Origin of the sequence: Ruminococcus flavefaciens MA2007, assembly GCF_000621845.1 — a bacterium.
GTDB classification, from domain to species: Bacteria; Bacillota; Clostridia; order Oscillospirales; family Ruminococcaceae; genus Ruminococcus; species Ruminococcus flavefaciens_E.
The window spans coordinates 112,895-170,565 of sequence record NZ_JHXF01000001.1; the positions used below are offsets into that span (position 1 = coordinate 112,895).

The 57,671-nt window shown below is 45.7% G+C and carries 56 protein-coding genes and 1 other RNA gene (2 of these 57 running past the window's edge); 40 read left to right on the top strand and 17 right to left on the bottom strand.

Annotation, left to right across the window (positions count from 1 at the left end; translation table 11 throughout):
* The 4 genes from recF to dnaA all read right to left on the bottom strand — a co-directional run.
* Positions 1-6, bottom strand: the 5' end (the start) of a protein-coding gene (gene recF / locus T497_RS0100630; RefSeq protein ID WP_028513947.1) for a DNA replication/repair protein RecF. It extends 1,143 nt beyond the left edge of the window; 6 of the gene's 1,149 nt are visible here — the first part of the coding sequence; it begins with the start codon at positions 4-6; its stop codon lies beyond the left edge, outside the window.
* A complete protein-coding gene (yaaA, locus tag T497_RS0100635; RefSeq protein ID WP_028513948.1) occupies positions 3-212 on the bottom strand; it encodes a S4 domain-containing protein YaaA in 210 nt (69 codons plus the stop codon). The genes recF and yaaA overlap by 4 nt, the downstream gene beginning before the upstream one ends.
* Positions 213-241: 29 nt before the next feature.
* Complete coding sequence (dnaN, locus tag T497_RS0100640; RefSeq protein ID WP_028513949.1) at positions 242-1,348, bottom strand: DNA polymerase III subunit beta; 1,107 nt, start codon at positions 1,346-1,348, stop codon at positions 242-244.
* Positions 1,349-1,827: 479 nt separating this feature from the next.
* Complete coding sequence (gene dnaA, locus T497_RS0100645) at positions 1,828-3,198, bottom strand: chromosomal replication initiator protein DnaA (RefSeq protein ID WP_028513950.1); 1,371 nt, start codon at positions 3,196-3,198, stop codon at positions 1,828-1,830.
* 523 nt (positions 3,199-3,721) lie between these two features.
* Between dnaA and rpmH the strand changes: the two genes are divergently transcribed.
* The 5 genes from rpmH (at position 3,722) to jag (ending at position 6,819) form a co-directional block, all read left to right on the top strand.
* Complete coding sequence (gene rpmH, locus T497_RS0100655) at positions 3,722-3,856, top strand: 50S ribosomal protein L34 (RefSeq protein ID WP_009986162.1); 135 nt, start codon at positions 3,722-3,724, stop codon at positions 3,854-3,856.
* 67 nt (positions 3,857-3,923) lie between these two features.
* Positions 3,924-4,292, top strand: coding sequence for a ribonuclease P protein component (gene rnpA, locus T497_RS0100660; RefSeq protein ID WP_028513951.1), 369 nt, complete (start codon positions 3,924-3,926; stop codon positions 4,290-4,292).
* Positions 4,289-4,573 (top strand): membrane protein insertion efficiency factor YidD, encoded by a 285-nt coding sequence (gene yidD, locus T497_RS15380; protein ID WP_037324130.1) that lies wholly within the window; start codon positions 4,289-4,291, stop codon positions 4,571-4,573. The genes rnpA and yidD overlap by 4 nt, the downstream gene beginning before the upstream one ends.
* Positions 4,574-4,585: 12 nt before the next feature.
* Positions 4,586-5,707, top strand: coding sequence for a YidC/Oxa1 family membrane protein insertase (locus T497_RS0100670; protein WP_028513952.1), 1,122 nt, complete (start codon positions 4,586-4,588; stop codon positions 5,705-5,707).
* A gap of 20 nt (positions 5,708-5,727) precedes the next feature.
* Positions 5,728-6,819, top strand: a complete 1,092-nt coding sequence (gene jag, locus T497_RS0100675; RefSeq protein WP_028513953.1) for an RNA-binding cell elongation regulator Jag/EloR — start codon at positions 5,728-5,730, stop codon at positions 6,817-6,819.
* 44 nt (positions 6,820-6,863) lie between these two features.
* On the opposite strand, the gene T497_RS0100680 is transcribed toward jag, so the two are convergent.
* Positions 6,864-7,061: a hypothetical protein gene (locus T497_RS0100680; RefSeq protein ID WP_028513954.1), complete on the bottom strand. Its 198-nt coding sequence runs from the start codon at positions 7,059-7,061 to the stop codon at positions 6,864-6,866.
* 76 nt (positions 7,062-7,137) lie between these two features.
* Between T497_RS0100680 and mnmE the strand changes: the two genes are divergently transcribed.
* The 7 genes from mnmE to serS all read left to right on the top strand — a co-directional run bounded on the left by mnmE (position 7,138) and on the right by serS (position 15,210).
* The gene (gene mnmE, locus T497_RS0100685) at positions 7,138-8,499 is read left to right on the top strand and encodes a tRNA uridine-5-carboxymethylaminomethyl(34) synthesis GTPase MnmE (RefSeq protein WP_028513955.1); all 1,362 of its coding nucleotides are present in this window, start codon (positions 7,138-7,140) and stop codon (positions 8,497-8,499) included.
* 33 nt (positions 8,500-8,532) lie between these two features.
* Entirely contained in the window at positions 8,533-10,422 is a 1,890-nt protein-coding gene (gene mnmG / locus T497_RS0100690) for a tRNA uridine-5-carboxymethylaminomethyl(34) synthesis enzyme MnmG (RefSeq protein WP_028513956.1), read from the top strand.
* Positions 10,412-11,116 (top strand): 16S rRNA (guanine(527)-N(7))-methyltransferase RsmG, encoded by a 705-nt coding sequence (gene rsmG / locus T497_RS0100695; RefSeq protein WP_028513957.1) that lies wholly within the window; start codon positions 10,412-10,414, stop codon positions 11,114-11,116. Before mnmG ends, rsmG begins: the two co-directional genes overlap by 11 nt.
* A gap of 119 nt (positions 11,117-11,235) precedes the next feature.
* Positions 11,236-12,048, top strand: a complete 813-nt coding sequence (locus T497_RS0100700; RefSeq protein ID WP_028513958.1) for a ParB/RepB/Spo0J family partition protein — start codon at positions 11,236-11,238, stop codon at positions 12,046-12,048.
* 153 nt (positions 12,049-12,201) lie between these two features.
* The gene (locus T497_RS0100705) at positions 12,202-13,029 is read left to right on the top strand and encodes a ParA family protein (RefSeq protein ID WP_028513959.1); all 828 of its coding nucleotides are present in this window, start codon (positions 12,202-12,204) and stop codon (positions 13,027-13,029) included.
* Positions 13,030-13,045: 16 nt separating this feature from the next.
* Positions 13,046-13,906 carry a ParB/RepB/Spo0J family partition protein gene (locus T497_RS0100710; RefSeq protein WP_028513960.1) on the top strand — a complete coding sequence of 287 codons (861 nt, stop codon included), beginning with the start codon at positions 13,046-13,048 and terminating at the stop codon, positions 13,904-13,906.
* 11 nt (positions 13,907-13,917) lie between these two features.
* Complete coding sequence (gene serS / locus T497_RS0100715; RefSeq protein ID WP_028513961.1) at positions 13,918-15,210, top strand: serine--tRNA ligase; 1,293 nt, start codon at positions 13,918-13,920, stop codon at positions 15,208-15,210.
* 150 nt (positions 15,211-15,360) lie between these two features.
* On the opposite strand, the gene T497_RS17875 is transcribed toward serS, so the two are convergent.
* Positions 15,361-15,468 carry a DUF3789 domain-containing protein gene (locus T497_RS17875; RefSeq protein WP_080693253.1) on the bottom strand — a complete coding sequence of 36 codons (108 nt, stop codon included), beginning with the start codon at positions 15,466-15,468 and terminating at the stop codon, positions 15,361-15,363.
* A 304-nt stretch (positions 15,469-15,772) separates the two neighbouring features.
* On the opposite strand from T497_RS17875, the gene T497_RS0100725 reads away from it, so the two are divergent.
* The 14 genes from T497_RS0100725 (at position 15,773) to T497_RS0100800 (ending at position 28,455) form a co-directional block, all read left to right on the top strand.
* Positions 15,773-16,930: an FprA family A-type flavoprotein gene (locus tag T497_RS0100725; RefSeq protein WP_028513962.1), complete on the top strand. Its 1,158-nt coding sequence runs from the start codon at positions 15,773-15,775 to the stop codon at positions 16,928-16,930.
* Positions 16,931-16,951: 21 nt separating this feature from the next.
* Complete coding sequence (locus tag T497_RS0100730) at positions 16,952-17,155, top strand: ferredoxin-thioredoxin reductase catalytic domain-containing protein (protein WP_037324133.1); 204 nt, start codon at positions 16,952-16,954, stop codon at positions 17,153-17,155.
* A gap of 119 nt (positions 17,156-17,274) precedes the next feature.
* The gene (locus tag T497_RS18710; RefSeq protein WP_242839950.1) at positions 17,275-18,357 is read left to right on the top strand and encodes a GNAT family N-acetyltransferase; all 1,083 of its coding nucleotides are present in this window, start codon (positions 17,275-17,277) and stop codon (positions 18,355-18,357) included.
* Positions 18,358-18,375: 18 nt separating this feature from the next.
* Positions 18,376-18,699, top strand: a complete 324-nt coding sequence (trxA, locus tag T497_RS0100745; protein WP_028513964.1) for a thioredoxin — start codon at positions 18,376-18,378, stop codon at positions 18,697-18,699.
* 391 nt (positions 18,700-19,090) lie between these two features.
* A complete protein-coding gene (locus T497_RS0100750; protein ID WP_028513965.1) occupies positions 19,091-19,585 on the top strand; it encodes an RNA polymerase sigma factor in 495 nt (164 codons plus the stop codon).
* Positions 19,575-21,371, top strand: coding sequence for a hypothetical protein (locus T497_RS0100755; protein ID WP_028513966.1), 1,797 nt, complete (start codon positions 19,575-19,577; stop codon positions 21,369-21,371). The genes T497_RS0100750 and T497_RS0100755 overlap by 11 nt, the downstream gene beginning before the upstream one ends.
* 99 nt (positions 21,372-21,470) lie before the next feature.
* Positions 21,471-22,217, top strand: a complete 747-nt coding sequence (locus tag T497_RS0100760; RefSeq protein WP_028513967.1) for an exodeoxyribonuclease III — start codon at positions 21,471-21,473, stop codon at positions 22,215-22,217.
* A gap of 250 nt (positions 22,218-22,467) precedes the next feature.
* Positions 22,468-23,658: a glycoside hydrolase family 5 protein gene (locus T497_RS15390; protein ID WP_051530402.1), complete on the top strand. Its 1,191-nt coding sequence runs from the start codon at positions 22,468-22,470 to the stop codon at positions 23,656-23,658.
* A 519-nt stretch (positions 23,659-24,177) separates the two neighbouring features.
* The gene (locus tag T497_RS0100775) at positions 24,178-24,645 is read left to right on the top strand and encodes a DUF2975 domain-containing protein (protein WP_028513969.1); all 468 of its coding nucleotides are present in this window, start codon (positions 24,178-24,180) and stop codon (positions 24,643-24,645) included.
* 14 nt (positions 24,646-24,659) lie between these two features.
* Complete coding sequence (locus T497_RS0100780; RefSeq protein ID WP_028513970.1) at positions 24,660-24,866, top strand: helix-turn-helix domain-containing protein; 207 nt, start codon at positions 24,660-24,662, stop codon at positions 24,864-24,866.
* Positions 24,867-24,975: 109 nt separating this feature from the next.
* Positions 24,976-25,272, top strand: coding sequence for a hypothetical protein (locus T497_RS0100785; protein WP_028513971.1), 297 nt, complete (start codon positions 24,976-24,978; stop codon positions 25,270-25,272).
* Between the two features lies 1 nt (position 25,273).
* Positions 25,274-25,702, top strand: coding sequence for a hypothetical protein (locus T497_RS0100790; RefSeq protein WP_028513972.1), 429 nt, complete (start codon positions 25,274-25,276; stop codon positions 25,700-25,702).
* Between the two features lie 69 nt (positions 25,703-25,771).
* A complete protein-coding gene (locus T497_RS15395; RefSeq protein ID WP_051530404.1) occupies positions 25,772-27,286 on the top strand; it encodes a DUF4153 domain-containing protein in 1,515 nt (504 codons plus the stop codon).
* A gap of 248 nt (positions 27,287-27,534) precedes the next feature.
* Positions 27,535-28,455 (top strand): glycosyltransferase family 2 protein, encoded by a 921-nt coding sequence (locus T497_RS0100800; RefSeq protein ID WP_028513973.1) that lies wholly within the window; start codon positions 27,535-27,537, stop codon positions 28,453-28,455.
* 488 nt (positions 28,456-28,943) lie between these two features.
* Here T497_RS0100800 and T497_RS0100805 read toward each other — a convergent pair whose 3' ends face one another.
* From T497_RS0100805 to T497_RS0100830, 6 genes are all read right to left on the bottom strand, one after another.
* On the bottom strand, positions 28,944-29,483 hold the full coding sequence (locus T497_RS0100805) for a hypothetical protein (RefSeq protein WP_028513974.1): 540 nt from the start codon (positions 29,481-29,483) through the stop codon (positions 28,944-28,946).
* Positions 29,484-29,664: 181 nt separating this feature from the next.
* Positions 29,665-30,807, bottom strand: a complete 1,143-nt coding sequence (locus T497_RS18430; protein WP_051530406.1) for a proline-rich domain-containing protein — start codon at positions 30,805-30,807, stop codon at positions 29,665-29,667.
* A 66-nt stretch (positions 30,808-30,873) separates the two neighbouring features.
* Entirely contained in the window at positions 30,874-31,779 is a 906-nt protein-coding gene (locus tag T497_RS0100815; RefSeq protein WP_196243002.1) for a PP2C family serine/threonine-protein phosphatase, read from the bottom strand.
* A 33-nt stretch (positions 31,780-31,812) separates the two neighbouring features.
* A complete protein-coding gene (locus T497_RS0100820) occupies positions 31,813-32,682 on the bottom strand; it encodes a vWA domain-containing protein (RefSeq protein WP_028513976.1) in 870 nt (289 codons plus the stop codon).
* A 43-nt stretch (positions 32,683-32,725) separates the two neighbouring features.
* Positions 32,726-34,069, bottom strand: coding sequence for a protein kinase domain-containing protein (locus tag T497_RS0100825; protein WP_028513977.1), 1,344 nt, complete (start codon positions 34,067-34,069; stop codon positions 32,726-32,728).
* A gap of 21 nt (positions 34,070-34,090) precedes the next feature.
* Positions 34,091-35,134 (bottom strand): leucine-rich repeat protein, encoded by a 1,044-nt coding sequence (locus T497_RS0100830; protein WP_028513978.1) that lies wholly within the window; start codon positions 35,132-35,134, stop codon positions 34,091-34,093.
* Between the two features lie 515 nt (positions 35,135-35,649).
* On the opposite strand from T497_RS0100830, the gene T497_RS0100835 reads away from it, so the two are divergent.
* From T497_RS0100835 to T497_RS0100885, 11 genes are all read left to right on the top strand, one after another.
* Entirely contained in the window at positions 35,650-37,011 is a 1,362-nt protein-coding gene (locus T497_RS0100835) for a sugar ABC transporter substrate-binding protein (protein WP_028513979.1), read from the top strand.
* A gap of 15 nt (positions 37,012-37,026) precedes the next feature.
* Positions 37,027-38,226, top strand: coding sequence for a GGDEF domain-containing protein (locus tag T497_RS0100840; protein ID WP_028513980.1), 1,200 nt, complete (start codon positions 37,027-37,029; stop codon positions 38,224-38,226).
* 133 nt (positions 38,227-38,359) lie between these two features.
* Complete coding sequence (locus T497_RS0100845; RefSeq protein ID WP_028513981.1) at positions 38,360-38,908, top strand: hypothetical protein; 549 nt, start codon at positions 38,360-38,362, stop codon at positions 38,906-38,908.
* 176 nt (positions 38,909-39,084) lie between these two features.
* Positions 39,085-40,158, top strand: a complete 1,074-nt coding sequence (locus tag T497_RS0100850) for a hypothetical protein (protein WP_028513982.1) — start codon at positions 39,085-39,087, stop codon at positions 40,156-40,158.
* Positions 40,159-40,198: 40 nt separating this feature from the next.
* Positions 40,199-41,944 (top strand): [Fe-Fe] hydrogenase large subunit C-terminal domain-containing protein, encoded by a 1,746-nt coding sequence (locus tag T497_RS15405; protein WP_080693254.1) that lies wholly within the window; start codon positions 40,199-40,201, stop codon positions 41,942-41,944.
* A 190-nt stretch (positions 41,945-42,134) separates the two neighbouring features.
* Positions 42,135-43,643: a carboxylesterase/lipase family protein gene (locus T497_RS15410; RefSeq protein WP_037324135.1), complete on the top strand. Its 1,509-nt coding sequence runs from the start codon at positions 42,135-42,137 to the stop codon at positions 43,641-43,643.
* A gap of 11 nt (positions 43,644-43,654) precedes the next feature.
* Positions 43,655-45,070, top strand: a complete 1,416-nt coding sequence (locus tag T497_RS0100865) for a family 43 glycosylhydrolase (RefSeq protein ID WP_028513983.1) — start codon at positions 43,655-43,657, stop codon at positions 45,068-45,070.
* Positions 45,071-45,395: 325 nt separating this feature from the next.
* A complete protein-coding gene (locus tag T497_RS0100870) occupies positions 45,396-46,724 on the top strand; it encodes an ABC transporter substrate-binding protein (RefSeq protein WP_028513984.1) in 1,329 nt (442 codons plus the stop codon).
* A 102-nt stretch (positions 46,725-46,826) separates the two neighbouring features.
* Positions 46,827-47,711 (top strand): carbohydrate ABC transporter permease, encoded by an 885-nt coding sequence (locus T497_RS0100875; protein ID WP_028513985.1) that lies wholly within the window; start codon positions 46,827-46,829, stop codon positions 47,709-47,711.
* Between the two features lie 14 nt (positions 47,712-47,725).
* Complete coding sequence (locus T497_RS0100880; protein WP_051530409.1) at positions 47,726-48,598, top strand: carbohydrate ABC transporter permease; 873 nt, start codon at positions 47,726-47,728, stop codon at positions 48,596-48,598.
* Between the two features lie 95 nt (positions 48,599-48,693).
* Positions 48,694-50,166, top strand: a complete 1,473-nt coding sequence (locus T497_RS0100885) for an alpha-N-arabinofuranosidase (RefSeq protein WP_028513987.1) — start codon at positions 48,694-48,696, stop codon at positions 50,164-50,166.
* Between the two features lie 402 nt (positions 50,167-50,568).
* Here T497_RS0100885 and T497_RS0100890 read toward each other — a convergent pair whose 3' ends face one another.
* From T497_RS0100890 to T497_RS0100910, 5 genes are all read right to left on the bottom strand, one after another.
* Positions 50,569-51,093 carry a hypothetical protein gene (locus T497_RS0100890; RefSeq protein ID WP_028513988.1) on the bottom strand — a complete coding sequence of 175 codons (525 nt, stop codon included), beginning with the start codon at positions 51,091-51,093 and terminating at the stop codon, positions 50,569-50,571.
* A 107-nt stretch (positions 51,094-51,200) separates the two neighbouring features.
* Positions 51,201-53,141 (bottom strand): threonine--tRNA ligase, encoded by a 1,941-nt coding sequence (gene thrS / locus T497_RS0100895; RefSeq protein ID WP_028513989.1) that lies wholly within the window; start codon positions 53,139-53,141, stop codon positions 51,201-51,203.
* Between the two features lie 76 nt (positions 53,142-53,217).
* Positions 53,218-53,766, bottom strand: coding sequence for a transposase (locus T497_RS0100900; RefSeq protein WP_028513990.1), 549 nt, complete (start codon positions 53,764-53,766; stop codon positions 53,218-53,220).
* A 1-nt stretch (position 53,767) separates the two neighbouring features.
* Entirely contained in the window at positions 53,768-54,148 is a 381-nt protein-coding gene (locus T497_RS0100905) for a hypothetical protein (RefSeq protein WP_028513991.1), read from the bottom strand.
* Positions 54,149-54,491: 343 nt separating this feature from the next.
* A complete protein-coding gene (locus tag T497_RS0100910; RefSeq protein ID WP_028513992.1) occupies positions 54,492-55,466 on the bottom strand; it encodes a glycosyltransferase family 2 protein in 975 nt (324 codons plus the stop codon).
* A gap of 452 nt (positions 55,467-55,918) precedes the next feature.
* Between T497_RS0100910 and ffs the strand changes: the two genes are divergently transcribed.
* The 3 genes from ffs to dnaX form a co-directional block, all read left to right on the top strand.
* Positions 55,919-56,017, top strand: an RNA gene (ffs, locus tag T497_RS17885) — signal recognition particle sRNA small type.
* 37 nt (positions 56,018-56,054) lie between these two features.
* Entirely contained in the window at positions 56,055-56,948 is an 894-nt protein-coding gene (locus T497_RS0100915; protein WP_028513993.1) for a tetratricopeptide repeat protein, read from the top strand.
* A gap of 13 nt (positions 56,949-56,961) precedes the next feature.
* On the top strand, positions 56,962-57,671 hold the 5' portion of the coding sequence (gene dnaX / locus T497_RS15415; RefSeq protein WP_037324136.1) for a DNA polymerase III subunit gamma/tau. The gene runs 901 nt beyond the window's last position; 710 of the gene's 1,611 nt are visible here — the first part of the coding sequence; the start codon lies at positions 56,962-56,964; the stop codon falls past the right edge of the window.

Consider the following 57,671-nt stretch of genomic DNA (forward strand, 5'->3'; position numbering starts at 1 on the left):
TATCACTCTACGATTACCTCTTGGCAGTTCACGTAAACTGCGTCGCCTGGGCGTATCTTCTTGCCTCTCATAGTGCAGACCTCGCCGTTTACAAGTACCTCACCGTTCTGTATGAGCTGCTTTGCTTCTCCGCCGGAGTTTACCAGTGAGGCAAATTTAAGCAGAGCGTCAAGCTTGATAAATTCAGTATTGATCTTGATTCTTCCAGCCATATTTACCTGCCTTTCGGTATCAGTCGGTCTTAGTTTTTGAGCTGAATGGGCATTACAAGGAATATGAAGCTCTCTCCCTCTAACGGAAGTATCTCGATTACCTTCATTGCGCCGTTGAAGCGTATTCTGACTTTATCGCCCTCGGCAGCTCGGAGTGCTTCGAGAATGAGCTTGTTATTGAAGCCGATAGTAACAGTTTCTCCTGAAATATCGGCGGATATAGCGTCGTTTATCTTACCGATTCCTGTCTTGCAGCTTATCTTCATAACGCCGTTTCCGATCTCGCAGCGTATAGGAGACTTGTTCTTGTCGTCGATAAGAAGTGAGCAGCGCTCCAGACAGGTTGAGAAGTCTCTCTTGCTGATGATGACCTCTGTCTTGCAGCCGCTTGGTATGCTCATCTTGTAGTTATGGAAAACTCCCTCAAGGAGTCTTGATATTACGAAAACGTTGCCAATTTCAAAGATGATATGGCGGTCATTGGTGCATACAGTACAAAGCTTCTCGTCGTCATCGTCCTTTATAAGGGTGGAAACTTCGAGAAGAGCTTTCTTCGGCACTACAAAATGGTACTTCTCGGTGCAGTCAGTCATTTCTGTTCTGATAGCAAGTCTGAAGCCGTCTATAGCGACCATATTGAAGCTGCCGTCCTCTATATCGAAAAGTTCGCCTGTGAGTACGGGCTTGCTTTCGTTGAGTGAAGCAGCGTAGCTTGTCATATTTATCATTGATTTGAGTATGCTCTGCTTTACGGAGAAGCTCCTTGCGGAGTCTACCTTCGGGAGCTCGGGATATTCGCTTGCAGACATTGCAGGGAAGCTGCACTCGGTAGCGCTGCATGAAATGCTGATAACGAGATTGTCATCTATATCAAAGGTTATCTCGTCTCCCGACATACGTCTTGTGAACTCGCTGAAAAGTCTTGCACTTACAACAAATTCTCCCTCGCCCTCTGTATTTGCGTTTATAGAGGTGCGTATTCCCATTTCGAGGTTATAAGCGGTGAGCTCTACACTTCCCGATGAGATACGGACTTTTATTCCTTCAAGAGCAGGGATAGTTGACTTCTGTGATACAGCTCGTGAGACATTGCTGATAGCCTCGCTGATCTCGTTTTTATCGCAGATGAATTTCATTATGATATGCCTCCGTGAAAATTCTTAGCATGAATGAGGTAAGCTAAGATAAGATAAGAATAAATATATATTGTTGTTGTTATTGTGTCGGTGGAAAAGTTGGGATCGTTATTTTTTGAAGATATACGCCGAAAAGCTCGTCCACAATGGTGTGTGGTGAAAATTTTGAAACTGTGAAAAGAATTTCTGATGAGGGGAGATATTGTTTAATTGGTTGAGCGATGTGGAGTTGAAATGGAAAAAAAGTTGAGAAAACGGTGGAAAGACAGATTTTTTAATTTTTTCGTGAGTCTTTTTGCACATCGGTGTTGAGTGTTGAATGTTTCAGGTGTTGAAATAATATCCGAGTGAAATGATATACATGATACGAAAAACTTTTCGGCATAGGAAAATTTCTGAGGTTTGATTTTAAAAACAGTTTTTAACATAGTGTTGAAAACTCTGTTGAAATAACATTTTCAACACTTTTAAACGTTGACTCAGACCTTACTCTTGTCCTTGATGTTCTTGATGATGTCGTTTACAAGATTCTTGAGGTTTGAATCCTTTTCCATTGACTCTGTAACGCTTGTTACCGAGTAAACGATAGTAGAATGGTCTCTGCCGCCGAACTCTGTACCGATAGAAGCAAGGGGCATCTGAGTTATCTCGCGGACTACATATATAGCTACCTTACGGGCTGTTGATATCTGTGATGAACGCTTGCTGGAGCGCAGGTCATCGGGAGATACGCCGTAAACTGTGGATACCTCTGAGATTATCTTCTCAACGGTTATCGGGATAGGCTGCTCGTCAGCGAGAACGTCGCGCATTACGCTCTGAGCCATTGATATAGTGATAGGGCTGCCTGCAAAGTGGTTGAGAGCTTTAAGGCGTACAACAGCGCCCTCCAGCTGTCTGATGTTGGATTTCAGGCGGTTAGCCATGAATTCAGCGACTTCGCTTGGCATTTTGAGCTCAAGAAGCTCGGATTTTCTGTTGATGATAGCAAGTCTCGTCTCATAGTCAGGTGCGGAAATATCAGCGATAAGACCGCCCTCGAAACGTGTACGCAGACGCTCTTCAAGGGTGAGGAGCTCCTTTGGCGGCTTATCAGATGTGATAACTATCTGCTTGCCCTCCTGGTGGAGCTTGTAGAAGGTGTGGAAGAATTCCTCCTGCATACGCTCTCTGCCCGAGAAGAACTGGATATCGTCTATGAGAAGTATATCGGCATTTCTGTACTTGTCGTGGAAATCGGAGATAGAGCTCTTGTTGAGAGCGCTTACAAGGTCGCTGCCGAAGGTCTCGCTGGTAACATAAACGATGTTGAAATCGGGGTGATTCTTTCTTACCTCATTGGCAATAGCTGTGATAAGATGAGTTTTACCCATTCCCGAAGGACCGTAGATGAACAGCGGATTGTAGTCGGGAACAGCCTTTGAGCCGCAGTTCTTGGCTACAGACTTACTGCAGGCAAGGGCGAACTCGTTGGAGCGTCCCTCGATGAATGTATCGAAGGTATAGTCATAGTTTGCAAATTTGTAGGACTGCTCCAGCTCAGCGTGCTTCTGCTCCAGCTCGGCATCTGTGGGGACCTTTACCTTTTCGGGCTCTTCGGATTCAACATTGATGACGATATTGACATTGAGTCCGAGGACGTTGAGGAAAGCTTCCTTGAGTACAGCCTCGTATGTAGTCATAACGATATTTTTCTGGAACTCGGTCTGAACGCTGAAAACAGCCTCAGTGCCGTTGAAGTTAAGGGGAACAAGTGGATTTATCCATGTTTTTATTGCAATTTCAGGTATTTTTCCGTTTTCGAGACAGTAGCTCTTGACTTTCTCAAAAACCTCATCAAATGAATTCATAGAAACCTCCGTATTTTTGTTGGAGAAAAAATAACGATACTCTCCTATATTAATATATAAGACCATTATATCATAAACACTGTTGAAATGCAAGTGATTTTCACTGTAAAGCAGATAGAAAATAAAACTTCTTTCCACACACAAATTGACATATTGTTGAAAACTGTGTTGAATCATCTTAAAATCAGCCCTCAAAACCCTGTTTTGCGAGTGTGAAATTGTTGAAATAGGCTGGTTTAAAAAAATTTCTGTCCATAAAACATTTTTTCTGATGATTTGAGAAAATGGCTGAAATTGGACAAAGTATTGAAATTATTCCGTTAATCATTCAAGATATATTGGTAAAAAAACTGAAAATGTATGTGGAGATAAAAAAATTTCGGGAATTGCTTGACACGGGAGACTTTTTAATATATAATGATTTAGTGTAATGCAGGGCGAAGTGTCTCTGTACGCAATTCACGTTTGTCAGAGCGGTTTTTACGGCTCTTGTATAACAATTCGAGAGAGGAGGACACTGAATATGAAGAGAACATATCAGCCTAAGAAGCTCCACAGAAAGAAGGAGCACGGCTTCATGAAGAGAATGGCTACTAAGAACGGCAGAAAGGTTTTAGCTCGTAGAAGATCTAAGGGCAGAGCAAGATTAACTCACTGACGAGGCTGACCACAAAATCTTTATTTTGTGGTCTTTTTTGTTAGGACGGCTATATGCAGGTGCAATTATGCTTTATACGGAAATATTGAACGATAATAAGGACTTCCTCGCCCTCTATAAAAAGGGCAGGTACGCCGCTTCAAAATACTCGGTCATATATGTCAGACCAAACGGAAAGCCCTTTAACCGCCTCGGTATAACCGCAGGAAAAAAAGTGGGCAATGCCGTCTGCCGCAACAGAGCCAAGAGACTTATCCGCCTTGCCTATCGGAACGCCGAGGTAAATCTCCCCGTGGGCATGGATATCGTAATAGTGGCAAGAACTGCTATCTGCAGTATAAAATCAGACGAATACTGCAGCTATATGGACAAGTACGGAGTAAATGATATCAATAAGATGTTCAGGAGCTTCGATAACAAGAATAAGCGTGTATGAAATATATTGTTCTGGGGCTTATCAAATTCTACAGGAAGCTGATATCTCCCCTTTTTCCCCCTAAGTGCAAGTATTATCCTACTTGCAGCACTTATGCATTGAAAGCTGTTGAGCGCTTTGGTGCAATAAGGGGCTCGGCTCTTGCCGTGTGGAGGATACTCCGCTGCAACCCATGGTCAATGGGCGGTATAGACCACGTCCCCGAAAAATTCACTTTCAGAGTCAGGAAGTACGATTATGTGGATCCTGATTATTCGGAAGATGACAACAAAATGAATTAAGAGGGATTAATATTGAACGCACTTTATGATATTATCGGTGTGCCTTTCGGCTATCTGATGAGACTTATTTACTCGATTTGCAATAACTATGCCGTAGCTATCATTCTGTTTACGGTAATCACAAAAATATTGCTGCTGCCTGTCAACTACAAGACACAGAAGGGCGCGGCAAGAATGCAGCTTCTTAACCCGAAGCTGGAAAAACTCAAGAAAAGTTTCGCCAATAATCCGCAGAGATTACAGGAAGAACAGCAGAAGCTGTATCAGCAGGAGGGCGTGAACCCCATGGGCTCATGTTTACCTGCATTTATCCAGATGTTCCTCCTCTTCGGCGTTATTGACGTTATTTATAAGCCTGTGACACATATCCTTGATATTTCAAAGAATATCATTGATGAAGCTTGCGGGATTGCAGGTGTTGATACCAGAAACCTCAGATGTGAGCTCATGACTATGGAGCACCTCAGAGACAACGGCGACAAGTACTTATCTCTCGGTGAGAAATTCTTCTCAAAGGTCTCTGAGTTCAACGAGAGATTCACTCTTTTCGGTGCTAATCTCGGCAAAACACCTACTATCCACCCTGATTCATGGACTAAGGAAGCTGTAATACTTGCGGCTATCCCCTTCCTTGCAGGTCTTTCACAGCTCCTCGTATCTGTTTACAGCCAGATACATCAGAAGAGAACTAATCCAAGTATGCAGCAGGCAGGTCAGGGCTGTATGTCAGTTATGATGTACGGACTTCCTCTCCTTTCTATCTGGTTCGCATTTCAGGTGCCTGCAGGTGTAGGCTTCTACTGGATATGGTCATCAATCTTTTCATTCATCATTACCTTTGCGCTTAACTGCTACTTTACTCCCGAGCGTACTAAGGTCATAAATGAAAAGGAAAAAGAAAAAGCAAGAATATACGCAGAAAAACATCCGAATAAGAAATCATTCATGCAGAAAATGATGGAGCAGCAGGCTGCTCTCGAACAGCAGCAGAACGGCGGTTCATCATCAGGCAAGGCAAACGGCGTTTCACGCTCGGAGCAGAACAAAGCCAACCGCGACAAGCTTAAAGAAGCAAGAAAGCGCATGGCTGAAAAATACGGCGATTCTTACGAGGATAACGATGATGAGGATTGATTCCTCAGGGAGGTATAAGTATGACTGAAATTTTCACAGCAAGATCAATCGAAGAGGCAAAAGAGCTGGCAGCTAAGAAATTCGGAAAAAGTATCAGTGAGATCAAGTTTGAGATCCTCGATGAAGGAAAAAAGGGACTTTTTGGTATCGGTTCAAAGGAAGCAAAGGTAAAGGCTACAGTTGCAGACGCTGCACCTGCTGCTGCACCAAAGGCAGCTGCTGAAGCTCCCAAGGCTCCTGTAACAACTGCTCCCGCACCTAAGGCTGAAGAGCCTGCAACTAAGACTGTGGCAGAGCCAAAGCCTGTTGTAACTACTGAAACAAAGGCAGAGCCAAAGGCTGCCGAGGCAAAGAAGGAAACAGCTGCTGAAGCTGTTGAGAATCCTGCTGAGGCTGTTGACGACGAAGAGGCTTACTCACTTGATAACTTCACACTTATCGAGGACGAGTCCCTTGTAAATCCAAAGGTAAAGCTTGCTAAGGATTACATCACAAGCATTCTCAGAGCTATGGACGTTGACGTTGAGTTCAAGGTTTACCAGAACGAGACAGGCGCTGTTATCAATATCGAGAGCAACAACAACGGTACTATCATCGGCAGACGCGGCGAGACTCTCGACGCTATCCAGTACCTCTGCTCTATCATCGCTAACAAGGGCGATAAGGACTACTACAGAATTACAATTGACTGCCTTGGCTACAGAAGCAAGAGAAAGGAAACTCTTGAGCAGCTGGCAGCTAAGGTCGCTAAGTCTGTTCTCAGAACAGGCCGTTCACAGCCACTCGAGCCAATGAACCCATACGAGAGAAGAGTTATCCACTCTGCTATCTCAAATATCGAGGGAGTTTCCTCACGTTCAGTCGGCGAGGAGCCTTACAGAAAGATAATCATTTCTTCCAATAACCCAAGAAGAGGCGGCGGAAGACGCGATAATCGCCGTGACGGCGGCAGAAGAAACGACAGACGCGGCGGAGAGAGAAGAAACCGCGACAGAGAGGTAAACATGGAGCGCAGAAGCGTTGACCTCTCAACAAGCTTTGAAAAGGACTATAAGAGACCAAAGCCTGAGGACGAGATACAGGGCGGTCTCTACGGTAAGATAGAGCTTTAATTATATTATAAACAACGGCTTGAAATGTAATACAAAATAAAAGTTTATGCGTATTTATCGGGGAAAACCTTTCTGAGGAAAGGTTCTTCCCCGAACCCCTTTCCAAAGACTTTTATCTGGTTTATTCCCCGATAGGGCGCATTAAAAATTACAAGTATTCTATATTCTTGTAAGCGCCCTATCGGGGAATAAACAAAAACGAAAGTTTTAGGGGAGGAGTTTGAGGAGAGACCCTTTTTCAAAAGGGTCCTCCTCAATGGATACACATAATCATTATTGTATTGCATATAAGCCGTTGTTTTTTTAGGAAGTGATAAAATGTCAACTATAGCTGCTGTTTCAACGCCTAATGCAGTGGGCGGAATAGCTGTTATACGTATTTCGGGCGAGGACGCCATACAGGTTGCGGAGAAGATATTCTCCCCTTACGGCGACAAAAAGGTTTCAGATATGGCAGGCTATACCTGCGCTTACGGTATCGCTCATGACGGCAATGAACGCCTTGATGACTGTATCCTGACAGTGTTCCGAGCTCCGCACAGCTACACAGGCGAAGATATTGCGGAGCTCTCCTGCCACGGCGGTCTTTATGTGACCAAGCGTGTTCTCCGTGCGGCTCTGGCTAACGGAGCTGTCAATGCGGAGGCTGGCGAGTTCACCAAGAGGGCTTATCTCAACGGCAAGCTCGACCTGATGAAAGCCGAGGCTGTCATGGATATAATCTCCGCTAAGGGCGAGCGCGAAATGAAAATGGCGGAGAATCTCCGCGAGGGCGCAGCCTACAAAAAGGCGAAGAAGTGCTCGGATAAGCTTATGAAAATTCTCGGCGACCTTGCAGCGTGGGCTGACTATCCCGAGGAGGATATCCCCGAGGTCCGTCCCGAGGTTCTCACAGATGAGCTAAAAGAGATACGTGAGGAGCTTCGCTCGCTGGTGAAGAATTACGACAGCGGCAGGATTCTCCGTGAGGGCGTTGCTACGGCTATTATCGGACGTCCGAATGTGGGCAAGTCAACGCTGTTCAACTGCCTTAGCGGCTGCGAGAGAAGTATCGTAACCGAGATTGCAGGCACTACCCGTGATATTATTGAGGAGTCCGTCCGCATTGGTGACATCACGCTGAGACTTTCAGATACCGCCGGTATTCACGAAACGGACGATGTTATCGAGGGTATCGGAGTTGACATGGCTGAGAAAATGATTGCTTCTTCCGAGCTGGTCATTGCGGTTTTTGACGGAAGTTGTCCGCTCACGGAGGACGATTTATATTTAATTAATAAAATTAATATAAATAACACCATTGCTGTAATAAACAAAAATGACGTTGAACAAGTCCTTGACGTTTCACTTCTGAAAGGCAAAATTAAACATATCGTATATTTATCTGCCAAAGAAAGCACAGGTGTTGAGCAGCTTCACGACTGTATCGAGGAGATTTTTAAGCTGGGTGAAGCTGATTTTGGTACGGCAACTGCCGCAAATGAGCGTCAGAAAAAATGTATCGACAAGGCTCTTGAAGATATTGAAAGTGCTATTTTATCACTTGAAATTGGTGAAATGCTGGACGCTGTAAATATTACTCTCGATGAAGCTGAGCAGTCGCTGCTTCAGCTCACTGGAGAAAAAGTCACGGACGCAGTCGTTGATGAAGTGTTCTCGCGCTTCTGTGTTGGCAAGTGAAATGTTTCATGTGAAACATAAGGAGGGAAAAAATTGACATATAAAATGGGTGAATTTGACGTGGCAGTCGTTGGCGCAGGTCATGCAGGAGTTGAAGCTGCACTTGCTTCTGCAAGGCTGGGCTGCAAAACTGTTATGTTTACAATATCACTGGATCAAATCGCAAATATGCCCTGCAATCCGTCAATCGGCGGAACTGCAAAGGGACATCTGGTCCGTGAAATCGACGCATTAGGCGGAGAAATGGGCAAAGCTGCGGATAAATGTTTTATACAGAGCCGTATGCTGAATCGCGGAAAAGGTCCTGCTGTTCATAGTTTACGAGCTCAGGAGGACCGTGTGAAGTATCATAATTATATGAAAAATGTCTGCGAAAATCAAAAAAATCTTTATGTGAAGCAGGCAGAAATTGCTGAGATAATAACTGAAGATAATAAAATCGTTGGTGTGAGAACTTCTCTCGGTGCTGAATATGCTGTGAAAGCAGTTATAATTGCTACGGGAACTTATCTTAAAGGCAAGATACACATTGGCGAAGTTTCATATGAAAGCGGTCCTGACTCGGCATTACCAAGCAAATATTTATCAAAAAGTCTTGAAGAAAACGGAGTGGAGCTTCGCAGATTCAAGACGGGAACTCCCTGCCGCGTAAATAAGAGAAGTATTAATTTTGATATAATGGAAAGACAGGACGGCGACGAAAAAATTGTTCCGTTTTCATTTGAGACTGAAACAGAAGGTCTTGAGAATAAAGTAAGCTGTTATATAACATATACCAACGGTAAAACTCATGAAGTGATACTTTCAAACCTTGACAGATCACCATTATACTCAGGAAGAATAGAAGGAGTAGGTCCGAGATACTGTCCGTCCATTGAGGACAAGATCGTAAGATTTTCAGATAAACCAAGACATCAGCTTTTCGTTGAGCCCATGGGATTATCAACAGAAGAGTACTATTTGCAGGGAATGTCGTCGTCGCTGCCAGAGGACGTTCAGCTTGCATTTCTGCGAACAATAGACGGACTGGAGGACGTAGAGATCATGCGCCCTGCATACGCAATAGAGTATGACTGCTGCAACCCGAATCAGCTTCTGCCTACCCTTGAATTTAAGCATTTACAGGGACTTTACGGGGCAGGACAGTTCAATGGAAGCTCAGGTTATGAAGAAGCTGCCGCTCAGGGAATCGTTGCTGGCATTAATGCAGCCCTTAAAATCAAGGAAAAAGAGCCCATGATACTGGACAGAGCAAGCTCATACATTGGTACGCTGGTCGATGATCTTGTCACAAAGGGCTGTGCTGATCCGTACAGAATGATGACTTCACGAAGCGAGTACAGGCTTATTCTGCGTCAGGACAATGCAGACCAGAGATTGACTCCGATTGGCTATAAATTGGGACTTATTTCTCCCGAACGTTATGAAAAACTGCTCGAAAAGGAGCGTCAGACTGCTCTTGAAATTGAGCGTTTATCCAAACTGAATGTGTCTCCAACCGAGGAACTTAACGATTTTCTCGTAGAAAAGGGAACTTCGGCGCTTGGTACGGGCTGTAAGATGACTGATCTTATTCGCCGTCCTCAGATTAATTATAACGATCTTGCTTCCTTTGATCCTGATAGATCTGAGCTTGATTGGGAGGTTTGTGAGCAGGTCGACCTTCAGATAAAATACGAAGGATACATTCAGAAGCAGCTTGCTCAGATTGAGCAGATGCGAAAAATGGAGTCCATGAAGCTACCGCCTGACCTCGATTATAGCCTGATTTACGGGCTTCGTCTTGAAGCAGTAGAGAAGCTCAACAAGATAAAACCACTTTCAATTGGACAGGCTTCACGTATTTCGGGAGTCTCCCCTGCCGATGTATCCATGCTTGCTGTATGGCTCTTGCACGAGAAAGGAGAGAAAAATGCTACCTGATTTTGAACTATCTTGCGAAAAGTTTTCTCAGTGTGGTATTGAGCTTTCACGTGAAGCATATGAGAAATTTGACATTTATGCTCAGCTCCTTGTTGAGTACAATGAAAAGGTAAATCTTACGGCAATAACCGAGCCTATGGAGGTGCTTTGCAAGCACTTTATCGACTCGGCTTGTCTGCTGAAATATGCGGATATTAAGCCTGATTCTTCGATTATTGATGTTGGTACGGGTGCTGGTTTTCCCTCTGTTCCGCTGAAAATTCTCCGCCCAGATATTAAGCTCACGCTTTTGGATAGTCTGAATAAGCGAATCGACTTTCTTAAACAACTGTGCAACAAGCTTGATATTGAAGCTGATTTTATTCACGGTAGAGCTGAGGACTTCTCGAAAATGCCTGAATATAGGGAAAAATATGATTACTCCTGTGCACGTGCAGTCGCAAATCTCAGCACTCTGAGCGAGCTTTGTATACCTTTTGTGAAGGTTGGAGGTTCTTTTATTTCCATGAAAGGTCCCAGCGAAAATGTTTCACGTGGAACAAATGCTATTGAGCTTCTTGGCGGAATTGTCGAGAATATTGCTGATTACAGTCTTTTTGATGAGCAGCGCCGTATTATCACAGTGAAGAAAATATCGCAAACTCCGATAAAATACCCAAGAAATAGCGCTCAGATAAAGAAGAAAGAGCTTTGATTAAACTAAATAATGTCATTAAAACCGCTGTTTACTCGAAAAACTGCGGTTTTTTTGTATAGAAAATATTTCCCGATAGTGCTATGATTATCTCAGTAAATAATTCGGAGGTCATAATCATGGCAGGATTTTTAAATTTTACAAAAGAAAAGCTGGTTAACAAAGTCGTAGAAATTAACATTGATGACATTGTACCAAACCCATATCAACCGAGAAAGGATTTTACGGACGATATCATGTCACTTGCGGAGTCAATCGCACAGAACGGTATTCTTCAGCCGCTTTCGGTCCGTAAAAAAGATAATCACTATGAGCTTATTGCTGGTGAGCGCAGGCTTCGTGCGGCAAAAATGTGCCAATTCAGCGTTGTCCCATGTATTGTACATGAGGTCAGTGACCGTCATTCGGCTGTACTTGCTCTTGTGGAGAACATTCAACGTCAGGACTTGTCTTTCTTTGACGAGGCTTCGGCAATTGAAAAGTTGATTACCCACTATGGCATGACGCAGGAGGACGCTGCGGCAAAGCTTGGTCGTGCTCAGAGTACCATTGCTAATAAACTTAGATTGCTTCGGCTCACTGAAAAAGAACGGGAGTTTATAGTCAAGTACGGGCTTACCGAGCGTCATGCGCGAGCCTTGCTTCGTTTAGGCAGTTCTGAGGACAGGCTGTTCATTCTTGGCAAGATAATCATAAGCAATCTTAATGTTGAGCGCTCTGAGAAGCTTATTGACGAGTTCATTGGCAGTCAGCGTGACAAGGTGAGCTATAAGAAGCGTTCACTTGTTTTTCAGAATGTCAAGATGTTCGTCAACACAATTAATAAGGCTGTTGAGACTATGCAGGCGGCTGGAATCTCTGCGGATTCGCGAAAAATCCAGAACGAGGACTACATAGAATACCGTGTCCGTATACCGATTCAAAAGAAATAAACAATGAAATGTTTCACGTGAAACAAATTTTGAGGTGATTTTTGCTCCACAATTGTTTCATGTGAAACATTTTTTATAAAAATCTCCGTTTCATATTTACATTGCGTGAAAAAAGTGGTATAATATTAAAAGTAAATCTGAAAGGAAGATAGTATGGGCAAAATAATTGCTGTTGCTAACCAGAAGGGCGGCGTCGGAAAGACTACAACGGTCATAAATATCGCTGCGTATCTCGGTTCAAGAGACTTCAAAGTCCTCTGTGTGGACGCCGATCCACAGGGTAATACGACCACAGGCTTCGGAATAAAGAAGAAGTCCGTCAGCGCTTCGACGTATGATGTTATCACAGGAAAGGCTCGTATTCAGGAGGCGACTGTTCAGACAGAGTTTCAGAACGTTTCAATAGTTCCTGCAACAGAGGCTCTGGCAGGCTGTGAGATAGAGCTTGCTGAGTATGAGAACAGAGTCAACAGACTGAAAATGCAGATACTGACCTGCAAGGACGACTTTGACTACATCTTTATAGACTGTCCGCCTGCTCTCGGAACAATAACTATCAACGGTCTCGTTGCCTGCGACAGCGTTATGGTACCTATGCTTGCGGAGTTCTACGCTCTTGAGGGACTATCACAGCTGGTGAACACTATTAAAATAGTTAAAAATAATTATAATCCAGCTCTTGAAATCGAGGGAATACTCTTCACAATGTTCGACGGCAGACTTAATGTTGCAAACGACGTTGTAGCAGAGGTCGAGAAATACTTCCCGGATAAGGTGTTCAAGACAAAGGTGCCGAGAAATGTTCGTATTTCCGAAGCTCCCAGCCACGGCAAGCCTGTGATGTACTATGATAAAGCGTCAAAGGGCTCGGAATCCTATGAGCTTGTTTGTCATGAAATGCTTGGCGAACCATTGGAGCTCCCGAAAAAGAAAAAGATCTTCTCTTTCAAAAAACATAAGAAAGGAAAACGTTCGTCTTGACGAATGAGGATAACATATGGCAAAAGGCGGTTTAGGCGCAGGCGGCGGACTTGATTCGCTTTTCATTGACAATACCAATGAGATACAGGTCAAGAAAACACTGCGCATATCTGAAATAGAGCCCAATCGCGACCAGCCCCGTAAGGCGTTCAGCGATGAGGCTATAACTGCTCTTGCGGATTCTATCCGCGAGCACGGAATGCTCCAGCCAATACTTGTCCGTCCTATCAGCACAGGCGGCTACCAGATAGTAGCAGGCGAGAGAAGATGGCGTGCGGCAAGAATGGCAGGGCTTGACGAAGTTCCCGTAAATATCCGCGAGCTCTCCGATCTGGAGACCATGCAGATAGCTATTATCGAGAACCTTCAGCGTGAGAACCTCAATCCTGTTGAAGAAGCGGCAGGCTATGCGGAGCTCATAGATAAGTACGGCATGACTCAGGAAAAGGTCGCAAAAATGGTGGGACGTTCACGTTCTGCTGTAGCAAATGCGGTGAGACTTCTCTCACTGCCCGAGAGAGTGCTGAAAATGCTTGAAAACGGCGATATCTCATCAGGTCATGCAAGAGCGCTCCTTGGCTTTGAGGACGAGGAAATGCTTATTGCAACGGCTCTGAGAGCGGCTGACGGCGGACTTACAGTACGTCAGGTTGAAAAGGCTGCACAGAAGTCCGCAGAGCACAGCGATGAAGCAGCTGCAAGTGCTTCAAATAAAAAAATTGACAATTATTTCAAGGAAATGGAGCTCTCGCTCAATGAACGCCTCGGCAGAAAGGTCAAGGTAGACTACGGCAAGAACAAGGGCGCACTGATACTTGAATTTTATGATAAAAATGACCTCGCAGCTTTGGCAGAAAAGCTTGCAAAAGAGGACTAAGGAGAATAAATATGATAGATATTAAGCTTATAAGAACCAACCCTGAGCTGGTAAAGGAAAACATCAAGAAGAAGTTTCAGGACGACAAGCTCCCTCTCGTTGACAAGGTCATCGAGCTGGACAAGCAGTACAGAGAGACTAAGCTCGCCTGCGACAATCTGAGAAATACACGTAACGTAAAGAGCAAAGAGATCGGCGGTCTCATGAAGAACGGTCAGAAGGACGAGGCTGAAAAGGTAAAGGCTGAGGTCTCTGCAATGGGCAAGGAGCTCGAGGAGAAGGAGCAGCTGGAAGTAAAGCTCGAAGCTGATATCCGCGAGATAATGCTCGTTATCCCAAATATCATCGACGAGACAGTACCGATAGGCAAGGACGATTCCGAGAACGTTGAGGTCGAGAGATTCGGTGAGCCTGCTGTTCCTGCATTTGAGGTTCCTTACCATGTTGATATCATGGAAAAGCTCAACGGTATCGACATCGACAGCGCACGTAAGACAAGCGGCAACGGTTTCTACTATCTCTGCGGAGACATTGCACAGCTCCAGAGCTGCATACTCTCTTACGCAAGAGACTTTATGATAGACAAGGGCTTCACATACTACATTCCTCCGTTCATGATAAGAAGCAACGTCGTTACTGGCGTTATGAGCTTCGCTGAAATGGAGGGCATGATGTACAAGATCGAGGGCGAGGATCTTTACCTCATCGGTACTTCCGAGCACTCTATGATAGGTAAGTTCATCGACACTATCGTTCCCGAGGAGGAGCTTCCAAAGACTCTCACAAGCTATTCTCCATGCTTCCGTAAGGAGGTAGGCGCTCACGGTATCGAGGAGCGCGGCGTATACCGTATCCACCAGTTCGAGAAGCAGGAAATGGTCGTTGTATGTAAGCCCGAGGAGTCTATGGACTGGTTCCACAAGCTCTACAGCTATACAGTTGAGTTCTTCCGCACACTTGATATACCTGTACGTACACTTGAATGTTGCTCGGGAGACCTTGCAGACCTGAAGGTAAAGTCTATCGACGTTGAGGCATGGTCACCTCGTCAGAAGAAGTACTTCGAGGTTGGTAGCTGTTCTAATCTCGGCGACGCACAGGCAAGACGTCTTGGTATCAGAGTAAAGGCTGCTGACGGCAGCAAGTACTTTGCACACACACTGAATAACACAGTTGTAGCACCTCCGAGAATGCTCATCGCATTCCTCGAGAACAACCTCAACGAGGACGGTTCTATCCGTATACCAAAGGCACTCCAGCCTTATATGCGCAAGGATATCATCAAGGTACCTGAGAAGAAGTGAGTAGAAAATAGAAAGTAGTAGGGCGGCTTTATGCCGCCCTTATTGCATTATAAATGATATTGAACCAATGTAGGGGCGGATATTATCCGCCCGTTAAATATATATAGAATAGTAGGGGGCGATGCCTACATCGCCCCCTACAACTAATTGCTAACGGCTGTCAATATGTTCGTCGCCCCACTTTGCCGCTGTACAGAGGCACATTGTTATTACGCCCATAGTTCCACCAAACATACTGCCGAATAGAAAACTTAACATAAAATTACTCCTTTACATGAATAGTATATGACGGGAGCGGAGGCACTCCGCCCGCCAAATAGGCTTCCAATGAGAAAGTTAATCATTATTTTACGTCTTTATTTGAATAGCTTTTCTGATATTATTATGCGCAGAATAATTCGCTCTAATCAAATTTGCGCAGGAATATTATTTGTTTTGTGCGGCATAATAAAAGAAAAAACTTTAAATTTGTTGCAAATGCCACTATTCAATAATGCTTATTTATGTTATACTTAATAAGTAATACGGAATATCCGTAAATAATTGAAAAGAGGTATTACCAATGAATAAAATAACCAATGACATTTACTATATCGGAGTAAACGACCATGAGCTTGACCTCTTTGAGGGACAGTACGACGTGCCAAACGGCATGGCTTATAATTCATATATGATAGTTGACGACAAGATTGCTGTTTTTGATACAGTTGACGGCAATTTCACAGACCAGTGGCTCGGCAATATGGCTGAAGTCCTCGGTGACCGCAAGCCTGATTATCTTATCGTTCAGCACATGGAGCCCGACCACTCCGCAAACCTCAAGCACTTTATTGAAAAGTATCCGGAGGCTGCTATCGTAGGAAACTCCAAGACATTCGGTATGATAGACAATTTCTTCGAGGGACTTGCAATCGCAAACAAGCTCGAAGTCAAGGAAGGGGAGAAGCTCTCTCTCGGCAAGCACGAGCTTTCATTCGTGTTCGCACCAATGGTTCATTGGCCTGAGGTAATGTTCACATACGACAGCACAGACAAGGTGCTGTTCTCGGCTGACGCATTCGGAAAGTTCGGCGCTCTCGATGTTGAGGAGGACTGGGCTTGCGAAGCTCGCCGCTATTACTTCGGTATCGTAGGCAAGTACGGTATGCAGGTGCAGGGCGTTCTGAAAAAGGCTGCTGCACTTGATATCCAGACTATCTGCCCTCTCCACGGACCTGTTCTCAAGGAGAATCTCGGCTACTATCTTGGACTTTACAACACATGGTCAAGCTACGGTGTTGAGTCCGAGGGCATATTTATCGCTTACACATCAGTTTACGGCAATACCAAGAAGGCTGCTGAGCTTCTCAAGGAAAAGCTCGAAGCAAAGGGCTGCCCTAAGGTTGCTATCGCAGACCTTGCAAGAGAGGATATGGCTGAGTCCGTTGAGGACGCATTCCGCTACGGAAAGCTTGTTATTGCTACAACGACATATAACGCAGATATATTCCCGTTCATGAAGCACTTCATTCTCGACCTTACCGAGAGAAACTACCAGAACCGTACTATTGGTATCATCGAGAACGGAAGCTGGGCAGCTACTGCTGCTAAGGTTATAAAGTCCATGTTCGAGAAGTCAAAGAACATCACATGGACAGACACAACAGTATCAATAAAGTCAGCTGTTAAGGCTGCAAATATAGAGCAGATAGAGGCTCTTGCAGACGAGCTGATAAAATAAAAGTTCAAAGGGGGACTGATTATGAAAATTACGCTCAATCCCGACAAAGAAGTAGTTGACAGAATAAAAGAGGGACTTAAAATGAAGGACGGCTACTGTCCGTGCAGACTTGCAAAAACTCCCGAAAACAAGTGTATGTGCAAGGAGTTCCGCGACCAGATAGCAGATCCGAATTTTGAGGGCTTCTGTCATTGTATGCTGTATTATAAATCACTGGAAGATTAAGGAGAAATGACCATGAACGGGTTATTCAGATTAAGAAATTCATAACAGCATGAAACTTGATAAATAGTTTCATGCTTCTCATAATAAAACTGAAACTATTTTATTAAGGAGATATTGTTATGATATTTCAGGATAATGTTGTAAAAGAGTATCTTAAAAACGTATATTTTATCTCGGGAACGCCCTGCGGCGGCAAGACCACTGTTTCACGGGAGCTTGGCAAAAGATACGGTATCTGCGTATATGATATCGACGAAGCTTTTGCCGCTCATCAGCAGATTTGCGACAGTGAACATCAGCCTGATATGAGCAGGCGTTTCGGAAGCGCAGATGAGTTCTTCGGACGTACTGCAGATGAGTATAAAAAATGGCTGATAAACAATACAAGGGAACAGCTTGATTTTGTACTGCTCGACCTTATAAGACTTTCGCAGGATAAAAAGGTGATATGCGACTGTCACCTGACTCCGGAGGAAGCTGTGAAGATAACAGAGCCGTCAAGGGTGATATTCCTAATAAATGATACATCCGATATTGTAAACGCTTACTGTGACCGCAAAGACCATACGGATTTCAGAGACTTCATTAACAGTGCCTCTGATGTTGGAAAAGCAAAGTCGGTCTGCAATGAAGTTCTTTGTTCACTGAGCAAAGAGCGCATAAACAGTATAAAGAACAGCGGTTACTTCTATATTGACCGTAAAAGCGGAAAAACTAAAGAAGAAACTGTTGCACTTGCGGAAAAGCATTTCGGCTTTGTGGATATAGTCAGGGTTGGCAGAGACACTCCGCTTGCTCAGGAGCTCCTACAATTCGTTGAGGAATGCTCATGGCATGAGGTAAAGGAGCACATCGCTGATATGCTCAGGTCGTGGGAGTTCACAGACTGGGAGTGTATGTTTGCCGCGGTTCAGGACGGAAAAATAGTTGGTATGGCTTCCATAATGAAAACGGACTATTACCCTTTGCCTGATATATACCCGTGGATATCCTGTATCTTCGTCACGGAGAGCGCAAGGGGACACCGTATCAGCGGACAGCTCATAGACTTCGCCAACAGATACGCGAGGGAGCTTGGCTTCACAAGGAGCTATATACCCACGGAATATACAGGACTTTATGAGAAGTACGGATATGAATATATCCATGACATAATCAATTACGGCGGCGGGACAGACCGCCTTTACGCAAAGGAACTTTAATAAACAGGAGGTAAAAACATGAGAGAAGTAGTTATCACAAAGGAAAACTTCCAGAGAGAAGTGCTTTTATACAAGGACACACCCGTGCTTCTTGATTTCTGGGCAATGTGGTGCTCACCGTGCATGAAAATGGGACCTATAGTCGAGTTGGTAGCCGACAAGTATGCAGACAGGATAAAGGTCGGCAAGGTCAACGTTGACGAGCAGCCCGAGCTTGCTTCGGCATTCAGAGTTGACAGCATACCACTGCTTGTGGTATTAAAGGACGGACAGATAGTAAATCAGGCAGTAGGAATGCGCGGCGAAGAGGATATCTTAGCATTGTTCGAGAATGTAAAGTAATATGTAAGCAAAGCTCACCAATGAGAGTTGGTGAGCTTTATTTGTAGGGGCGCACAGTGTGCGCCCGTCAGTGCGTATTATGCCCACAAAATATTTGTAGGGGCTGGCGTCCTCGACAGCCCATTTAAGGGACGCCCTCTCTTGCAGGGCGTCCCTCTTCCAAAAACAGTCCACTGGACTGTTTTTGGAATTCACCCTTGCGGGGCGCCTTCGTTTCTTGGGCTCTGCCCAAACCCGCCAGAGGCGCTGCCTCTGGACTCCGCCAAAGGAACACAGTCCCTTTGGAATCCCATTCATAGGTTAATGATATTTTTGCGTAAATTGCACGGAAATCCGTTTTTAAATTGTATATATTATTGAAGCGACGCTTCCGACGGAAAGGAGGAATACCATGAATGATAATTCAGCGCTGTATGCATTCAATAAATTCGGTGACACAGTTCTGCGGACCGCCTTTGCCATGACGGGAAATTATACCGAGGCAGAGGACATAACACAGGAGGTCTTTCTGGCGCTCCATGCAAGACCGCAGGATTTTGAGTCCGATGAACACATGAAAGCATGGCTGCTTCGTTCAGCCATAAACCGCTGCAAAAACCTGAGAAAAAGCGCCCGTATGATGAAAAATTCTCCCCTTGACGAAGCTCTTGCAAGTACTCTGAGCTGCGAGTTTACGCCGAGAGACAACGAGATAAGAGAGATGATAGCAAAGCTCCCCGAAAAGTATTCATCGGTGATATTCCTCTATTATTTTGAGGAGTACACCGTAAAGGAGATAGCATCGCTTCTGGGAAAGAATGAAAATACGGTCAGCTCGCTTTTGCAGCGCGGAAGAAAGAAACTGAAAACAGAGCTTGAAAAGGAGGGCTATGTATATGAGACCTAATGATTATAACGACCTTCTTAAAAAGATAAAGTGTACAGATGATTTCCGCAGCCGTATGCAGCAGAAGCTCACATCAGCTCCCGTTGAGACAACAGAATATGCGGACAGCGTAAGCGGTACTGACGTTATCACGGCAAAGCACCGTTTCGGCAGAGCAGCAGCCCTTGCAGCGGCATTCGTGCTTGTATGCGGAGCTGTGGGCGGCGGAGCATATCACCTTGCAAATGTCAATAAAACAACAAAAGAAAGTTCAGATATATCAGAAGCAGTACAATATGCTTCCATATACAGCAGGCTGAAAGCAAATAAGGAGCTGTATCACGGTGACTTGGTTTTTAAGCAGGATTCAGAAGTAAAACTCCACAGCAGCGGACTGGATATTGAACCGTTCATAAGCTACATGGATAAGTTCGATACAGATAATATGATAGATGCGGAGGATTTCGATGAGACCGGAAGAAGCATAACCATAGATTTCTACGAAAAAAAGTGCGATGAAGAGTTTGCGGCTAAGCTCGAGCAGGCAGCTAACGACGAGACAATAAATAGGATAAGCCTTTACGATGAAGCAAGCTATAATTTTACGCTTTATAATAATGGCTGTTATACAATGACAGATAATGAATACAACAGAACCACATATCATTGTTTTACCGACGGAGAAAAGGTGTTCAATGATATTCTGGAGATGTATACAGACGGGGAAACAGTTGAGCAGTTCAACAACGTTTCAAAGACAGAAATGATGACTGCTCTCCAAAAAGGCTTTGACAACTATAACGACGGCAAAGCATATTACTATCCCGCAAACTCAAACAAGTCCATAGAGTGTATTGTCAAAGCCCGTACCGGCTTCAAGGACGAGCTCTGGGAGTTTGAATGGGAAAGAGCAGGTATACCGTCAGGTGATGTTGATCACTATTATCTGGGCTTTACAATTAATGTAGACGGCTATATGCAGATATACATTGACGATATGGAGAATAATTACAAACTGAAAAACGACAGCGATCTTGAAGCATTCAGAGCTGTTCTAAAAAAGCATCTCTCCGCAATTACTGAATTTGATAATGTTACCCTTTCAAAGCAATATGTGCTTGATATGTTTGATGATAATTATACCGATGGTTCTGTTCTGTATAGCTTCTTCAACGGACAGATCACAGAAAACAGGAAATGTATCGTAAATGACGTTGACGGTCTTAAAAATGAGCTCTCTGATCTTGAATGGGTGGTATCCATAGGCTCAAGAGATGAAAATGAGGAGTTCAATGACTACTACAACTATGTTGCAGGAGTTAAAATAAGCCGAAACGGTTATATATATCCTGATAGCGGCAGTAAATATAATGCTGTTATCAAGCTTAAAAACGAAAGTGATCTTGAATTGTTCAGAAGCATCCTTGACACGCATATAGTACTCGATGATTATGGAAAAGTCGCTTCAAGCAGAGAGATACTTGATGCATTTCGTGAGGATTATAGCGGGGGAGAAGCCAAGTTCCGCGTTGACAGCGGACAGTTCACAGGAGATACAAAATGTACCGTAACTGATATTGACAGCCTGAAAAAAGAGCTTACAGAACTTAAATGGGTGACCTGCAAAAAAGATGAAAAGGGTATCTACCAAAACTTCTACGTTGCAGGAGCTCTTATAAGCAGAAACGGCTATATCTACCCACAAAACGGCAGAACACCTATGTGTGCATACAAGCTGAAAGACGAAAGCGATATTGAGAAGCTCTGCGAGATATGCGACAGATACATTGAAATAAAGAGCGAATAAGCGCCGCAAGTGTTGCTCTTTTCATAATTCTATGATATAATATAAGAAAGTCTCCGCAGTCGGTATGGCTGCGGAGAAATTTTTTTCGGAGGTATAACAATGAAGCTCATATCATGGAACGTCAACGGCTTTCGAGCTTGTCTGCAAAAGGGCTTTGAGGACTTCTTCAAGGCTGCGGACGCTGATATATTCTGCTTACAGGAAACAAAAATGCAGCCCGACCAGGCGGACTTCACGCCCGAGGGCTACCACATATATTTTCACAGCGCTATAAAGAAGGGCTACTCGGGAACGGCTGTTTTCAGCAAGACCGAGCCCATAAACGTGACCTACGGCATCAACGGAACTCACCTCGACGAGGGGCGCGTCATCACCTGCGAGTATGAGGACTTCTACTTCGTGTGCTGTTATGTTCCCAATGCGCAGGACGGTCTCAAGCGTATCGACTACCGCATGGAGTTCGAGGACGACATGAGGGCTTATCTTTCGGAGCTTGACAAGAAAAAGCCCGTTATCTACTGTGGCGACCTCAATGTAGCTCATAACGAGATAGACCTGAAAAATCCCAAGACCAACCGCGGCAACGCAGGCTTCTCCGACGAGGAGCGCGGCAAGTTCACGGAGCTTCTCGGCGCAGGCTTTGCGGATACATTCCGCAGACTTTACCCCGAGACTGTTACTTATTCGTGGTGGTCTTACCGCTTCAAGGCTCGCGAGAAGAACGCAGGCTGGCGTATAGACTATTTCGTGGTGTCGGAGCGCCTTATGGAGCGCGTTAAGGACTCCGAGATACTGACAGACGTAATGGGCAGCGACCATTGCCCTGTAATGCTGACTATAGAATAAGCGCAGACGGTTGCGCTTAAAAGTTGAGAGTTGAGAATTGAGAGTTATAGAAGCAGCTACAACTCTGCTTTTTCTACTCACTATTCACTAATCACTGATAACTTCCGGGCGACCATAGGTCGTCCGGAGTGCCATGGTCAAAAAAGCCGCTTTTTTATTGCATATAATCTCATTTGTGCCTATTTCAGTTGAAATGGGGCGTTTTTTTATGTTATAATCATTATAACATTATAGTAGAGGAGACCTATATATGAGAAAGATATATCATGGGGATTACAAGGTCTCAGCTGCGGATATTGCTGAAAAAATGGGAGCAGGCTGGAATTACGGAAACACTCTCGAAGCCAACTTCGACGGAGAGCCTAACGAGACAGTCTGGGGCAACCCGAAAGCTTCACAGGAAATGGTAAACGCTGTTGCGGACGCAGGCTTCGGTACAGTGCGCATACCTATTTCCTATCTTAACAAAATTGACGACAGCAACGGCTTCAAAATAGACACAGAATGGCTGGAGCGCATTGTCGAGGTAGTGGATTACTGCTACAACAGGGGACTTTTTGTTATTATCAATATCCACGGCGACGGCTACCATACTATCAATGGCAGCTGGCTTCTTTGCGACGGTGAAAATCAAAAATTTATCAAAGAAAAGTATGCGGCAGTGTGGCGGCAGATAGCCCAGCGTTTCGCTGATTACGACGAGCACCTCATCTTCGAGAACATGAACGAGGTCTTTGACGGCGTATACCACGAGCCCGTACCCGAATACTACGAGAATATCAACGACTACGCGCAGATATTCGTGAATACTGTCCGCAGCACAGGTGGCAACAATACTCACCGCTGGCTGCTGGTTGCAGGCTGGAACACGGATATAAGCTATACCTGCGGAGGCTACGGCTTCCGACTTCCCGACGACAGCAGCAATACTGCCGACGAGAACAGGCTCATTCTGTCCGTCCACTGCTATGATCCGTGGGACTACTGCGGCGACGACAAGAAAAAGGTATACCTCTGGGGCGAAAAGGGACAGGAAATAATAAAGCTCAGTCACGCTGATCCCTGCAATATGGCTGACTGGGGCGACGAGGAGCACATCAAGGCTCAGTTCTCTCTGCTCAAGAGAAAGTACATAGACAAGGGCATACCCGTTGTTATGGGCGAGTTCGGCTGTATAGACAGGACTCATAATGAGTTTCCCGACAGGATAGCCGAGAACCGCGCATACTACGACGGCTTTGTAGCAGGTACAGCGGCGCAGAACGGTATAACTCCCGTATACTGGGACAACGGCTACAACGGCAAGCACGGCTTCGGACTTTTTGACCGCAGGACTCTTACACAGACGCAGCCCGAGCTTATCGAGGCTATAGTCTGCGGCGTCAAGAACAAGGATCCCATGTCAGGACGAGAAGCCCTGATACACAGATATACTGTATAAATACAGGGGACGGCGTCCCGTAAAAAGCTCCCGATTACCCGTAGTATTTATAAAGAAGTTTTATGCTTATTATTGAGAGAACCCCTTTTGAAAAAGGGGCTTCTCTCAAACTCTCTCCCTAAAACTTTCGTTTTGTTTTTTCTCAGATAGGGCGCTCCTGCATTTTGCAGGGCTTTTTTATTTATGAAGCGCCCTATCTGCGAAAAAACCAGATAAAAGTCTTTGGAAGGGGGTATGGGGGTGACTCCCCGCAGTGCGGGGAGATGTCCGCAGGACAGAGGGGCGCGCCTCCGTCAGAGGAACCTTTCCTCAGAAAGGTTTCCCCCATAATTAAATATAAGCTTCTATATGAGTATCACGGGAAATCGGGAGCTTTTTTGTGCCTCCATGAGAAACAGAAAAAAATTATTGAAAAACGATAATTTTCTATTGACAAATGATATTTTATGTGATATACTATAGTCACAGTAAGAAAAAAGTTTCGGAAATTGCAATTTTTATAAAAAGGAGCTCGTGCTTATGTGGAACAAGGATAAATCACTGTTTTTATCGCGGATACTGACTGTCGTGGCGGCTTTTACGGCTGTTTTCGTAGCATTCTTTATCCCGACTATCGCTGACTGGTACAGATACGAAATGGCTTTTGAAGCCGAGAGCATTTTCTCCCGTGATACCATGTTCATTCCCATGTGTGTGACCTTGTATCTCTGCGACGGACTGGCACTCTTAGCACTGTGGAAGCTCCATGTGCTCCTGAGAAACATCAGCAGGGACGACGTATTCATACCGCAGAACACCTCCTGTCTCAGGTGGATATCGTGGATATGCATGGGCGTGGGAGCAGTTCTCATGGCATTCGGTCTGTGGAGCACTATATTCGCATTCTTCGGTATGTGCGCAGTAATGTTCGGATTGATAATGAGAGTCCTCAAAAATGTATTTGAAAAGGCAGTAGAAATAAAGTCGGAAAACGACTTTACGATATAATGGGGGTGTTTTTCATGCCAATCGTAGTAAATCTTGATGTAATGATGGCAAAGCGAAAGATATCCTCTCAGGACCTTGCAGAAAAGGTGGGTATCACTACCGCCAATCTTTCCATACTGAAAACGGGCAAGGCAAAGGCGGTCCGCTTCTCGACTCTGGAGAGGATATGCGACGAGCTTGACTGCCAGCCGGGAGATATACTTGAATTCAAACGTGATTAAGCAAAGACGAAAATAACGGATATGGTGGAGCAGAAGGAGCTTCTGCCGTACCGTGGCAAGCTTATAACCTATTATGCATATATTTATAATAAGTAAAGGTGGTGCTGTTATGAAAAAGGCAATGACTGTTAAGCGTGAACTCAAATACACATACGGCATAGATATTGCTCTGTGCGTGTTCAATTTCCTCATATGCACTGTGCTGTGTGCAGGGGGCAGTGAATGGCTCAATATCGCGGGAGTCGTCGCATTTGTCACAGCCCTGATACCCATAGGCTTCAGGCGGCTGTACTACAAGGACGAGACCAATCCAAAGTCCGTAGACAGGATAATGGCATTATACAGAACAGCGCAGGCATTGCTTATGCTGTACGGTATCGACTTTTTCCTTATAGCAGGTGTCTGATATGAAGGAAAGCGAGGAACTTAAAAATGAGCTTAGGCGTATCGTTCGGGAATTGCTGCTACTGCTTTCTCTGATATTGATAATAGTAGCAGTCTGTTTAGTAAAGGAATACTTTGACAAACATTATACGCATTTTAATGCCGAAAGAACTGCACTCATGGAGAGGATATTTGATATAACCGTCGATGATAATGTTAAACTGAAACGATATTCAGATGAAAGTATACTAATTGCGATAGATCAGAGACTTGAGCTTGAAACAGATGATTATGAGAGATTCATTGCAGAAAATGTAAATGCCGCTCTTAAACTTGATGAAAGCCGCAGAGACGGCGAAATAATTTATAAGTATGTAAATTACCGTACGGATATGAAGATAACAGAGCTTGAAAAAGGAGGCTATCTGATAGCATTACATCATTGGGAGTAAAAAAATATTACTGTCAGTGCCATATCCGCTTAAAATGGCTTTTAGAAAATAAAAAAGGAGTAAAAGATCATGAACAACAACATTTACAACGGAGCGCAGACTCCCTATGTACCCCAGCCCGTGACGCCGAAGGTCAAGGAAAAGCCTGTATACTCCAAGGCTGAGGTAGTTCTTTCGGTATTCGTATTTATAGCGGCGTTCTGTTTTGTGAGATACGTTGTGTTTCACGCCATGGGCTTTATCACAACGGGACTTTACATCGCTATTATTACCGCGGCAATAATCTACCTGAGAAAAAAAGAATGCAAATTTTCAAGGTTCAACAAGGTGCTGACGGGAGTTCTCTATCTGTTTACCATAGTTTTCTCCATAACCGCCAATAACTTCATCAAGTCTCTTGACGCGATATTCCTTTTCGGAGCAGGCGCGTATCTGGTATACTCAGTAGGCGCTGACAACAAGACCGTTGAGCGCTTCCTGCCCTTTGCTCTCTGCAAGGCTATATTCGAGTATCCCTTCTCTAATTTTGAGAAGCAGGCTACTATAACTTCGGATTCTCTTTCAAGCTCAAAGGCTGGCTCAAATGCAAAATATATCGTTATCGGACTTCTTATCACAGTTCCCCTGACAGCTGTAGTAGCGGCTCTGCTCATGTCAGCAGATGACGGCATGGAGCGTATGCTCACGAATATATTTGACAGGGTATTCCGCGAGGAGCTCTGGAACATCATTTTACAGCTCGGCTTGGCTATACCATGTTCACTGTATCTCTTCGGTATGTTCTACACAAATACTCATCTCAACGGACTTGCTACTCTTGACGAGAACCGCTGCAAGCAGTCTATGTACAATATGCGCTTTATAAGCAACCTCATCGTATACACAGCCGTAACTCCCATATGCATACTCTATGTGCTGTTTTTCATCTCGCAGGCGAGCTACTTCCTATCCGCATTTGCAGGCAATCTCCCCGACGGCTATACCTATGCCGACTATGCAAGGCAGGGCTTCTTCGAGCTCTTTGCAGTAGCTCTCATAAATCTCGGTGTGCTCTGCTTTATGAGCCTTTTCTCCAAGAAAGCAGGCAGGGAAAAGACAAAAGCTCTCAAATTCTACAGCATTATCATCAGCGTATTCACAATAATACTCATAGCTACAGCCATGAGCAAAATGGTGATGTACATTGACAATTACGGACTCACAAAGCTGAGACTTTACACAAGCTGGTTCATGGTGCTTCTTGCACTGACCTTTGTAATGGTGATAATCAAGCAGTTCAAGTTCGATATGCAGTTTGCAAAGCACTTCTCAATAATGTTCACTATTATGTTTGCTATCCTCTGTTTCTCACGCACCGAAGCTATTATCGCAAGATACAACATCAAGATGTACAACTCGGGATATCTTGACGAGCTTGACATACACGCAATACTGGAAATGTCAGACGACGCACTCCTTGTTGCTCTTGACGAGGGAGAGGTAACTGCCGAGGAGGTAAACGACCATAAGAAAAAGCTCTATCAGCGCGACGATTTCGGCAGTTACAATATTCCTGCACTTTTAGTAGACATTAAAACAGAATAATGACGAAAAGGGACGCTGTGCGTCCTTTTTTGTCGCCTTATATGTGTATTATTGACATAAAGATTGTAAGAAACGAGGTATGGATATATGCTATACATAGAAAAATAATACGAAATGCGATTTTTTCTTGAAATATAACCTATAGTTGATGTATAATACTATCAGAAGAGAGAAAATGCTCCGCTAAGCACTTCGAAGCAGGATATCGCTTATAAAGGGGAATTCCAAAAGGAGAATTCAGAAAAAACATGAAATGCAGTATTATTATCCCATATTCAGATCAGTCAGACAGAACTATCCGATTATTTGATTCACTGGAGAAGCAGGATTTTGACGGAAGCGAATATGAGCTCATATTCGTAAACTGCGGTAATAATAACGAGCTCGAAAAATATATAAGTGAGCACGGCACAAAGGTAAAAACGCTCTGTCTTAATGCGCCTGACAGCAGAGCAGGTCAGGCTAAGAATATCGGACTTGAAAAGGCAGAGGGTGAGCTGGTCATCTTTCTTGACGGCGACGAGATAGCCGCCGAAAACTTCGTTTCGGGACATTACAACGGCTACAAGCAGGCTGGAAAGCCTGTTATGCAGTTCGGTCTCACAAAGCAGGTCTTTGAGGAAAACGACAGATTTTACTATGAGATAAAGGAGCTTATCGGAAACGGTATCCGCTACTGGCTCACAGAGCCCGAGAGATACGGTCTGAACAAGCAGAAGAACTATTACTATATCAAGGATATCCGCCTTGAAATGCTTGAGCCATACAGCTATGACTTCGATAAGGTCAAGTATAAGATGATATTCACCAAGACCTCTAATCTCTCTATCCCTATGGAGTGCATAAGGCGCTGGGGCGGCTTTGAAGAGAGCTACCGCGGCGAGGAAGTCGATGACTGGGAGTTCGGCTACCGCATGATGAAGAATAACGTGGATATCGTGTATAATCCGCAGGTTGCAGTATTCCACCTCTATGAGAAGGAGAGATACGACAGCAGGCGTTTCAGCGACTGGAAAAACAACCTTGATTCAATGCTGAAGAAGTACAACGACAGCTTTCTCAATAAGCTCTCGGAGTTCACAAGCTATTTTGATCCTGAGAGCAAATACGATACAAGCAGAAATATCTGGCTTGATACCTATAAGCATCTTGAAATGGGTGCAAGATAAAAATTGCAGGCTTCATGGGCTGTGATCCGTTCCCTTCCCTGTATTCGGAGCACAGTTCATAAAAATACAAGCCCGATCCTCCTCTTTCGGGTTTATTTCTCCCTAAAACTCCGCGCAAGCGGAGTTTTTTCGTTGTGACGATGTTTTCACTATGAAACGCAAAAAAGGACTTGACTTATATACGATACAGTAGTAAAATAATTACAGCCATAGTCTGAACAAATGAAATGTAATATCAGAAGAGGAATTGGGTATGGATTATAAAAATCTCTTATCTGTATTTATTCCCTGTGATTTCATGGGGCATTTCAGGTTCAGGCTGTGGTAGATAAAAAATATTCAGATGTTGTGTCGCCTGCGGCGGCATTTTTTATTTATAAATATAAAAATGCCCTCTGAGTTTCCTCAAAGGGCATTTATTTTTAGTTTAAAGGGAAAGCGCGTTGTAACGTTTCTGGTGATGAAGCATATTGCGTCAGACGCGGAGCTTATTCAAATACTACGCCCCAGCCTGCGCTGACCTTACGGTACAATCGCATTTTTTCCTTTTTCTTCTGCATTTTCAGCAGTGAGAATGCCAGTACGATGACCAGCAGAGTAAGTACAGCACCAATTACGACGCCGACTATAAGATTAGTCTTGAACATCAGAAGTGCCAATGCTACCCAGATGATTATTGCAGCTACAAGTATGATAGGTAAGCAGAATGAAGCAAAGCTTCTGTTCTTTACCTTGATGTAGTGCTGAATATCTCTGATACTGAAACACTCATAATTACGAGCGATAAAGTTATCGGGCTGAGCCCATTTGCAGAATGCGGCAAGATTCTCAAACTTTGCCGTATAATCCTGATAATCGTGGAATTTTTCGTTATATCTTGTGACGCGGTAGTAGACTATTACAGCCTGTCCCTGCTGCTCGGCGTCCATTACGTGGATAATAGTGCCGATGTCAGCCTGACCTCTCATTGCCTTGGTCACAAGGAACTTTCGATCTATCGCTTCATCAATATTAAGCAAATAATTCATAGCAATCCCTTTCCTTAACGCGGATTAATATATCGACACTGCGAGTACACGCAGAAAATGTCGTAAGATTTGATTTTTCGGAAAAAGTTTATCTTTTTGAGATAAAATAATTATAACATATGTGAACAAAAAAAGCAATACCTAAACCTTTATAAAAATAATATGTCAATATTGGTCAAACTCACATTTTTTTCTTAAAGTTTAAGTTAGCCTTTGCGACTTTCTTTCTGTCCTTAGCCTGCTTGAGCATATCTTCCTTGGACATACCGTCGCCGCCTGCTGCACCTGTTGATTCCGTATCATCATCGTCAAGGAAATTGCTGAGTCTCTTTTTATAAGCGCTCTCGCCGTTTGACTTTGAGGTGAGAGTAACGCTTACGCTCTGACTCTGGGGCTGCTGATAAACGCTTCTCATATTTCCGCCGTGAACGGAAGGACCTGCATAACCCTGTCTGTAAGGAGCAGCGTTCATATTCTGCTGATACATACTGTTGGGCATACCGTTATTATAGGCATTTGGCTGAGGATAGCCGCCCTGCTGAGGATAACCGCCGTGTGCAGGATAGCCGCCCTGCTGTGGGTAACCCTGCTGAGGGAAACCTCCCTGCTGTGGGTAGCCCTGCTGAGGGAATCCGCCCTGCTGTGGATAACCCTGCTGAGGGAATCCGCCCTGCTGTGGATAACCCTGCTGAGGGAATCCGCCCTGCTGCGGGTAGCCCTGCTGCTGAGGATAACCCTGCTGTCCGTAAACATTGGGGAAACCGCTTGCGCCCTGCTGCTGAGCTGCCTCAGTATTCTCATAGAGGGAATTAGCTGCGTCCTGATTATTGGTTTCTTTATTGAACGGGTTAGCGTCATCGACGTCGATACCGCTTGCAAAATCAGCAGGAGCGCCTAATTCCGACTCGTCGTAGCCGCTGAGGAAATCAGGAGCTGCGTCGGCAGGAACTATAGTAGTAGCGATAACTTCCTCATCGGGAGAAAGAACTACCTTACAGCTGCTGTTATCAACGCTTGAATTTACGAGAAGAGAAAGAGCCTCTTCATCAGGTTTGAAATAACTGTAGTCGTCAAGAGAGATGACGATCATTTGCTTTGCAATAACGTGCTTTGCAGCGATAATGGACATAACTGCGATCTTTTCAGCGGGAACCTCTTCAACTGTGCCCTCGTTTATGGATACAGTGGACACTCCCGAATAGATATCGTCCGAATCAGCGATTATGAGGCAGAGATTAGCGTCATAATTCACCAGCTCAGGTCTTTTTTCCTTTAGAGTTTCCGCAAAATTCTTAGCTGTGTTGTAGAAAGAACCTATTTCCATAAAAAACACCACTTTTCTTATATTTATTAAACGCTGCCTATGCGTTTATGAAGATCAAGGCTTATGTCATACTTTTTTATTCAGCAGAGCTGCCTTACGGTCAGCAGCTGCCTGTTTATTCTCTTCGACCTTCTTTTTCAGAACGTCGAGCTTTGCGTTGAGCAGTTCCTCGTTATAGATACAAGAGAGGGATATATCGTCCTCTGTACCGAAACGTGAACGTTTAGCCAGATTATTCTTGATGACCTCCTTGAAGGTATCGAGATTAGCCAGCTGGCTTGTGATTATAGTATGGTAATCGAGAAAATCGTACTCGCTGCCGAAGGACGTATAGAGTCCGTCGGTAGAGCCGTAAAGAGCTATAAGCTTTTTCTTTGGTGCATAGAAGCTGCTGAACATACCTGCAGCATTTGAGTTGCACACAGAAGCGGTAACATTGGCAGGAGCAGATTCGTTATATTCCATTGGCATAACAGCCTTACAGTCATCGAAGATAGCTACGAGGCTTCCGTCGCCGATCTGTACGCCGAATGTATAATCATCTCCTGCAACGGCGGCAACGAGTGTAGAGCCGTAGTAAGACTCAGGCAGAATAGCCTCGAATTCCTCGGGAGTAAATTTGCTTTTCTCCTCATCGGTAACGGGATTTTCAGCAAGATGCTTATCGATCTTCATATTCCAGTTAGAGATTATCTGCTTTTCGATATTTTTAATGATGAGCTTATGATTGACGGGAAGATTTTTCTCAAAAGCCTCGCGGTCCTCATAGAATCTGTCGATAGCCTCTATAGCAGCTTCAACAGCGAATTTAGAGCCCATATGGCTTCTGAAATGCTTTTTGCTTCCGTGTCCGTCAGCAACTACAGCTATAGCGTAGTGATCGCCCACCTTGAAAGCAGAGCTGTCCTGGCAAACGAGATTGGTCTTTTCATGACTTGCGCCCATGACCGAATGGCTGAAGCCGTTGAACATAATTTTTCAGTCCTCCTCAGAAGTTTTGAAATATTACCAGCCTGTATCGAAGGGCACGTCGTCTCCGTCTGTCTGGGTGCTTACCAGCTCCTGGATCTGCTGACCGAGGAGCTTCTGCTTTGCAGCGAAAACGTCCTCTTCGCCGATCTCATGACCTGTATCGTCAGAGAGAGTCATACTCTTACTGCCTATCTGTGACGATGTAACGGCGATGATCTTGATCATCTGAGCCAGCTGTCCGCCTGAATATGCGTGAACAACGGTATCCTTTGAGCCTGTGAACTCAGCGAGGATATTATCGTTAGCTTCCTGACCTATACCGAGAGCGGCTTTAAGTCCGAATTTATACCAGCTGTTGGTCTGGAGCTCTCTGAGACCTTCCTTATAGTCGTCAGACGGATAACCGTCAGTCATGAGGAAGATAACGGGAGCGAAAGAAAGTGAAGGTGAATTGAGGAAGCTGTTTCTTGACATTCTGTGGTTGAGCTCCTTGAAAGCTGCGCCCATGCTGGTAACGCCGCTTGCACGGAGTCTTGCCCACTCAAAGTCCTCTATCGGGATAGGATTGGAGTACATCCATCTTACCTCTGTAGAGAAAGTGAGGACAGCTACCTTTACTTCTGTATCAGCTTCGCCGACTCTGCGTATCTCGGGGATAAGCTCTTCCATAACGGTATTGAGCTCGCCCATTTTCTTTCCCTTCATACTTCCTGATGTATCGATAAGGAAGAATATTACAAGGCTTTTTTTGGAAACGCTTGTAGCGCTGAGGGGATCGTCGTCAAAATCGAGAATGCTGTTATCGGACTCGGGAGCTGTAGATACAGTTTCTTTTGTATCGAAATCATCCAGAGGATTAGCGTTTGCGTTTACCTCGGGTTCTGTAACACGTTCATTGCTCATAATTTAATACATCCTTTCAGTATTACTGCTTTGGCTAAGCAGATTAGATCTGTGCTTTTACTTCGCCAAAATCGATTTCAAGCCCCTGCCAAACAGGGAATCCCTTACCGGGAGCTATGTCATAGAACTTTCCGTCGGGCATCTTAGCCTTCCATTGTCTGTCGGAGCAATTCTTTATACCGAGAACGCCCTGCTTGAGCTTATTCTCAACAAGCTCGCCTGCAACGGCTGTAAAGTCGTCGGATTCGGGGAGTATCTCGCAGGTATAGAATTTGCAGCCAAGATAAAGGGGTGTGCGGTAATCGCGGTTGCTGAATCCGATAGTCACGAATTCCATTCCGCACTTCGGGCACTTGAATGTCTTTTCATTCTGATGAATAAACATTGAGCTGAAGTTTGTTCTTCCGCAGCCGCACTGTATGATCTCTGATCTAAGGCGTATGAACAGCTTCTGCCATTCGTTCTCGATGATACGCTTTGTAGGATCACTGACGCCTGTGGTGAATGAACGGATAAAGGCGTCTTTTATATAATCGGGATAGATTCTCCAGAATTTGATGATGTTGTCGTGGATACCTCTTACGGGACGGTTAGAGTCGTCATCGGGATCGTACACGAAAACTGCGTTCTGACCGTAGTGCTTGAGCTCAGAGGATTCTGTAAGGCAGACGTCGCGGACTACCTTTTCGCCCTCCATAGGATCGCCTCTGAAGAGAAGCTTGAAGAGCACTACTGCGAGAGAATACTTATCGGTCTGGACATTAGGCTGAGCTATGCCTCTTACGACCTCGGGCGCCATGTAGCCCGGCTTACCGCCGATACCGAAGTTGCTTCCGTCAGGGGCGATGTTATCACAGTCGCAGACGAGAACGGCACCTGTATTAACATTAATAAAGAAGCCTCCGTCGTTAAGGTCCTGATAGCTCTTACCTGCACGGTGGAGCTGTCGGAAAGCGTTTACGATATTGATGACGCAGGTCACCATAGCGCTGAGTGTGTTGAATTTTACAGGGCGCTTAACTCCGCGTCCTGTCAGCGGATCGATCTCCAGCTTATAGGTATTGAGGATATCAACGAAAGAATCAAAGCCCTCGGGCTTGAGCTCCATGATATATCCGAATGTACCGTCCTCTGCTTCCTTGGTGAGGTACTTTGGCCAGAGGAACTTGTTGCTGGGCGGACCGTCATTTATATTGTTCTGGAGGTTCTTACGGAAAGCGGCTGGCTTGCTCATCTTATTGATGTCGTACCATTTGAGCGCCCATTTCTGACCGTTGAAGCGGACGAGGTAAACAATACCCTGACCACCGCTGCCGATAACGCTGAGCACCTTGGCTTTGCCGCCGAATTCCATTTCGACCTCTTGACCTATTTCAAGCTCTATCATATGATCTCATCCTTTCTTTTATTAGTCAAGCTCATATTCTTCAGCCGAGGTCACGAGGTTGAACCTTATTCCAGTGGCTAAACAGTATTTATGAACGTATGAATTTTCTATGCAGTAGATAACAAGGTTGGGGCAGTATGAGAAAGCATTTGCGTCGATGAACTTGATGCTTTCGGGTAAGAAGAGCTTTCTGAGCTTATCGCAGCCCGAGAATGCTTCTGCGCCTATACTGCTTACGCTTGGCGGTATCTCGATGACCTCGAGGCTTGTACAGAATGAGAAAGTACTGTCCTCTATTTCAAGAACACCGTCAGGTATCTTTACAACTACCAGATTTGAGCACTGGCTGAATGCGCCCTGCTTTATTATTCTCAGACCTTCGGGCAGCTCCAGACCTCTCAGACGCTTACATGAGGAGAAAGCATATTCTCCGATAGCAAGGAGCGTAGAGGGAAGCTGGATAGTTCTGAGCGAACCGAACTTATCGAAGCAGAAAGCTTCAAGCTTTGTATAGCCGTCGGGAATGGTAATATTTCCGCTGAGTCTGTATCTCAGAGCGTTACGCGGCATAAATACCATTTCGTTGATATCGACAGGCCGCTTTTTAACCTCCTCGGTCTTCTTATCGCTGTCGTCCTCGCTTTCAGGGAGAACTTTAAGGTGAGATTCGTAAGGCCAGCCAAGAAGATATGTAAAGCAGGCGACAACAAATTCGGAGGCATTCTCCGCAAGGAAAAGGTCGCCGAGCATAAAGCTTTTAGCTTTCATAACAGCGATCTCGTGGTTCTTATCCTCGAGAAGGATCTTGAGCACACCCATGTTATACATATTAATAAGTAAGCGGCGTTCCTTATCGTAATCGGGGATATGATCGCTGAGAAGACCTATGAATCTGTCTTTATTGGCAACGGCTCTGGCGCCGTCGTTTACAACGATCGCTCTAAGCTCATGCTGAAACTCCATAGTGTTTTCAAAGCCCTCGATGTTCTGCGGTACAGGAGCACCGCACTGCGGGCAGGCAGAAAGCTTAGGGTCAAGTGGTGCGTTGCATTTCTCGCATTGCATGATCTCTCCTCCTGACTTAAAAATATAGCAGCGCAAAGTTAAATATGCGTATTTATATTGTTATCACGTTTAGTATAACACTTTTCTATTTTAATGTCAAGGGAAATGAAAGGCGAAAAACAAAATTGAATTATCTTTTACAAAAACCTAGCCTTGTATTTGTGCAAATTTTTTAAGTTCATTACAGGGCGTAATATCGGGAAAAAATATTATTCTCAATATTGGCTGAGCCAATATTTGTATACTTATTTGTGGAATAAACCCGTCGTATAAAATTGTTTAAAATGCATACAAATAATTTGATATTTTTGTATATCGCGCGAATGATGTTTTTACAAATTGTTGTTGAAATTCAGATAAAAATGTGTTAGAATATGTTATGGATATCAATCTATAGCCTGACAGGGGTAATGCCGCACGCTCATTATTTCCATGATATGAGGATGTAAATGGAATATCAAGCAGATATCCTGCGGCGGTTTCAGGTATAATTGATCAATAAGGAGGTTCAGCATATGAACAAGAAAAAAAGAAGTGCGTTCAAGTCAGTTGCAGCCGGTCTACTTGCTGCTGCAATGCTCGTAACAGGTGGCTGCGGACAGAAACAGACAGGCCCTCCCGGTTCACAGGGCAGTGGCGGAACAATCGCTGTTATCACTAAGCAGCAGCTCAGTTTCTGGGACGACGTAAAGAAGGGCGCTCAGGACGCCTGCGACGAATTCGGCTATGATATGGTATATACCGTTGCCGACGGTGATAACGACTACGTTTCACAGATCGCCGCTATCAATGATGCTATAAACAAAAAGGCAAAGGCTATCGTAATAGCTCCTAACAGTGAAAAGGATCTTAACGAGGCTCTTACAAAGGCTATCGACAGCGGTATCAAGGTAGTTGTTATCAACTCTGAGATCGATCCTTCAATGTACAGTATGCTTGCTTCACGTATCGGTTCGTCAGAGTCAGACGGCGGTACCGTTGCTGCTAAGAATGCGGTAGCTGCATATAAGAATAAGGGCGGCGACCTTGCAAGTATAGGCAAGATCGGTATCGTAGGACATACCGCAGGTACAGCTGAGAACCGTATCAAGGGCTTTACTGACAGATTAACACGTAATATCGCAAATGCAAAGGGCATCGAGGTGCCCGAGGAGAATCCTTATGCAGCTCTCGCAGCAGCAGCACAGGGCGCAGCAGGCGCACAGGGCGGTCCTCCCGCAGGTGTTGATGGCGCAGCACAGGCAGGCGCACAGGGCGGTCCTCCCGCAGGTGTTGATGGCGCAGCACAGGCAGGCGCACAGGGTGCACAGGCAGCAGCACAGGGCAATGCTCAGGCAGGCGATAATGCAGCTCAGGCAGCTGAAGTAAATGAAGAGAACCTCACAGAGCTCGAAAAGGCTGAGCGCGTTGTTGCACAGCACGAGGCAGAGGTAAAGGCTGACGGCGAGCGTCAGCTGGCTCAGATCAAGAAGAGCTTTGTACAGACAGAGCGCTGTGCAAGAGTAGAAGAAGCAAAGGAAGAAACAAAAAAGCTTCTCGGCACTGACGGAAACGGCTTCTCTATCCTCTTCGCAACAAATACAAACACAACACTGGGTGTTTGTGCAGCTGTTGAAGAGCTTGGTCTTTCAGGCAAGATCACAATTGTTGGCTATAACTCTGACGAGGAAGAGCTCGCTTACATCAGAAGAGGCGTTCTTGACGGTGTTATCCTTCAGAACCCATACATCATCGGCTACGTTGGTGTAAGATACGCTAAGCAGCACGTTCAGGGAGGCGGCACAGCTCCTCAGCTGGATACAGGTGTTACATTCGTAAATGCAGGAAACATGAATGATGATTACATTCAGCTTCTCCTGTATCCTGATAAATATTAATGGAGGTGGATAAGTATGGCAAAACTTTCAAGTAAAAAGGGCTCAGGCGGATATATCTTCGCTGCTATCCTTATCGCTGTCATTTATGTAATCAATACGTTCCTTGTTGAGAACATCTACTGGAGCAACGCTGAAACCTCACAGAGAGTTTCAAAGAGTAACAACTCTCTCAACAGAATGAACAGCTATCTTTCAGAGATTAACAAAAACTCACTCAGTATTGCCGCAGGCGTCGGCAACCCTATGGCTCTTATCGCTCAGACAGACGGTCTGTATGCAAATATTCAGGACGCTGAAAAGCAGTTCGAGTCAATAGAAGGCATATCTCCTGAGGCTACAAAGAGATACAGCTACGCTAAGGCTATGATCGAGACCTACAAGAAGAGACTTGAATCTCTCGGTACAGGCACTATCGAGACCGGCGACCAGAATGCTATGTCAGACGTCATGAACTTTGACCTCTATTCACTTCAGATCACGGCTTCCGAGATGCTTACATCTACTATCGATATCGTTAATGCGGATACCGCTAAGATGAATGCGAAGAATACCGCAAAGTCATATATCCTTATGACCGTTATGATGATAGTTGCTATCCTCGGTGAAATTGCTGTATGGCTGTTCGCAAGAAGAGCAAAGAAGGCAAGATTAGAGCTGGAAGAGCGAGAGATGCGACTTGCAGAGGTCGATGCAAAGCTCAAGAATACACGTCAGAAGGCAAGCGACCTTGCTGTTATGAACGTTCTTACAGGTATGAAGAACCGTTATGCTCTTGATAATGATATCAGCGACAGACTCGAATCAGGCAGATTCCAGATCGCTGTATTCGATATGGATAACTTCAGAAGCATCAACGATACCTACGGCTATGACTTCGGTGATGAGTACCTCGCAGCTGTTGCTGAGAGACTCAAGCAGGAGTTCAGCGATGTTGCTGAAATATACAACATCACAGGTAACGAGTTCTGCTTCGTATTCAACAAGAATATCTCAGAGAGCCAGGCAACAGGTATTGCACAGAATATCCAGCGTGTAATGAGCAGCCCTTACGAGGTACTCAACCTTACAGTTCAGCTCCCATGCTCAGGTGCTGTTTACCACTACCTGCCGGGTGACTGCCTCAACGTCAACTCCGTTCTCGTTAAGCTCGATACAGCTATGAGAAACGCTAAGATGAACGGCGGTAACATGATAACTACTGTAATGAACATCTAAAATTATAGTAAAAACGGCGGCTGTCAGCAATGACAGCCGCTTTTTTTGCGCCTTTTGGGTAAAAAAGATTGACATATAATTGGAAAGGTGGTAAAATATACACACGGGTATATGAGAAAGGCAGGTGTTAAGAGTGAAAAAGTTCGCAGTGTACAGATCGGCTACGGGAAAGTACTGCTATCAGTACGCTGATACTTTAGAAGCTCTTGAAGGCACAGGCTTTGAGAATATCATAACCGAGGAACAGCTCCCCGTGGTCTTCGACGGCAGAGGCGGCTATTTCAGATTCCGTGAGAATGATCCCCATTTTTTGCAGGTGGTGGAAACAGACAAGGAGTCTCCGCTGGAGCTTGAGGATATGTTTGCCAAGAATTCTCCCGATTTCAAGCTGGGCTGGATATCTCCCGAGGGCGATACCTACTCCTGCGCATTTACCAATCACGCAAAATGCGCCAAGATGATAGCTCAGAAATTCTACCCCGATATGAAATTCCCCGAGACTGCCCTTGATAAAAAGGGCTGGCTGCAGGTAATAGACTCGTGGAACGGCAAGGAGCGTCAGCACGGACAGTTCGTATTTACAGACCGCGGTATTATAACCCGCAAACAGGCAGATAAGCTCTTCGATCTGGGCTTATATTATAATGAAGAGGTACAGAAAATACTGGGAGAAGACGATTAAAAGCCAAAAACAGATCATCAGTTGACATATATTGGGCGGTTTACATAAAACCGCCCTGTTTTTTGTGCAGTTTTTTTATTGACTATATTGTCTTTTTGGTGTATAATATTACTATATCATACTCGATAAGTGCGCAGACTTAGGTTTTGGTCGGGTGGTTCAAGGAGGATATTGATATGGCAGAAACAAGATTTATTAAAACAGTCACTTTCGGCGGATATGAAAAAGAATCTGTTATACGACGCATGGAGTACCTCAACGAGCAGGTGCATGACCTGAGAAACGAGCTAAGAGAGACAAAACTTTTGCTTGAAGCTTACAGAAAAGGCACCGAACCCGAAAAGGCTCTTGAAACTGTGCTTTCAGAAGAGCGCGCAAAGCTGACACAGGTACAGGTACAGAATAATACCCTTAACCTGAAGCTCAAGGCTACTGACGACGAGAATGAGAAATATGTCCAGCAGGTAAAAGACCTTAACGGCGAGATAGCTGACCTTAAAGATAAGCTCAAGGCTACCGAATCAAAGTGCGCAGCTCTTATGGCTCAGGACGAGGCAATGGCACTGAGCAATGTTTTCATCGAGGCGCAGAAGTCATCTTCCATGCTGGAGGGCACTGCAAAGGCTAAGGCTGCGGAAATAGAGTTCCAGACAAAAAAGCTGGCTGAGAATATCGTTTCGGACGCAAACGTAGAGGCTCAGCAGATAATCTTCGAGGCAGAGAGAACTGCTGCCGAGACTATCGCAGAGGCACAGACAAAAGCCGAGCAGATGAGCGCGGCTTCAAATAACCTGAGAGCTTCTGTGCTCGAGGACGTAAATACCCTAAAAATGCACATGGGCAAGGTAAGAGACGCCCTTGAAGGCTTCCGCAATGTGGGCATCACAAAGCTGGTAGAGGCTGACGACTGCCTTAACAAGACGGAGGAGGCTCTTAAACAGGGCGGAGTTCCCGTATTCAAGATACCCGAGGCTGTACAGCCTGATATACCCGAAAGACCAATGAGCCTTTCAGAAAAGATACATGACGACGAGGATAAGCGCAAAAAGCAGGAGGAGCTGGATAAGCTCAAGCAGATGGCTGATTCTATCGGCGGCAAAAAAGACGACAAGAATGATAAGGACGAAAAGGAAACTTCGGATAATGCCGCAGGGGATAACGCCGAAAAACCACAGAACGGCGAGAAAAAGGGCGGCAAGCTTGACCTTGCAGCATTGGCTGCAAAGGCAAATTCTATCAAGAATAAGTAAAGCGGTTTGATTTTTTAATGTCTTAAGGAGTTTATATAATATGAGTGAACTGATCATTGTAAAACCAGAAAAGTGCGTCGGCTGTAATGCCTGCGTAAGAGAATGTCCAGCTCCCGAGGCTAATATCGTAAAGCAGCTTGAGGACGGACGTTTCATAACCATGGTAAACCATGACAAGTGTATCGGCTGCGGCGAGTGCGTAAAGAAGTGTACTCACGGCGCAAGAGACTATATCGACGATACCGACGACTGTATTTCCGATATCATCAAGGAAAAGCTCATAATCATGGCTTCTCCTGCTATAAAGACAGTTATGCCTACAAAGTGGAAGGGCGTTCTTGACTGGTTCAAGAAGCAGGGCTGTACTATATTCGACGTATCCTTTGGTGCTGATATCTGCACATGGGCTCATATCAGAACTATGGATCAGGACAAGATAGGCAATATCGTTACTCAGCAATGTCCTGCTATCGTAAAGTATGTAGAGAAGTACCAGCCTAAGCTTTTACAGAACCTTTCCCCTATCCACAGCCCTGTTGCGTGCAGTGCTATCTACATAAAGAAATACCTGAGAAGAAACAATCCTATCGCTCTTATTTCTCCATGTATCGCTGAGAAGTATGAGTCACAGGATACAGAGCTCTTTGAGTACAACGTTACTATCAAGAAGCTCCTTGAATACTTCGACAGAAACGATATCAATATACCTATAGATACTTCTGAGGACTATGAGTATAAGTTCGACGAGCCTCAGGGACAGATGGGCGCTATCTACTCACGTCCGGGCGGACTCAGAGACAATATGTGGCTCCACGATCCCGACCTTAACATCACCAACTCAGAGGGCGTACACAAGGTTTATTCCGAAATAGAGATGTACAGCAGAATGCCTGAGTCAAAGCACCCGAGAATATTCGACGTTCTCTCATGTGAGTTCGGATGTAATATCGGACCTGCTTCGGGCACAAAGCAGACAGTTTTCGACGCTATGACAACTATGAGAGCTATCGAAAATGAGGCTAAGAGCCGCCGTAAGTCAGGCGGTATCATGGGACGAGGCGACGACAAGCTCTTCAAGAAATTCGACGACGAGCTCCGCGTGGCTGATTTCCTTAGAAACTACAAGCCCTCTATGCCGTCACCTATCCCGAATATCAATCAGCTCCAGCCTATATTCGAGAAAATGGGTATGCATACCGAGGAGGAGCGCTCCTACGACTGTCATGCCTGCGGATATGACACCTGCCGCGATATGGCTATCGCTATATACAGAGGTCTCAATACTCCCGATAACTGTATCGTTCATGCTAAGTCTGTGCTCCTTGCAAGACACTCCGTACTGAACAGACAGAACGAGAAGCTTGCTGAGATAACCGAGGAAGTTCTCGCACTTTCTGACAAGCTCAAGGAGAATGTTGCAAATATTACCGATAATATGGAGAATATCGGCGAGTCCACATCAGCTACCAGCGAGAGAGCTGCCGTAGTTAAGGACCTTCTCGAAAACGTTGTTACCTTCTGTAACGATAACTCCACTATGGACGCAGACAGCGTATCACAGCTCACATCTATCCTTGAAACAACTATCGACGCATTCAGCGCCCTCGATGATAATGTTACCACCACAAACGAGAGCTCAGAGACTATCAATAAGTCCATCAACGATATCATCGCACTTGTCGGAGATATCAATGAAGTCCTCGTAAAGGCTGGAAAAAATGGCAAGACCGAAAAGCTTGAAGACCTTGACAAGCTTGCTGAAGAGCAGGATAAAAAGGACGAATAAGCAGGACAATCAATATCAACGCCGATATTTCCTCGGGAATATCGGCGTTTTGTTGTTTTATCAGTTCCATGAGCCTGTCGGATTAAAAATTGGTCAGATATGCGCACGTTTTGTATTGCAATTTTTACTTTTTAATGTTAAAATGTTTTCAGTATAACAGGAGCAATTCTATTATAAAGGAGATGATACCATGCTAAGGAAAGCAAATACCGAAAACGGACAGGTGCGCGGACTGCCAGCAGCAGACCCGAGGATAACCTCATTCAAGGGCATACCCTTTGCCGCTCCCCCTGTGGGCGAGAACCGCTGGCGGGCTCCGCAGCCTGCCGAAAACTGGCAGGGCGTCCGAGAATGCTTTGAGTTTGCGCCCATATCCGTTCAGGATACCCCCGGCGTAGGCGACGATATATACTGCCGGGAATGGCACGTAGACTCCGAGATACTCATGAGCGAGGACTGCTTATACCTTAATATATGGACAAATGCAAAGTCCGCAGACGAGCGTAAGCCCGTACTTGTATGGTTTTTCGGCGGTGCTTTTCAGTGGGGCTATACCGCCGAAATGGAGTTTGACGGCGAACGCCTTGCAAGACGGGATATCGTCGTAGTTACCGTGAATTACCGCCTTGGCGCCTTTGGATTTCTCTGCCACCCTCAGCTGACAAGGGAGCAGCCTGACGCTCCCTGCAATTTCGGCAGTCTCGACCAGCAGGCAGGTCTCAGGTGGGTTAGGCGTAATATCGCTAATTTCGGCGGCGATCCCGATAATATAACCATAGCAGGACAGTCCGCAGGCGGCGGCAGCGTAATGGCGCAAATGGCTTGCAGGGACAACGAGGGCGATTTCCAGAGGGCTGTGGTGATGAGCGGAATGTTCGGCTCGCCTTATGAAGTCAATGACTTTTTCCAGCCCCAGAGCCCTGAACAGGCAGGCAAAAAGGGCGAAAGGCTCTTTGAGTATCTGGGCGTAAAGACACTTGAAGAGGCAAGGCGCCTTGACGCAGACTATATCCGCAGCAAGTATTCCGAGCTCCGAAATAAGGGCGAGATGTTCTTTACCATAGTGCAGGACGGGCGCTTCTGCACACAGGATCCCATGGCAGCTTTCAGAAACGGCACACGTATCCGTGTACCCGTTATGGGCGGCAATACAGGGGACGAATTCATGGAGTTCATCAATGCGTCAGATGATGACGGGCTGGCAGAAAAGGCAAAGGAGTACTTCGGCGGCAGGGCTGAGGAGTTTCTGGCGCTTTCAGAAGCCAGAGTCAGGACGGAATACGGCTATGCGCCTGTTTCGGCTCCCGAGCTTGGGACAAAAGAGGCTTTTCTTGGCGAAAACAGTCAGAATGAGCCGAAAAACTGCTATTACTACCGTTTTATCCCTGATATCCCTGGAGAAGATAACGCAGGTACATTCCATTCGGTGGACCTATGGTTCTTTTTTGAGACGCTGGCAAAATGCACCAGACCTTTTGAGGGCAGGCATTACGACCTTGCAAGGCAGATGTGCGATTACTGGGCTAATTTCATAAAGACGGGGAACCCCAACGGCTTTGACATCAACGGGAATAAGCTTCCACAGTGGAATCCCTATACCGATGCAGACCGCAGTGAAATGCTGTTCACCAGTGACGGCGCTAAGGCGTCAATCGAGCAGAGCAGACTTGTCAGGTTCCTGCTGGACAAAACGAAATAAGGAGGCATATTATGAGTAAAAAACAGGCATTCAATCCCTATCTCCCAAGCTGGGAGTATATCCCCGACGGCGAGCCCTATGTATTCGGCGACCGCGTATACATCTACGGCTCTCACGACCTCTGGAACGGCTATGTGTTCTGTATGGGCGACTATGTTTGCTGGTCAGCACCTATTGACGACCTTGGCAACTGGCGCTATGAGGGAGTTATCTATCCCAGAAACGCCGATCCGCTCAACAAGGACGGTCATATGTGCCTTTATGCACCTGATGTAACAGTCGGTCCCGACGGAAGATACTACCTCTATTATGTCCTTGACAAGGTGGGCGTTATGTCTGTTGCGGTATGTGACGAGCCTGCGGGAAAATATGAGTTCTACGGCTATGTCCGCTATCCCGACGGCACCATTCTCGGAGAAAGAGAGGGTGACGAGCCACAGTTCGATCCGGGAGTTATCACCGAGGGCGGCAAGACCTATTTGTACAGCGGATTCTGTCCGCAGGGCGACAAGTCCAGAACAGGCGCAAAGGCGGTCACACTGGATAAGGATATGCTGACTGTCATCACCGAGCCGAAGGTCGTAGTTCCGGGCACCTGTTACAGTGCAGGCACCGAGTTCGAGGGACACGCATTTTTCGAGGCTTCGTCCATACGCAAGGTGAACGGAAAGTATTATTTCATATATTCCTCCGAGGTCATGCACGAGCTCTGCTATGCTGTCAGCGATGAACCGCTGGGCGGCTTCAGATACGGCGGAGTGCTGGTCAGCAACACTGACCTGCATATAGATACCTACAAGCCTGCGGATATGCCTGCAAGCCGCGGTGCAAACAATCACGGCAGTATTATCGAAATAAACGGCGAGTGGTATATCTTCTATCACAGGCATACCAACGGCACATGGTTCTCAAGACAGGGCTGTGCGGAGAAGCTTACTCTCAATGCCGACGGAAGCTTCGAGCAGGCTGAGATGACCTCCTGCGGTCTCAACGGCGGACCTTTGGAGGGCAGGGGCGAATATCCTGCTTATATCGCCTGCAATATCTTCGGCAGGAAGCCCGAGCTCTATATCGGAGACCTCAATGCGCCCCGTATAGTGCAGGACGGCAGGGACGGCGATGAGGAGACAGGCTACATCTATAATATCAAAGACGGTACAAATATAGGCTTCAAGTATTTCGACTGCAAGGGCGTTACCAAGGTAAGTATTACCGCCCGCGGCTACGGCAACGGCGTTTTCGATGTCAAGACCGCATGGGACGGCGAGGAGCTTGGCGAGATAGCGATAGAGAACAGCAACGTATGGACGAGATACACTGCCGATATCAGGATACCCGACGGAGTGAACGCTATATGGTTCACATTCAAGGAAAAAGGCAGCTCAGACCTCTGCTCGCTATCCCTCGGTTCGTTCATTTTGGAATGATATTATTGTCGGGAATGTATAATTGTGGTGGAGATTTTATAAAATATAGGGTAAATTTTATTAAAAAAGCGTTACAAAGCGGTTAAATTTTGGGCTTTTCTAACCATTTTTTGCTATAATTACATGGAATTTTCTGCCTGTTTATCTTTTTTTGCCTTTATTACAGATATTTATTGACAAGTTGTATATAATATGGTAAAATTTACAAAGAGCATCAAAGAGATGCCAATTCACATTCAGTACAACCATAAAAACTTGCCGTAAGGCATATGAAAAAAATTATTTATATATGTATCATGCGGCACTTAACCAGGAGGTAAGAGAAATGAAAAAAAGAAGAATCTTAGCAACACTTATGACAGCAGCAATGTTCGCTACTACACTCGGAGGCTGTGGTAACAGCTCGGGCGGAACAGGCGCTTCTACAAACAGCAACGGCAACGGCGGCGGCAGCGGATCAGGAAAAAGCGACGGCGTTCAGGAGATCACATGGATGTTCTGGGATGACCTCGATGCTACTGAGGACCTTATCTCACTTGGCTACAAGGAGACAATCGAGAGATTCAACAAGGACTATGAGGGCAAGTATCATGTAAAGCCTATCACCACAAACCTTGAAGAATACTACAATAAGCTCAATGCTCTTGTTGCAGCAGGCGACACACCTGACGTATTCATTGTAAGCCCCGGACCTCAGCTCACAGACTATGTTGAGCCCGGCGTTGCAGCTCCCCTTGATGATTACCTCAACAAGGACGGCTGGAAGGATACATTCACAAGCGACGCTGTATTCACACAGCAGACATACGACGGCAAGATATATGCTGTTCCGCTTAACACAGCAGCTGCCTGCTGCTTCTACAATACAGAGATGTTTGAGAAGGCAGGCGCTAAGGTTCCTACAAACTGGGACGAAATGATAACAGCTTGTGATAAGCTCAAGGCCGCAGGCTATACACCTATCACTATTTCCGCAGGTACTGCATGGTGCCTCTCAATGGTAGCAGGTTACCTCTGTGAGGCTGAAGGCGTAGAGCTTGCTAAGCTGGCTGACGGTTCTGCTTCATGGGAGGACGGCAAGCTCGAGAGCGCTGCAACAAAGCTTGTTGACTTATCCAAGTACTTCCAGAAAACAGCAGCAGGTGATACAAACGACGTTGCTACAGCTAACTTCTACAACGAGGAAGCTGCTATCCTTATTCAGGGTTCATGGGTAATCGGTCAGATAAACGGTTCTAACCCTGATTTTGAGTCCAAGTGCGGCGTATTCCAGTTCCCCGGCGTTGACAGGATCATCGCTAAGTCTGACTCACTCTGCATGAGCTCAACTTCAAAGAATCCTGACGGTGCAGCAGCTCTCATCAAGTACTTCACAGACGATACAGCTCAGAAGTACACTGCTGAAAAGGGTGGTAAGATCCCTGTAACAAAGGTTAAGTATGACGAAGCAGCAGCTCCTAAGCAGCTCTCATACGTTATGGACGTATTCGGCAAGGCAAAGGGCACATTCGGTTTCTACAACGAGTCAATGCCTACAACTGAGACAGGCGCTCACTTCGACGATACCATGGTTGCTGTATTCCTCGGCGATATGAAGCCGGCAGAGGCTGCAAAGGATATGGAGGATTACTACAAAGCAAACTGCAGAAAGTAATTTCTGACTAATTCCGAAAACATATTGGGGCGCGAACCCTGCGCCCCTATTTTGTTTTCAGCATATTCTACCCTTAGTATTTTTGAAAGGAGTTGTTCCAGTATGGAAAAAATGCTTAGAAACAAGAAAGCACTCCTTGTTTTCATGCTTCCTGCTTTCCTTTTGTTCACACTGGTGCTTTTTATACCGATCATTCAGTCGGTGTATTATTCATTATGTGAGTATAAAGGCATGACAAAACCTGTTTTTATCGGATTTGATAATTACAAGAATCTGCTTCACGACAAGACCTTTGGCATTGCCCTCAAGAACTCGATGTTTTTCCTCGTTTTCTCCTGTGTGTCACAGCTTCTCGTAGGTCTTATCTATGCAGCTATCCTCACAAACATCAAAAAAGGACGAAATCTGTTCAAGAACATAATCTATCTCCCCTGCGTACTTTCATCAGCAGCTCTCGGTCTGCTGTGGCTGTTCATATTCGGACCTAAGCTCGGTATCAATCAGCTCCTTATAAAATGGGGCGTTGAGGATCCGCCTCTCTGGCTGATGTCTACAAAGGGCACTATCCCTCTACCTATGTGGATGATCGCTTTTGTTTCCCTCTGGCAGTTCGTAGGTCAGTCGATGATGCTTTACATGGCTCAGATATCAGGCATAAGCAAGTCTCTCATGGAGGCGAGTTATATCGACGGCTGTACAAAGCCCATGACATTCAGATACATAACACTTCCTCTGATTAAGCCCATGGTAGCTACAGCCATGTCTCTCAATGCCATAGGCTCGCTGAAGTTCTTTGACCTTATATGGAATATGACTACAGGCGGACCGAACCACAAAACAGAGGTCCTTGCGACTCACCTCTATCAGCAGTTCAAGTACTTCAAATACGGATATGCAAGCGCTATAGGCGTAGTGCTGCTTATACTCTGTCTGTTGGTAACACTGTTTATCAATAAGGTCGTAAAGACCGAACAGTACGAGATGTAAGGAGGTATAGTCTAATGAGCTATTCAAAAGTATATAAAGCTGAATCGGATCTGACCTCCAAGAAAAAGATATCGGGTATACAGATAGCTTTATATGTGTTCCTGATACTGATATGCTTGACCTACATATTACCGTTGCTGTGGGTTCTGAATGTATCATTCAAGACACATAAGGAGATATTTTCAGCTCCTTTTGCACTTCCTGAAAAAATATCATTTGAGAACTATTCAATTGCATGGACAGCAGGAAAACTTGGCGTATCCACACTTAACTCATTCATTATATGTGTTGTGACTCTAGTGCTCAGCTCTCTCATCGGTTCTATGGCGGCATTTGCCATTGCCCGTCTGCGCTGGAAGGGTGCAAAGCTTGCAATGACATATTTCCTTACAGGTATGATGATACCTGTACACTGCGTACTTATCCCGCTTTTTACAAGATTTTCAAAATTAGGCCTTTCAAATTCACTTTTAGGACTTATACTTCCTTATCTTACCTGCTCGCTTCCGATAACCATATTCATTATGACAGGTTTCTTTAAGGGACTTCCCAATGAGCTTATCGAATGCGCTTGTATGGAGGGCGCGAATATCTTCCAGATATTCTTCAAAATATGTCTGCCCCTCAGTAAGACAGGTCTTTTTGTAACGGGACTTATGACCTTTGTCGGCAACTGGAACGAGCTTCTTATGGCTATGGTATTCATCTCAGATGACGCCAAGAAGACGCTTCCCGTAGCGCTGTCAAAGTTTGTCGGACCGCACGCTACTAACTATTCACAGATGTTTGCGGCTATTGTGATCGCTCTCATTCCTACTATAGTAGTTTACTGTGCATTCTCCAACAAGATCGTTGACGGTCTTACAGCAGGTGCTGTAAAGGGCTGATAAAACGTATTTTGGGGGTATTAATGAAGCATACTGTTTGTAAAGGAACAGCCTGTGCTATCAAAGATTACGTAATAAGATCTGGAGTTTAAGCTATGAAAGCAAAAATAATAATCAATACCTTGGATACTATCGGTGACATCGATCCCCGAATATACGGCTCTTTTATCGAGCACCTGGGACGCGCGGTCTATGGCGGCATCTATGAGCCGACACATGAGACCGCTGACGATATGGGATTCCGCAAGGACGTATTGGAACTGGTAAAGTCCCTGAATGTACCTGTTGTACGTTACCCCGGCGGTAATTTCGTATCAGGCTACAACTGGGAGGACGGTATCGGCGACAGGGCAAAGCGTCCGCGAAAGCTGGAGCTCGCATGGAACAGTATCGAGACCAATGAAATTGGCATTGACGAGTTTCAGGAGTGGGCAAAGCGTGCAGGCGCTGAAATAAATATGGCAGTGAACCTCGGTACCCGCGGCGCTGAAGATGCAAGAAACCTCGTTGAATACTGCAACCTTGACACAGATACATACTATGCTGATCTGCGCCGAAAAAACGGCTTTGAGAAGCCCTTCGGCATAAAGCTGTGGTGCCTTGGAAACGAGATGGACGGCGAATGGCAGATAGGACATAAAACTCCGCAGGAGTATGCACGTCTCGCCTGTGAGACAGCCAAGCTTATGAAGCTTACCGATCCTACCATAGAGCTTGTCGCCTGCGGCAGCTCAGCACCGACTATGCCTACATTTGGCGAATGGGAAAGAACTGTGCTGCGTGAGTGCTATGACCATGTGGACTACCTTTCCATGCACAGCTACTATGGCAACACAGATGATGACACCGATGATTTTCTTGCGTCGTCAATGGATATGGAGCAGTTCATCATAGATACTGCGAATATATGTGACGAGATAAAAGCGGAGAAGAAGTCCGATAAGGAGATAAAGCTTTCCTTTGACGAGTGGAATATCTGGTTCCACAGCAAGGAGCAGGATAAGCAGGTAAAGCCATGGCAGATAGCTCCGCCCCTTTTAGAGGATATCTTTAACGTTGAGGACGCGCTTGTTGTAGGCTGTCTGCTGATAACGCTTCTGAGACACTGCGACAGAGTCAAGGTAGCTTGTCTTGCACAGCTTGTCAATGTTATCGCACCTATCATGACCGAGACAGGCGGCAGACTGTGGATGCAGACAATTTATTATCCGTTCCTTCACTGTTCGGTGAACGGAAGGGGAAAGGCTCTGCGTACTGTCTGCGAATGCGGTACCTATGATACAAAGAATCACAGCAATGTGCCGTATGTCGATTGTATCGCAGCAGCAAACGGCAGCGATATCACGCTGTTTGCGGTAAACCGCTCGGCTGATGAGAGCTGCGTGCTTGAACTCAGCGGATTTGAGGGATACAGCCTTGTATCTCATACAGTTCTGACAGACGATGATATGAAACGCTTTAACAGTGCAGATGAGCCTGATGCGGTCTCACCTGTACAGCAGGAAATAAGCAGCGAGGTAAAACTTGTTCCGCGTTCATGGAATATGCTGAGATTTACTGCTGAATAACGAAAAAAAGCCTGCCTGTTTGATAACCGTAATACTTATATAGAAACTTATAGCTAATTATGGGGGAAACCTTTCTGAAGAAAGGCTTTCCCCCACACCCCTTTCCAAAGACTTTTTTAGCTGATTTTTTCTCATATAGGGCTCACCCAAAATAAAAAAAGCCCTGTAATAATACAGAGCGAGCCCTATATGAGAAAAAATAAAACTGAAAGTTTTAGGGAGAGAGTTTGAGAGTGACTCCCCGCAGTGCGGGGAGATGTCACGCAGTGACAGAGGGGACGTCCTCCGTCAGAGGAGCCCCTTTTTCAAAAGGGGTTCTCTCAATATTAAGTATAAAACTTCTACATGAGTATCATGGTTAACAGGCAGGTTATTTTTGTTCAGATGACCGATGAGTCCCAATTACAGTTTTATCGTTCCTGCGCGGTATCTTCCGAAGAATATGCCGTCATCGACGTATTTCTCCTTTTCGGAAACCCACATGGGGAACTGTCCCTTTGCAAGAGCTGTCTGACCGTTGAGCATACCCGTGTGGAATGAGATATGCCTGAACTGCCTCAGCACCAGCTCCATGCGTGTATATCGGGACTTCTCGGGCTTCTCATACAGCATATCGTCTGTGAGGGTATCGAGGTAGTCAAGAGTTTTCTTCTCAACAGCGTCGAGGTACTCTAAAAGCTGCTCATCGGAGAGGACTACCGATGTAGGATTATCGGGATTGTCCATGCCCTCCTCGTGGAAAGGCGGCTCATCGTAAACAAAAGGATTTATGAACCACTTATCCGCAGAATGGATAGCGTGATAAGCCCAGCGCCAGCAGGGAGCTCCGCAGCAGAGCGCGTCACGGTCATAGGTTCGCAGTGAAGTCCTTATGTTCATAAAGTTCGGTATTACCATGTCCTTGATTATCATGCAAAGCTCGTTCATAAATATCCCTCCGTTTATTTTTTATTTACAGGCGGAAAAAATCCGCCCTGTACATGATAATTCTGTATAAAGCAGGGGCTGCCAACGGCAGCCCCTTAATTTGCTTATCAAAGAGTGTCTATGATATCGAGAGAGTGCTCCTCGTTCATAGTTCTGCACATTTCGATGAACTTATCCAGCGGAATGTTCTTGAGCTGCTTATTTCCGCGGATATTGATAGAAATAAGGTCGTTTTCAGCCTCGTTGTCGCCGATGATGACAACATACGGATCCTTGTAATCCTTGAAGCGTCTTATCTTGTTCTTCATGTTGTCGTCTGTGTAGTCTACCTCTGCTCTGATGTGGTTCTTCTTGAGTAGGTCTGCTACCTTCTTAGCGTAGTCGTTGTGGTCTGTTCTGATAGGAACGATACCTACCTGCATTGGTGAGAGCCAGAACGGGAATGCGCCTGCGAAGTTCTCGGTGATGATACCGATGAATCTCTCGAATGAACCGAATATAGCTCTGTGTATCATTACAGGCTGCTTCTCGGAGCCGTCTGAAGCGATGTACTTCATCTTGAAGTTGAGAGGAAGCTGGAAGTCGAGCTGGATAGTACCCATCTGCCACTCACGTCCGATAGCGTCCTTCATCTTGAGGTCTATCTTAGGACCGTAGAATGCGCCGTCGCCCTCGTTGAGCTCGTATCCGTCGGGACCGTACTTCTCTTCAAGGATAGCCTTGAGGTCAGCCTCAGCCTTGTTCCATACGTTGATATCGCCCATGTAGTCGTCGGGACGTGTGGACAGCTCAGCCTTGTACTCCAGACCGAAGGTCTTGTAAATCTCTGTAGCGATATCCATGATATCGTTTATCTCGGAAGCTATCTGCTCCTCTGTTACGAGGATATGAGCGTCGTCCTGTCTGAACTGCTGAACGCGGAAGAGACCGTTGAGCTCGCCTGACTTCTCCTTACGGTGGATAACGTCAACCTGATTGAATTTAAGGGGCAGCTCCTTGTATGAACGCTGCTTGTTCATGTATACCTTGATAGCGTTAGGGCAGTTCATAGGCTTAGCACAGTAGACCTCGTTGTCCTCCTCAGCAGGGATAACGAACATACCGTCCTGATAGTGGTCCCAGTGACCTGATGTTACCCAGAGCTCCTTCTTTGAGAGAACAGGACCTGAAATTTCGGTATAGCCGTGATCCTCGTGAACGCCTCTCCAGTATTCAAGGAGAGCGTTGAAGAGCTTCCAGCCTCTTGGAAGCCAGTAAGGCATACCCGGAGCTGTGTGGTCGAACATGAAGAGACTGAGCTCCTTGCCAAGCTTCTTGTGGTCGCGGAGCTTTGCTTCCTCTATCATCTTGATATATTCGTCAAGCTGTGAAGCCTTGGGGAATGCGATAGCGTATACACGGCTGAGCATCTTGTTCTTCTCGTTGCCGCGCCAGTAAGCGCCTGTACATGAAAGGAGCTTGAATGCCTTTACGGGAGCTGTGTCCATAAGGTGAGGACCTGCGCAGAGGTCGATGAACTCGCCCTGCTTGTAGAATGAGATAGGCTCGCCCTTGTCAGCGTGCTCCTCGCAGAGCTCTACCTTGTACGGCTCGTCCATTTCCTTGAGCTTAGCGATAGCGTCGGCAGGTGAAAGCTCGAACTTTTCAAGCTCTATGCCCTCCTTGACTATCTTCTTCATCTCAGCCTCTATCTTTTCCAGCTCCTCGGGAGTGAAAGGCTTTTCAAGGTCAAAGTCGTAGTAGAAGCCGTTCTCGATAGCAGGACCGATAGCCAGCTTTGCAGCAGGGTAAAGTCTCTTTACAGCCTGAGCAAGGATATGAGAAGCTGTGTGCCAGAAGGTCTTCTTGCCGTCGAGTGAGTCAAAGGTGCATACCTCGAACTGACAGTCGCTGTCGATAACGGTGCGGAGGTCACAGACCTCGCCGTTTATCTTTACACAGCAGGCTGCCTTGTAAAGTCCCATGCCTATGCCCTTGATGGCCTCTGCGGCTGACTGTGCAGCCTCGATCTCGCGTGTGCTGCCGTCAGGTAATGTTAATTTGATCATGTCGATCTCTCCTTTTATTTAATTCATAATTCATAATGCGTAATGCATAATTATCGTATCAATTGTGTGATGACTGTTATTCCTTGCAGAATAATTCATCATTCTCCCAATTTATCGGGTTGTTTTCGATGTATTGCCATGCGTTGCGGTATTCCCATTCATTCCGCAATACACGGTCGTAAAACGATTTTTGCCACACGGAAAAACCAGATTGCCGTGAAACACAGCCTTTGAATTGATTCATTATCCTCGATACTGTAGGGGCGGCGTTCCGCCGCCCGTTATTATTGTCATTATTAACAACGAGAATCAAATGAACATGGTTAGGCATGATCACAAATTTGGGAATAAAAACAATATCTGAATATATCGTCGGAATTTTATACAATTCATTTTTTACGATTTTTCCATATTCGGATAAATGTATTTTTTTATCGTTATTTTGCGGGCGGCGGGACGCCGCCCCTACGATTGGCGGTTGGTTGTCCGCAATTGGTTTATATTTATCGTTGTTATCCCAGAAAATGCACATTTTATTTTTGGTGCAAATGGTAATGAAATATGCGCCGTTACGGGAATAATCGTAATTATCGAGGCGTATATCCTTTCGTACCGGTCTGTCCATATCAATCCGCCCAGCCTGTTATCTCGAACATTTCGGCGAACAATTCGACGTACACGAAATTCTGCATATATCCGTCATTTGTGCCCGTATCGAAGCACACGATGACGTCTCCGTCGTCAAGGTCTATATGGACGTTGCGGAGCTCCAGAAGCTTCGCAAGAGCGTCGGCATCTGAGCCCTCATAGTAGCCCTCGTCTATTATTATTTCCGCTATCTGACGGCGGCTGCCGTCCAGCTTGGCAAGCTTTTTTGCGATAGAGGAAAGGTTATCCATTATCTGCTTTTCGTCGTCCACGTAGAAGCGGACAGTCATGGTCTCGCCCCAGAGCTTATAAGGCAGCTCAAAGGCTTCTTCCTGTTTGTTGTAGCTGATATTGCTCAATATCTCACCTCCCCTGCAAAAGATAACAAAAAACGCCCCTCACGCCTGTATTAGGCACAAGGGACGATGATACACCGTGGTTCCACCCTGATTCACACGGAGTTTTCTCCGTATCTCAAGTGCTCTGTAACGGGAGCTCCCGACGCTTATTGGGCGTACTCAGAGGCGGTGTGCTGTGATATCCTGACCGTGCAGCCTCGCACCAAGCGGCTGCTCTCTGAAACGGTATCGGAAAAGCCTTCCTCATCAACGTTTTTTATAATATGTACATTATCTTAGCACAGTTTTTGCTGTTTGTCAAGGGGGTAGGGAGAAAAAAGCCCTGTATGAGCGCTGTTCGCTGTTATTTTTTCTCCTTTTCATTCACATCGCTGAGGAACTCCGCGACGATATAACGCGGTCTCTGCTTGACCTCGGCGTAAATTTTGCCTATGTACTCGCCTATTATGCCGAGGCAGAACAGCTGCAAGCCGCCAATGAGCCATATTGAGCACATGGTGCTTGACCAGCCGTGCTCGGTAAAGCCCACTATCTTCGTGATGAACGCCCATATAAAGGCGATTATGCTGACTGCGGACATAATAAGTCCCAGACCTGTTATGAGCTTCAGCGGCTTTGTGCTGAATGAAGTGATTCCGTTGACAGCAAAGGAGAGCATACGCTTCAGAGGGTACTTGCTCTTGCCTGCGGCTCTCTCATGGCGCTCGTAGTAGACCTTGCAGTTCTGGAAGCCTATAAGGGGCACCATTCCGCGGAGGAAGAGGTTCACTTCCTTGAAGTTTGCCAGCTCCTGCAGCACCCTGCTGCTCATAAGGCGGAAATCCGCGTGGTTGTAGATAACGTCCGTGCCCATGACCTTCATGAACTTGTAGAAGCCCTCGGCGGTGAATTTCTTGAAGAAAGTATCGGTATCACGGGCGCTTCTTACGCCGTATACTACCTGATTGCCCTCGTAGTATTTCCTGACCATTTCGTCGATAGTATTGATATCGTCCTGCAGGTCGGCGTCCATGGTAATGCACATATCGCAGATATCCTTGACGGTCATGAGACCTGCGAGAACGGCGTTCTGATGACCGCTGTTGTGGGCGAGGTCGATGCCCGAGAAGAACTGGGGCTCGGTGCGGTGGAGCTCCTGTATAATGCTCCATGTCTGGTCTGCGGAGCCGTCGTTGACGAACACGATACGGCTCTCACGGGAGATAAGTCCCTGCTCCATAAGGGCGGTATATTTAGCCTTGAGCTGTTTTGAGGTCTCGGGGAGCACCTCCTGCTCGTTGTAGCAGGGAACTACCATATATAGTTTTTCGGGAGACATTTAGGTCTTTTCCTTTCGGTATTTTTTGCAGTAATTGCCTTTAGTATACCACAGCGGCGGAAATATGTCAATAAATCCCATAATATTTGAAAGTTTGCGCTTTTTGAGTGGTTAGTTGTTAGTGATTAGTGCATAGTAGGGGCGAACAGCGTTCGCCCGACGGTTTGCATTGTTTTTTTTGAGCTGTTTCGTCAGGCACGGGCTACAATCGGTCATTTAAAACCAATTGTAGGGGACGGCGTCCTCGACGTCCCATAATTGCAACGGAACTGACGGGCTGTAGGGGACGCCAGCCCCTACATTCTTAGTTCTTAGCTCTTAGTTCTTAGTTCTGGTTATGGGCTCGATTTAAATATTATAATTTTTGCTTGACAAAGTCCCACATTTATGATATCATATTAAAAGAGCATCGTCTGCTCGTATAAACGGGTGTGAAATTCCGAAATATAGATGTGTGGGCCCTGTGCAACAAGACCCCGTGAACCATGTCAGGCGGGAGACCGAGCAGCATTAAGCGGTGCGTGTTGTGTGCCGCAGCAAGCCTGCACATCTATGTTCCGGAATTTTTCTTTCATAGGGGGGATAAGAATGTTCCGTTCCATACTGGCAGCACGGACAAGGCGCGTCCTGCTGTGTTTCTGGCGCAGTATCCCGAAGGCTCTTGCAGCCTCCTTTGTATTATCCTTGATAATATTCACCGCAATGATATTTTTCGGCGAGAAAGAAACTGCCTTCTCCTTTGTGGCCATGTATATGGCGGTCATTTTTCTCCTGCAATGGATAGGCTTTTCATTTGTCGAGATAATCAGATTCAAAAGAAGCATTTTCCACCAGTTCGACGACGACCTCATCGGCAACGCCTTTACAGGTATAAATCGCAAGTCAAGGCGATTCGAGAAAGGGCTTAATCTCTTCCACAAGAACAACTTCCGCATGGCGCTGGAGGCTTTTACAGACCTGGGCAGAGAGGAAAACAGCCTCTCAAAGCAGGAAACTGCCGTAAATGAGTTCTACCGCGGACGGTGCTACGATATCCTTGACGCCTATCCCAACGCTATAATATGCTATAAAAACGCGCAGGAGAACGGCTTCTATATTCCCGAGCTCCCTATTTTCATAGCGCGGTGCTACTCCATAAACGGCGATCCAAAGCGTGCTGTGGCTATCTATGAGGGGCTCATGGACGAAAAAGACTACAAATACAGCAATAAGCTCCGCTGTGAAATGGGCAACGTCTATTTAAAGGAATACGACGGCGAGTCCGCTCTCAAATGGTTCAACGATTCTATCGAGCGCCATGAGGACTACGCAAACGCTCTTGGCGGCGCGGCTATCGCAAACGTGCTCCTCGGACGCTATGAAGAAGCCGAGAAGCTCTACAAGCTGGCGATAGTTCACAATATAGACAATCCCGTGGACTTCATAAAATACTACAAGGGCACGGTTGCCCTGCAAAAGGACGAATTCATCAAAAAACTGTAAAGGAGGAAAGGCTGTGTACAAGGCGCTTTACCGCAAATGGCGACCAATGACTTTCGACGACGTCATATCCCAGCAATACACCACAGAAGCTCTGAAAAACCAGATAATCAGCGGAAAGACTGCCCATGCATACCTTTTCACAGGCTCACGCGGTACAGGTAAGACCACTTGCGCCCGTATCCTTGCAAAAGCCGTCAACTGCCGCAATATGAAAAACGGCAATCCCTGTCTCGAGTGCGACATCTGCCGCGACGCAGACAGCGGAGCTCTTACCGATATCGTTGAGATAGACGCGGCTTCAAACAACGGCGTAGACAATATCCGCGACCTGCGCGACGCGGCAGTTTATACTCCCGAGCGCGGCACATACAAGATATACATCATAGACGAGGTGCATATGCTCTCCGCAGGCGCATTCAACGCCCTGCTGAAGATCATGGAGGAGCCGCCTCCGTATGTGAAATTCATTCTCGCAACTACCGAGATACACAAAGTACCTGCAACTATCGTTTCGCGCTGTCAGCGCTACGATTTCCGCAGGATAAAGGCGGAGGACATTGCCGCCAGAATAAGCTATATCGCTCAGCAGGAGGACCTGAACCTCACAGAGGACGGCGCGGCTATGATAGCAAAGCTTGCCGACGGCGGTATGCGTGACGCGGTATCCCTTCTTGACCAGTGCTCGGTGTGCGCAGAGGTCATCAACGCCGAGGCTGTCTCAAA

Bases quoted from the DNA above. Each gene is read 5' to 3' on its own strand.
- T497_RS0100815 (WP_196243002.1), bottom strand. From the start codon at position 31,779: ATGTTCAACGGCTTCAGCCATTCGGTCATGGGCGCAAGTCATGAAAAG.
- rpmH (WP_009986162.1), top strand. From the start codon at position 3,722: ATGAAGAGAACATATCAGCCTAAGAAGCTCCACAGAAAGAAGGAGCAC.
- T497_RS0100875 (WP_028513985.1), top strand. From the start codon at position 46,827: ATGGAAAAAATGCTTAGAAACAAGAAAGCACTCCTTGTTTTCATGCTT.
- yidD (WP_037324130.1), top strand. From the start codon at position 4,289: ATGAAATATATTGTTCTGGGGCTTATCAAATTCTACAGGAAGCTGATA.
- serS (WP_028513961.1), top strand. From the start codon at position 13,918: ATGATAGATATTAAGCTTATAAGAACCAACCCTGAGCTGGTAAAGGAA.
- T497_RS17875 (WP_080693253.1), bottom strand. From the start codon at position 15,468: ATGTTAAGTTTTCTATTCGGCAGTATGTTTGGTGGAACTATGGGCGTA.
- T497_RS18710 (WP_242839950.1), top strand. From the start codon at position 17,275: ATGATATTTCAGGATAATGTTGTAAAAGAGTATCTTAAAAACGTATAT.
- T497_RS0100840 (WP_028513980.1), top strand. From the start codon at position 37,027: ATGGCAAAACTTTCAAGTAAAAAGGGCTCAGGCGGATATATCTTCGCT.
- thrS (WP_028513989.1), bottom strand. From the start codon at position 53,141: ATGATCAAATTAACATTACCTGACGGCAGCACACGCGAGATCGAGGCT.
- T497_RS0100825 (WP_028513977.1), bottom strand. From the start codon at position 34,069: ATGATAGAGCTTGAAATAGGTCAAGAGGTCGAAATGGAATTCGGCGGC.
- T497_RS0100880 (WP_051530409.1), top strand. From the start codon at position 47,726: ATGAGCTATTCAAAAGTATATAAAGCTGAATCGGATCTGACCTCCAAG.
- T497_RS0100890 (WP_028513988.1), bottom strand. From the start codon at position 51,093: ATGAACGAGCTTTGCATGATAATCAAGGACATGGTAATACCGAACTTT.
- T497_RS0100820 (WP_028513976.1), bottom strand. From the start codon at position 32,682: ATGAGCAATGAACGTGTTACAGAACCCGAGGTAAACGCAAACGCTAAT.
- T497_RS0100910 (WP_028513992.1), bottom strand. From the start codon at position 55,466: ATGTCTCCCGAAAAACTATATATGGTAGTTCCCTGCTACAACGAGCAG.
- rnpA (WP_028513951.1), top strand. From the start codon at position 3,924: ATGCTTTATACGGAAATATTGAACGATAATAAGGACTTCCTCGCCCTC.
- dnaA (WP_028513950.1), bottom strand. From the start codon at position 3,198: ATGAATTCATTTGATGAGGTTTTTGAGAAAGTCAAGAGCTACTGTCTC.
- T497_RS15410 (WP_037324135.1), top strand. From the start codon at position 42,135: ATGCTAAGGAAAGCAAATACCGAAAACGGACAGGTGCGCGGACTGCCA.
- jag (WP_028513953.1), top strand. From the start codon at position 5,728: ATGACTGAAATTTTCACAGCAAGATCAATCGAAGAGGCAAAAGAGCTG.
- T497_RS0100915 (WP_028513993.1), top strand. From the start codon at position 56,055: ATGTTCCGTTCCATACTGGCAGCACGGACAAGGCGCGTCCTGCTGTGT.
- T497_RS0100805 (WP_028513974.1), bottom strand. From the start codon at position 29,483: ATGAATTATTTGCTTAATATTGATGAAGCGATAGATCGAAAGTTCCTT.
- T497_RS0100830 (WP_028513978.1), bottom strand. From the start codon at position 35,134: ATGCAATGCGAGAAATGCAACGCACCACTTGACCCTAAGCTTTCTGCC.
- T497_RS18430 (WP_051530406.1), bottom strand. From the start codon at position 30,807: ATGGAAATAGGTTCTTTCTACAACACAGCTAAGAATTTTGCGGAAACT.
- T497_RS15405 (WP_080693254.1), top strand. From the start codon at position 40,199: ATGAGTGAACTGATCATTGTAAAACCAGAAAAGTGCGTCGGCTGTAAT.
- T497_RS0100730 (WP_037324133.1), top strand. From the start codon at position 16,952: ATGAAAATTACGCTCAATCCCGACAAAGAAGTAGTTGACAGAATAAAA.
- rsmG (WP_028513957.1), top strand. From the start codon at position 10,412: ATGCTACCTGATTTTGAACTATCTTGCGAAAAGTTTTCTCAGTGTGGT.
- T497_RS0100835 (WP_028513979.1), top strand. From the start codon at position 35,650: ATGAACAAGAAAAAAAGAAGTGCGTTCAAGTCAGTTGCAGCCGGTCTA.
- T497_RS0100790 (WP_028513972.1), top strand. From the start codon at position 25,274: ATGAAGGAAAGCGAGGAACTTAAAAATGAGCTTAGGCGTATCGTTCGG.
- mnmE (WP_028513955.1), top strand. From the start codon at position 7,138: ATGTCAACTATAGCTGCTGTTTCAACGCCTAATGCAGTGGGCGGAATA.
- T497_RS0100885 (WP_028513987.1), top strand. From the start codon at position 48,694: ATGAAAGCAAAAATAATAATCAATACCTTGGATACTATCGGTGACATC.
- T497_RS0100760 (WP_028513967.1), top strand. From the start codon at position 21,471: ATGAAGCTCATATCATGGAACGTCAACGGCTTTCGAGCTTGTCTGCAA.
- T497_RS0100870 (WP_028513984.1), top strand. From the start codon at position 45,396: ATGAAAAAAAGAAGAATCTTAGCAACACTTATGACAGCAGCAATGTTC.
- T497_RS0100725 (WP_028513962.1), top strand. From the start codon at position 15,773: ATGAATAAAATAACCAATGACATTTACTATATCGGAGTAAACGACCAT.
- T497_RS0100800 (WP_028513973.1), top strand. From the start codon at position 27,535: ATGAAATGCAGTATTATTATCCCATATTCAGATCAGTCAGACAGAACT.
- T497_RS0100700 (WP_028513958.1), top strand. From the start codon at position 11,236: ATGGCAGGATTTTTAAATTTTACAAAAGAAAAGCTGGTTAACAAAGTC.
- T497_RS15390 (WP_051530402.1), top strand. From the start codon at position 22,468: ATGAGAAAGATATATCATGGGGATTACAAGGTCTCAGCTGCGGATATT.
- dnaN (WP_028513949.1), bottom strand. From the start codon at position 1,348: ATGAAATTCATCTGCGATAAAAACGAGATCAGCGAGGCTATCAGCAAT.
- trxA (WP_028513964.1), top strand. From the start codon at position 18,376: ATGAGAGAAGTAGTTATCACAAAGGAAAACTTCCAGAGAGAAGTGCTT.
- T497_RS0100785 (WP_028513971.1), top strand. From the start codon at position 24,976: ATGAAAAAGGCAATGACTGTTAAGCGTGAACTCAAATACACATACGGC.
- T497_RS15395 (WP_051530404.1), top strand. From the start codon at position 25,772: ATGAACAACAACATTTACAACGGAGCGCAGACTCCCTATGTACCCCAG.
- T497_RS0100850 (WP_028513982.1), top strand. From the start codon at position 39,085: ATGGCAGAAACAAGATTTATTAAAACAGTCACTTTCGGCGGATATGAA.
- T497_RS0100755 (WP_028513966.1), top strand. From the start codon at position 19,575: ATGAGACCTAATGATTATAACGACCTTCTTAAAAAGATAAAGTGTACA.
- T497_RS0100705 (WP_028513959.1), top strand. From the start codon at position 12,202: ATGGGCAAAATAATTGCTGTTGCTAACCAGAAGGGCGGCGTCGGAAAG.
- T497_RS0100780 (WP_028513970.1), top strand. From the start codon at position 24,660: ATGCCAATCGTAGTAAATCTTGATGTAATGATGGCAAAGCGAAAGATA.
- yaaA (WP_028513948.1), bottom strand. From the start codon at position 212: ATGGCTGGAAGAATCAAGATCAATACTGAATTTATCAAGCTTGACGCT.
- T497_RS0100710 (WP_028513960.1), top strand. From the start codon at position 13,046: ATGGCAAAAGGCGGTTTAGGCGCAGGCGGCGGACTTGATTCGCTTTTC.
- T497_RS0100865 (WP_028513983.1), top strand. From the start codon at position 43,655: ATGAGTAAAAAACAGGCATTCAATCCCTATCTCCCAAGCTGGGAGTAT.
- T497_RS0100750 (WP_028513965.1), top strand. From the start codon at position 19,091: ATGAATGATAATTCAGCGCTGTATGCATTCAATAAATTCGGTGACACA.
- T497_RS0100775 (WP_028513969.1), top strand. From the start codon at position 24,178: ATGTGGAACAAGGATAAATCACTGTTTTTATCGCGGATACTGACTGTC.
- T497_RS0100900 (WP_028513990.1), bottom strand. From the start codon at position 53,766: ATGGACAGACCGGTACGAAAGGATATACGCCTCGATAATTACGATTAT.